42 protein-coding genes are annotated in these 57,671 nt (G+C 66.4%); 20 read left to right on the forward strand and 22 right to left on the reverse strand.

Going from position 1 to position 57,671, the window contains the following annotated elements:
- Positions 1 to 322: 322 nt before the first annotated feature.
- From ABNW52_RS02685 to ABNW52_RS02695, 3 genes are all read right to left on the reverse strand, one after another.
- Complete coding sequence (locus ABNW52_RS02685; RefSeq protein ID WP_349585015.1) at positions 323 to 1,942, reverse strand: electron transfer flavoprotein-ubiquinone oxidoreductase; 1,620 nt, start codon at positions 1,940 to 1,942, stop codon at positions 323 to 325.
- Positions 1,943 to 2,039: 97 nt separating this feature from the next.
- Positions 2,040 to 3,233, reverse strand: a complete 1,194-nt coding sequence (locus ABNW52_RS02690; protein WP_349583669.1) for a CaiB/BaiF CoA transferase family protein — start codon at positions 3,231 to 3,233, stop codon at positions 2,040 to 2,042.
- Positions 3,234 to 3,402: 169 nt separating this feature from the next.
- Positions 3,403 to 4,590 (reverse strand): acyl-CoA dehydrogenase, encoded by a 1,188-nt coding sequence (locus ABNW52_RS02695; protein WP_349583672.1) that lies wholly within the window; start codon positions 4,588 to 4,590, stop codon positions 3,403 to 3,405.
- A 153-nt stretch (positions 4,591 to 4,743) separates the two neighbouring features.
- Between ABNW52_RS02695 and ABNW52_RS02700 the strand changes: the two genes are divergently transcribed.
- Positions 4,744 to 5,529, forward strand: a complete 786-nt coding sequence (locus tag ABNW52_RS02700) for an IclR family transcriptional regulator (protein WP_349583675.1) — start codon at positions 4,744 to 4,746, stop codon at positions 5,527 to 5,529.
- Positions 5,530 to 5,599: 70 nt separating this feature from the next.
- On the opposite strand, the gene ABNW52_RS02705 is transcribed toward ABNW52_RS02700, so the two are convergent.
- Positions 5,600 to 6,028 carry a CBS domain-containing protein gene (locus ABNW52_RS02705; RefSeq protein WP_349583678.1) on the reverse strand — a complete coding sequence of 143 codons (429 nt, stop codon included), beginning with the start codon at positions 6,026 to 6,028 and terminating at the stop codon, positions 5,600 to 5,602.
- 180 nt (positions 6,029 to 6,208) lie between these two features.
- Positions 6,209 to 7,081: an acetylglutamate kinase gene (gene argB, locus ABNW52_RS02710; RefSeq protein ID WP_349583681.1), complete on the reverse strand. Its 873-nt coding sequence runs from the start codon at positions 7,079 to 7,081 to the stop codon at positions 6,209 to 6,211.
- Between the two features lie 164 nt (positions 7,082 to 7,245).
- Between argB and ABNW52_RS02715 the strand changes: the two genes are divergently transcribed.
- The 6 genes from ABNW52_RS02715 to gabD all read left to right on the forward strand — a co-directional run bounded on the left by ABNW52_RS02715 (position 7,246) and on the right by gabD (position 16,582).
- Entirely contained in the window at positions 7,246 to 7,899 is a 654-nt protein-coding gene (locus tag ABNW52_RS02715; protein ID WP_349583684.1) for a TetR/AcrR family transcriptional regulator, read from the forward strand.
- A gap of 42 nt (positions 7,900 to 7,941) precedes the next feature.
- Positions 7,942 to 9,015, forward strand: coding sequence for an efflux RND transporter periplasmic adaptor subunit (locus ABNW52_RS02720; protein ID WP_349583687.1), 1,074 nt, complete (start codon positions 7,942 to 7,944; stop codon positions 9,013 to 9,015).
- A 10-nt stretch (positions 9,016 to 9,025) separates the two neighbouring features.
- Positions 9,026 to 12,103 (forward strand): efflux RND transporter permease subunit, encoded by a 3,078-nt coding sequence (locus ABNW52_RS02725; protein ID WP_349583690.1) that lies wholly within the window; start codon positions 9,026 to 9,028, stop codon positions 12,101 to 12,103.
- Positions 12,104 to 12,181: 78 nt separating this feature from the next.
- Positions 12,182 to 13,486 carry a TolC family outer membrane protein gene (locus tag ABNW52_RS02730; protein WP_349583693.1) on the forward strand — a complete coding sequence of 435 codons (1,305 nt, stop codon included), beginning with the start codon at positions 12,182 to 12,184 and terminating at the stop codon, positions 13,484 to 13,486.
- 291 nt (positions 13,487 to 13,777) lie between these two features.
- Positions 13,778 to 15,043, forward strand: a complete 1,266-nt coding sequence (gene gabT / locus ABNW52_RS02735; protein ID WP_349583697.1) for a 4-aminobutyrate--2-oxoglutarate transaminase — start codon at positions 13,778 to 13,780, stop codon at positions 15,041 to 15,043.
- A 78-nt stretch (positions 15,044 to 15,121) separates the two neighbouring features.
- Entirely contained in the window at positions 15,122 to 16,582 is a 1,461-nt protein-coding gene (gene gabD, locus ABNW52_RS02740) for an NADP-dependent succinate-semialdehyde dehydrogenase (RefSeq protein WP_349583700.1), read from the forward strand.
- A 259-nt stretch (positions 16,583 to 16,841) separates the two neighbouring features.
- Here gabD and ABNW52_RS02745 read toward each other — a convergent pair whose 3' ends face one another.
- The 8 genes from ABNW52_RS02745 to ABNW52_RS02780 form a co-directional block, all read right to left on the reverse strand.
- Entirely contained in the window at positions 16,842 to 19,199 is a 2,358-nt protein-coding gene (locus ABNW52_RS02745; protein ID WP_349583703.1) for a diguanylate cyclase domain-containing protein, read from the reverse strand.
- A 51-nt stretch (positions 19,200 to 19,250) separates the two neighbouring features.
- Positions 19,251 to 20,039, reverse strand: coding sequence for a biofilm regulation diguanylate cyclase SiaD (gene siaD / locus ABNW52_RS02750; protein WP_349583706.1), 789 nt, complete (start codon positions 20,037 to 20,039; stop codon positions 19,251 to 19,253).
- 7 nt (positions 20,040 to 20,046) lie between these two features.
- Entirely contained in the window at positions 20,047 to 20,421 is a 375-nt protein-coding gene (siaC, locus tag ABNW52_RS02755; RefSeq protein WP_349583708.1) for a biofilm regulation phosphoprotein SiaC, read from the reverse strand.
- A 21-nt stretch (positions 20,422 to 20,442) separates the two neighbouring features.
- On the reverse strand, positions 20,443 to 20,985 hold the full coding sequence (siaB, locus tag ABNW52_RS02760; protein ID WP_349583711.1) for a biofilm regulation protein kinase SiaB: 543 nt from the start codon (positions 20,983 to 20,985) through the stop codon (positions 20,443 to 20,445).
- A gap of 22 nt (positions 20,986 to 21,007) precedes the next feature.
- Positions 21,008 to 22,996: a biofilm regulation protein phosphatase SiaA gene (siaA, locus tag ABNW52_RS02765; protein WP_349583714.1), complete on the reverse strand. Its 1,989-nt coding sequence runs from the start codon at positions 22,994 to 22,996 to the stop codon at positions 21,008 to 21,010.
- A 139-nt stretch (positions 22,997 to 23,135) separates the two neighbouring features.
- Complete coding sequence (locus ABNW52_RS02770; RefSeq protein WP_349583717.1) at positions 23,136 to 24,575, reverse strand: hypothetical protein; 1,440 nt, start codon at positions 24,573 to 24,575, stop codon at positions 23,136 to 23,138.
- Between the two features lie 67 nt (positions 24,576 to 24,642).
- Positions 24,643 to 25,827, reverse strand: a complete 1,185-nt coding sequence (locus ABNW52_RS02775; protein WP_349583720.1) for a GNAT family N-acetyltransferase — start codon at positions 25,825 to 25,827, stop codon at positions 24,643 to 24,645.
- Positions 25,828 to 25,829: 2 nt separating this feature from the next.
- Complete coding sequence (locus tag ABNW52_RS02780) at positions 25,830 to 26,231, reverse strand: rhodanese-like domain-containing protein (RefSeq protein ID WP_349583723.1); 402 nt, start codon at positions 26,229 to 26,231, stop codon at positions 25,830 to 25,832.
- Between the two features lie 97 nt (positions 26,232 to 26,328).
- On the opposite strand from ABNW52_RS02780, the gene pdxR reads away from it, so the two are divergent.
- From pdxR to ABNW52_RS02795, 3 genes are read left to right on the forward strand one after another with little or no spacing between them, the layout of a single operon-like run.
- Positions 26,329 to 27,804, forward strand: a complete 1,476-nt coding sequence (gene pdxR, locus ABNW52_RS02785; protein WP_349583725.1) for a MocR-like pyridoxine biosynthesis transcription factor PdxR — start codon at positions 26,329 to 26,331, stop codon at positions 27,802 to 27,804.
- Positions 27,805 to 27,814: 10 nt separating this feature from the next.
- Positions 27,815 to 28,318, forward strand: a complete 504-nt coding sequence (locus tag ABNW52_RS02790; protein ID WP_349583727.1) for a 2-thiouracil desulfurase family protein — start codon at positions 27,815 to 27,817, stop codon at positions 28,316 to 28,318.
- A gap of 34 nt (positions 28,319 to 28,352) precedes the next feature.
- Positions 28,353 to 28,895, forward strand: a complete 543-nt coding sequence (locus tag ABNW52_RS02795) for a DinB family protein (RefSeq protein WP_349583728.1) — start codon at positions 28,353 to 28,355, stop codon at positions 28,893 to 28,895.
- 147 nt (positions 28,896 to 29,042) lie between these two features.
- Here ABNW52_RS02795 and recD read toward each other — a convergent pair whose 3' ends face one another.
- Positions 29,043 to 30,755, reverse strand: coding sequence for an exodeoxyribonuclease V subunit alpha (gene recD, locus ABNW52_RS02800; RefSeq protein WP_349583730.1), 1,713 nt, complete (start codon positions 30,753 to 30,755; stop codon positions 29,043 to 29,045).
- Between the two features lie 49 nt (positions 30,756 to 30,804).
- Positions 30,805 to 32,322 carry a polyphosphate:AMP phosphotransferase gene (gene pap, locus ABNW52_RS02805; RefSeq protein ID WP_349583732.1) on the reverse strand — a complete coding sequence of 506 codons (1,518 nt, stop codon included), beginning with the start codon at positions 32,320 to 32,322 and terminating at the stop codon, positions 30,805 to 30,807.
- 335 nt (positions 32,323 to 32,657) lie between these two features.
- Between pap and ABNW52_RS02810 the strand changes: the two genes are divergently transcribed.
- On the forward strand, positions 32,658 to 33,212 hold the full coding sequence (locus ABNW52_RS02810) for a zinc ribbon-containing protein (RefSeq protein WP_349583734.1): 555 nt from the start codon (positions 32,658 to 32,660) through the stop codon (positions 33,210 to 33,212).
- 286 nt (positions 33,213 to 33,498) lie between these two features.
- On the opposite strand, the gene ABNW52_RS02815 is transcribed toward ABNW52_RS02810, so the two are convergent.
- From ABNW52_RS02815 to recC, 4 genes are all read right to left on the reverse strand, one after another.
- Positions 33,499 to 35,148, reverse strand: coding sequence for a methyl-accepting chemotaxis protein (locus ABNW52_RS02815; protein ID WP_349583736.1), 1,650 nt, complete (start codon positions 35,146 to 35,148; stop codon positions 33,499 to 33,501).
- 143 nt (positions 35,149 to 35,291) lie between these two features.
- Positions 35,292 to 38,861, reverse strand: coding sequence for an exodeoxyribonuclease V subunit beta (recB, locus tag ABNW52_RS02820; protein ID WP_349583739.1), 3,570 nt, complete (start codon positions 38,859 to 38,861; stop codon positions 35,292 to 35,294).
- 13 nt (positions 38,862 to 38,874) lie between these two features.
- Positions 38,875 to 39,687: a GIY-YIG nuclease family protein gene (locus ABNW52_RS02825; protein ID WP_349583741.1), complete on the reverse strand. Its 813-nt coding sequence runs from the start codon at positions 39,685 to 39,687 to the stop codon at positions 38,875 to 38,877.
- A 72-nt stretch (positions 39,688 to 39,759) separates the two neighbouring features.
- A complete protein-coding gene (gene recC, locus ABNW52_RS02830; RefSeq protein WP_349583744.1) occupies positions 39,760 to 42,945 on the reverse strand; it encodes an exodeoxyribonuclease V subunit gamma in 3,186 nt (1,061 codons plus the stop codon).
- Positions 42,946 to 43,050: 105 nt separating this feature from the next.
- On the opposite strand from recC, the gene ABNW52_RS02835 reads away from it, so the two are divergent.
- The gene (locus ABNW52_RS02835; RefSeq protein WP_349583747.1) at positions 43,051 to 43,428 is read left to right on the forward strand and encodes a SirB2 family protein; all 378 of its coding nucleotides are present in this window, start codon (positions 43,051 to 43,053) and stop codon (positions 43,426 to 43,428) included.
- 106 nt (positions 43,429 to 43,534) lie between these two features.
- Here the strand turns inward: ABNW52_RS02835 and ABNW52_RS02840 are convergent, their stop codons facing one another.
- The 3 genes from ABNW52_RS02840 to ABNW52_RS02850 form a co-directional block, all read right to left on the reverse strand.
- Positions 43,535 to 43,807 (reverse strand): hypothetical protein, encoded by a 273-nt coding sequence (locus ABNW52_RS02840; RefSeq protein WP_349583749.1) that lies wholly within the window; start codon positions 43,805 to 43,807, stop codon positions 43,535 to 43,537.
- A 248-nt stretch (positions 43,808 to 44,055) separates the two neighbouring features.
- The gene (locus ABNW52_RS02845; RefSeq protein WP_349583752.1) at positions 44,056 to 45,342 is read right to left on the reverse strand and encodes an NAD(P)/FAD-dependent oxidoreductase; all 1,287 of its coding nucleotides are present in this window, start codon (positions 45,340 to 45,342) and stop codon (positions 44,056 to 44,058) included.
- A gap of 152 nt (positions 45,343 to 45,494) precedes the next feature.
- Positions 45,495 to 46,463, reverse strand: coding sequence for a LysR family transcriptional regulator (locus ABNW52_RS02850; RefSeq protein ID WP_349583754.1), 969 nt, complete (start codon positions 46,461 to 46,463; stop codon positions 45,495 to 45,497).
- 393 nt (positions 46,464 to 46,856) lie between these two features.
- Between ABNW52_RS02850 and ABNW52_RS02855 the strand changes: the two genes are divergently transcribed.
- From ABNW52_RS02855 to ABNW52_RS02890, 8 genes are all read left to right on the forward strand, one after another.
- Positions 46,857 to 47,528 (forward strand): helix-turn-helix transcriptional regulator, encoded by a 672-nt coding sequence (locus ABNW52_RS02855; RefSeq protein ID WP_349583757.1) that lies wholly within the window; start codon positions 46,857 to 46,859, stop codon positions 47,526 to 47,528.
- Positions 47,529 to 47,625: 97 nt separating this feature from the next.
- Entirely contained in the window at positions 47,626 to 48,798 is a 1,173-nt protein-coding gene (locus ABNW52_RS02860; protein WP_349585018.1) for an NAD(P)H-dependent flavin oxidoreductase, read from the forward strand.
- Positions 48,799 to 48,897: 99 nt separating this feature from the next.
- Positions 48,898 to 50,253: an aldehyde dehydrogenase family protein gene (locus ABNW52_RS02865; protein ID WP_349583758.1), complete on the forward strand. Its 1,356-nt coding sequence runs from the start codon at positions 48,898 to 48,900 to the stop codon at positions 50,251 to 50,253.
- 87 nt (positions 50,254 to 50,340) lie between these two features.
- A complete protein-coding gene (locus tag ABNW52_RS02870) occupies positions 50,341 to 50,985 on the forward strand; it encodes an exopolysaccharide biosynthesis protein (RefSeq protein ID WP_349583761.1) in 645 nt (214 codons plus the stop codon).
- Positions 50,986 to 51,045: 60 nt separating this feature from the next.
- On the forward strand, positions 51,046 to 51,687 hold the full coding sequence (locus ABNW52_RS02875) for a glutathione S-transferase family protein (RefSeq protein ID WP_349583764.1): 642 nt from the start codon (positions 51,046 to 51,048) through the stop codon (positions 51,685 to 51,687).
- 22 nt (positions 51,688 to 51,709) lie between these two features.
- Positions 51,710 to 53,095 carry an FAD-binding oxidoreductase gene (locus tag ABNW52_RS02880; RefSeq protein WP_349583766.1) on the forward strand — a complete coding sequence of 462 codons (1,386 nt, stop codon included), beginning with the start codon at positions 51,710 to 51,712 and terminating at the stop codon, positions 53,093 to 53,095.
- A gap of 148 nt (positions 53,096 to 53,243) precedes the next feature.
- Positions 53,244 to 55,052 (forward strand): PAS domain S-box protein, encoded by a 1,809-nt coding sequence (locus ABNW52_RS02885; RefSeq protein WP_349583769.1) that lies wholly within the window; start codon positions 53,244 to 53,246, stop codon positions 55,050 to 55,052.
- Entirely contained in the window at positions 55,049 to 57,472 is a 2,424-nt protein-coding gene (locus tag ABNW52_RS02890) for a two-component system response regulator (protein WP_349583772.1), read from the forward strand. Before ABNW52_RS02885 ends, ABNW52_RS02890 begins: the two co-directional genes overlap by 4 nt.
- The last annotated feature ends 199 nt before the right edge of the window (positions 57,473 to 57,671 follow it).

The following is a 57,671-nucleotide window of genomic DNA, read 5'->3' on the forward strand; positions in this document are numbered from 1 at the left end:
GCACGCAAGTTCAAAGAAACCGAATCCCAGTGTTACCACTGACATCCGTGTCACTTTCTCTTGCAGTGCAAGTGTCTGGCTCGCCAGGCACTTACACCTATCGGTTATTCGTTTTGTTAAAGAGCGGGCTGACTTCGTTTCGTTGCGTCGTCAGCAGAGGAGGCGAACTATACCCAGCCAACCCACACCCGTCAACACCCGCCACCACAGAAAACCCAACAAAATCGACAAGTCGTTGATCTGAAAGGACCACAAAATGCAAAAAAGGTTGGCCGCGGCCAACCTTGTCGTAAAAAGCCCGGCTAATGCCGGGCCGTATACATTACATATTCGGGTAATTCGGACCGCCACCGCCTTCCGGGGTAACCCAATTGATGTTCTGGGTCGGGTCCTTGATGTCGCAGGTCTTGCAGTGCACGCAGTTCTGCGCATTGATCTGTAGCCGCGGTTCGCCCTCTTCACGGCCGACGATCTCGTACACCCCGGCCGGACAGTAACGCTGTTCCGGCGCATCGTACTTTTCCAGATTGATGCGGATCGGCACCGACGCGTCCTTCAGCTGCAGGTGCGGCGGCTGGTCTTCGCTGTGGTTGGTGTTGGAGATGAACACCGACGACAGGCGATCGAAGGTCAGTACCCCATCCGGCTTCGGATAGGCGATTGGCGTGCACTCGTCCTTCGGCTTCAGGCACTCGTGGTCGGCGTGCTTGTGGCGCAGCGTCCACGGCGCCTTGCCGCGGAACAGGTAAGTGTCGATCGCTGAGTAGATCATCGCCGGCCACAGCCCCCAGCGGAACGCCGGACGGATGTTGCGCACGCTGTGCAGCTCGTCGTGCAGCCAGCTCTGCTTGAAGGCGGCGGTGTAGCCGACCGCTTCCGCGCCCTGCGCCTCGGGGTTGGCCGCAAACAGCGCGAACACCGCTTCCGCGGCCAGCATGCCGGACTTCATCGCGGTGTGGGTGCCCTTGATCTTCGGCACGTTGAGGAAGCCGGCGGTATCGCCGACCAGCACGCCGCCGGCGAAGGTCAGTTTCGGGATGCTCTGCAGGCCACCTTCGGAGATCGCACGCGCGCCGTAGGACAGGCGGCGGCCACCTTCGAACACACCCTTGATCGCCGGGTGGGTCTTGAAGCGCTGGAATTCCTCGTACGGCGACAGGTACGGGTTCTCGTAATCGAGACCGACCACGAAGCCGACCACCACCTGGTTGTTTTCCAGGTGATAGAGGAAGGAGCCGCCGTAGGTTTTCTGGTCCATCGGCCAGCCGGCGGTGTGGGTGATCTTGCCCGGCTCGTGCAGCTCCGGCTTCACTTCCCACAACTCCTTGATGCCGATGCCGTAGGTTTGCAGATCGGCGCCATCGCGCAGCTGGAAGCGCTCGAACAGTGTCTTAGTCAGCGAGCCGCGACAGCCTTCGGCGAAGATGGTCTGCTTCGCCCACAGCTCGATGCCTGGTTCGCCCTCTTCGTCACCGTTCTTGCCGGTGCCAACATTGCCGGTAGCCACGCCCTTCACCGAACCATCGGCGTGGTACAGCACTTCAGCGGCGGCAAAACCCGGGTAGATTTCCACGCCGTGTTCCTCGGCCTGCTGGCCGAGCCAGCGACAGAAGTTGCCCAGACTGATGATGTAGTTGCCCTCGTTATGCATCTGCGGCGGGGTGGGCAGCTGGATCGACTCGGTCTCGGTGAGCAGCAGGAAGCGATCTTTCTTGGCCGGGGTGTTGAGCGGCGCACCCTTTTCTTTCCAATCCGGGATCAGCTCGTTCAGCGTGCGCGGCTCCAGCACGGCGCCGGACAGGATGTGGGCACCGATCTCGGAGCCCTTTTCCAGCAGACAGACACTGATCTCCTGGCCTTTTTCCGCAGCCAGCTGCTTGAGGCGAATCGCCGCGGACAGGCCGGAAGGGCCGCCGCCGACGATTACCACGTCGTATTCCATGTATTCGCGTTCCACCGCTACTCCTTATGCGCCGTATCGGGACAGATCGCCCCAATAATGCAATGGTTGCCGCAATGCGTCAAAATCAAACGAGCGTTTAAACGGTGCCATCCGCCTTCAGTTGTGCAATCGCCGCACTGTCGTAGCCCAGCGAGGCCAGCACGGTGTCGGTGTGCTCGCCCAGTTTCGGCGGCGCCACTTCATAGCGCGGCGGAGTCGCAGACATCTTGATCGGGCACGCCACCAGCGGCACATCCTGGCCGGCGCTGTCTTTCAGATGGATTTCCATCTGCCGGTGTTTGATTTGCGGATCGGCAAACGCCTCCTCCACGGTATTGATCGGGCCGCATGGCACACCGGCGGCATCCAGCAGCTTCAGCCACTCATCACGCCCCTTGGCCAAGAAGGCGGCGGCCAACTGTGGCACCAGTTCGCCGCGGTTGCGCACGCGCTGCGGGTTGCTGGCAAAGCGCTCGTCGGCGCCCAGCACCGGCAGCCCCACCACCTCGCACACCGCGCGGAACTGTTTGTCGTTGCCACAAGCCAGGATGAAGTGGCTGTCGCCGGCAGTCTTGAACACCTGATAGGGCACGATATTGGGATGGGCATTGCCCAGCCGCGGCGGCACCTCGTGGCCGATCAGCCAGTTCATGTTGACGTTGGCCAGCATCGCCAGCGAGCAGTCGAACAGCGCCATATCGATGTACTGGCCTTCGCCGGTACGGTTGCGGGCGATCAGCGCCGCCTGCACCGCGTTGGCCGCATACAGGCCGGTGAACAGGTCGGTGACCGCCACGCCCACCTTGTGCGGCTCGCCGTCGGCCGGGCCGGTGATGCTCATCAGCCCGGACATGCCCTGCACAATGTAGTCGTAGCCCGGCAGCTCGGCATAGGGGCCGTCCTGGCCAAAGCCGGTGATGGAGCAGTACACCAGCCGCGAGTTGACCTGACGCAGGCTGCCGTAGTCGAGGCCGTATTTCTTCAGCCCGCCCACTTTATAGTTTTCCAGCAGCACGTCGGCCTGTGCGGCCAACTTGCGCACGATGTCCTGACCAGCCGCGGTGGTGATGTCCACCGTCAGCGACTGCTTGCCGCGGTTGGCGGCTAGGTAGTAGGCAGCGGTGCCATCCGCCAGGCTGGGCGGTGCCCACTGCCGGGTGTCGTCGCCGCTGCCCGGGCGCTCCACCTTGATGACTTCGGCGCCAAGATCGGCCAGCAGCTGGCCGGTCCACGGCCCGGCCAGCACGCGGGTGAGATCCAGCACCTTGATTCCGGACAGAGCTCCAGACATAACGCCACTCCTTATGTGTTCAATGTTGGCCGCAGCGGCCGGATATCCATGCCGCTGGGTGGGCCCACCGGCATGGATACAGAAAAAAAGCGGCCCGGTCGCACCGGGCCTCAAGGACAGACAGGAACCAACATCCCGCCGGGGTGGAGGCCGCCGGCGGAACATTACATCAGGCGAATGCCTGAATACCGGTCTGGGCCCGGCCCAGAATCAGGGCATGCACATCGTGCGTGCCTTCATAAGTGTTGACGGCTTCCAGGTTCATCACGTGACGGATGATGTGGAACTCGTCGCTGATGCCGTTACCGCCGTGCATGTCGCGGGCGATGCGGGCGATGTCCAGCGCCTTGCCGCAGTTGTTGCGCTTGATCAGGCTGATCATTTCCGGCGCGGCGCGGCCTTCGTCCATCAGGCGGCCGACGCGCAGCGCAGCCTGCAGGCCCAGGCTGATTTCGGTCTGCATATTGGCCAGCTTCAGCTGCACCAGCTGGGTAGCGGCCAGCGGGCGGTTGAACTGCTTGCGATCCAGCGTGTACTGGCGGGCGCCGTGCCAGCAGAACTCGGCGGCCCCCATCGCGCCCCAGGCAATACCGTAGCGCGCCTTGTTCAGGCAGCCGAACGGGCCTTTCAGACCGCGAACTTCCGGGAAAGCGTTTTCTTCCGGCACGAACACGTCGTCCATCACGATTTCGCCGGTGATGGAGGCGCGCAGCGAGAACTTGCCTTCAATCTTCGGCGCCGACAGGCCTTTCATGCCTTTTTCCAGCACGAAGCCGCGGATCTCGCCTTCGTCATCCTTGGCCCACACCACGAACACGTCGGCGATCGGGCTGTTGGTGATCCACATCTTGCTGCCTTTGAGGATGTAGCCACCGTCGGTCTTGCGGGCACGGCTCTTCATGCCGGCCGGGTCGGAACCGGCATCCGGTTCGGTCAGGCCAAAACAGCCGACCCATTCGCCAGTGGCAAGCTTGGGCAGGAACTTGTCCTTCTGTGCCTCGGTGCCGTAGGCCCAGATCGGGTGCATCACCAGGCTGGACTGTACCGACATGGCGGAGCGGTAACCGGAGTCGACACGCTCCACTTCGCGGGCGATCAGGCCGTAGGCCACGTGCGACAGCCCGGCGCAGCCGTGGGTGTCGATGGTGCAGCCCAACAGACCCAGTTCGCCCATCTCGCTCATGATTTCGCGGTCGAAGCGTTCTTCGCGGTTGGCGGTCAGCACGCGCGGCAGCAGGCGCTCCTGACAGTAGGCGTAGGCGGTTTCGCGCACCATACGTTCTTCGTCGGTGAGCTGATCGTTAAGCAGAAGGGCGTCGTCCCAAGCGAAAGGGGCACGAGCGGAAGTGGCAGCCATTGCGTTTCTCCTTTGTACTGTTCCGCTTTGCGGAATTCAGTTCTACAATGCAAAATAGACTAACAAGCGGACTGCCCGCTGTAAAGTTTTTTTCTTGGACCCCGGCAAGGGCTGCTCTATTCTTGCCACTCTGTTGAGAGGAAACCGTTGACGATGTCGTTGCTACCGCAAGAAGACGAAGAAAAGGACCGCCTGTTCGTGGTGGCGCTGGCGCGCGGCCTGCGCGTGCTGGCAGCGTTCCAGCCGGGGGAAAGCGCCCTATCCAACCAGATACTGGCGCAGCGCACCGGACTGCCCAAATCCACCGTGTCGCGCCTGACCTACACCCTGACCAAGCTGGGTTATCTGTCGCAGGATGGCGAAACCGGCTACTACCGCCTGGGGCTGGCGGTGCTGGCGCTGGGTTCGGCGGTGCTGGGCAGTTACGACATCCGCCGCATCGCCGCCCCGCTGATGCGCGAGTTTGCGCTCAAGCACACCATCTCCGTCAGCCTGGGCATGCGCGACGGTAGCGACATCGTGTATCTGGAAAGCTGTCGCAGCCAGGCGCGGGTGTCGGTGCAGCTCACCGTCGGCTCGCGCGTGCCGCTGGCCAGCACCGCCATCGGTCGCGCCTGTTACGCCGCGCTCAGCAACAGCGAGCGCGCGCAGCTGGATGGCGAACTGGCGGCGCGTTACGGCAAGGACTGGCCGCCAATGCAGGAGCGGCTGGAACAGGCGCGTCAGCAATACCTGCAGCGCGGCTACAGCGAGTCGTTCGGCGAGTTCGAACGCGACGTGATGGCGGTGGGCGTAGCGCTGCCGTCGCCGGCGCCCGGCATGCCGGCGCTGTGCCTGAATGCCAGCGGCCCAGCCTTTGCCTTCAGCCCGGAGCTGATGCGCAGCCAGATCGCGCCGGCACTGATGCTGCTGGCACGGCAGCTGGTGCCCGGCCACTAGGCAGCCGGCCACAACAGCAAAAAGGTTGGCCGCGGCCAACCTTTTTTGTTTTCGCACCCCGCGCCCGGCATCAGGCGCGGATGTAATTCACCAGCTGGTCGATCACGAATTGCTGCTCGTCGATGGTGGCGCGCACCAGATCGCCGATCGACAACAGGCCCAGCACCTTGTCGGCCTCCAGCACCGGCAGATGGCGGAAGCGCTTGTCGGTCATCAGCGCCATGCACTCGGCCACCGACTGCTCCGGCGTCACGTACATCACTTTGCTGGTCATGATGTCGCGCACCCTGGTGCCGGCCGAGGTACGGCCCTGCAGCACGATGCGGCGCGCGTAATCGCGCTCGGAGAAAATCCCCAGCACATCGCCCATGTCCATCACCAGCACGGCACCGATATCGTGCTCGGCCATGATCTGCAACGCCTGGAACACCGTGGCGTCCGGCCCCACCGTGATCAAGCCACTACGCTTGTGCTGCAACAACTGTCGCACTGTCTGCATGCCACCCTCCCCTCTTCAGGACAAGACTAGTCAACGCCGGCAAGCGGCCCTACCACTATAGACAGCATCCACGCCCGGCTACAGAAAAAAGCCGCCGCCGGGCGCCGCACCGCGCCCAGCCGGCCAGCGCCATGCAAAAGGGCCGCACATGGCGGCCCCTGGCGACAACGGCGGCAAGTCTCAGCCGGCCTTGATCATGGTGCCGACGCCGGCATCGGTGAGGATTTCCAGCAGCAGCGCGTGCGACACGCGGCCATCGATGATGTGTACCGAATTCACGCCGCTCTTGGCCGCATCCAGCGCCGAGCTGATCTTGGGCAGCATGCCGCCGCTGATGGTGCCGTCGGCAAACAGCTCGTCCACCTTGGCCGCGGTCAGACCGGTCAGCAGCTTGCCCTGCTTGTCCAGCACGCCCGGGGTGTTGGTCATCAACACCAGCTTCTCGGCCTTCAGCGTTTCCGCCAGCTTGCCGGCCACCACGTCGGCGTTGATGTTGTAGGCCTCGCCATTGCTGCCCACGCCGATCGGCGCCACCACCGGGATGAAGTCGTTACCGTCCAGCAGTGCCACCAGGCTGGGATCGATGTGCTCGATGTCGCCTACCTGGCCGATGTCGATCTGCTCGTCGGATTCCGATTTCAGGAACAGCTTGCTGGCACGGATGAAATGGCCGTCCTTGCCGGTGATGCCCACTGCCTTGCCGCCATGCTTGTTGATCAGCGACACGATTTCCTTGTTCACCAGCCCGCCCAGCACCATTTCCACCACGTCCATGGTTTCGCTGTCGGTGACGCGCATGCCCTGGATGAAGTGGCCTTCCTTGCCCACCCGCTCCAGCAGCTCGTTGATCTGCGGGCCGCCGCCATGCACCACCACCGGGTTCAAGCCCACCAGCTTCAGCAGCACCACGTCCTTGGCGAAGTCTTCTTTCAGCTTGTCGTCGGTCATGGCGTTGCCGCCGTACTTCACCACGATGGTCTTGCCATTGAAGGAACGGATATAGGGCAGGGCTTCGGCCAGGATGGCGGCCTTGTCGAGGGGGGCTACGCTCACGTCGCATTCTCCAGTACGGAACAAAAGGGGCCGCGCGGACGCGGCCAACATCAAGTGTTGCATTCTACCCAAGCAGTTTAGTGAATATTGATTTATTAATTGCCAGCATTCGAGCAGTTACCCTAAAGTGCCGCGATTACTGAACCAATATTCAGAGACACGCCATGAGCCAGGAACCCCGCTGCCCGATCGCCCGCTGGCGCCGCCGCAAGGAAGTGCGCCCGGCCGAGATCCTCGATGCCGCGCTGCAGTTGTTTGTCGACAAGGGCTTCAAGGCCACCAAGATGGAAGACATCGCCAAGGCCGCCGGCGTCACCAAGGGCACGCCCTATCTGTACTTCGAAAACAAGGAAGACATCTTCAAGGCGGTGGTGCGCGACAACCTGGTCACCCGGCTGGCGGATCTGGCCGAGCTGGCGGCGCAGTTCGACGGCAGCAGCGCCGAGCTGTTGCGGCTGATGATGCGGCGCTGGTGGCAGCAGGTCGGCGAATCGCCGCTGGCCGGCATCTGCAAGCTGATGTTCGCCGAGGCCACCAACTTTCCCGAGCTGGCGCGCTTCTACCACCGCGAGGTGATCGAGCCCAGCCACCAGGTGCTGCTGCGGGTGCTGGAGCGCGGCGTGGCCAGCGGCGAGTTCCGCCCGATGCCCGCCCACGCAGTGGTGGACACCCTGGTGGCGCCGATGCTGCTGAGCATGACCTGGCAATGCTCGCTGGGCCGCGTCATCGAAGACAGTCTGCACCGCAGCCTGCCGCCGCTGGAATACCTGGAAATCGCGCTGGACCTGATGCTGAACGGGCTGAAAGCCCGCGACTAAGCCGCCCGCGCACACAACAACAAGACGCACGAGGAATCCGACATGACAACGCATTACCGCATGCTGGCGCTGGCCAGCTTGACGCTGCTGGCACTGGCCGGCTGCAAGCAAGAGGTGCAACCGGTGGAAGAAATCCGCCCGGTACGCTACGTGCTGGCCGGCAGCGACAGCGCCGCCGACAGCCGCCTGTTCAGCGGCGAGATCCGCGCCCGCCACGAAAGCCAGCTCGCCTTCCGCGTGGCCGGCAAGGTGATCGCCAAGCGTGCCAATGCCGGCGACAGCGTGAAGAAGGGCCAGGTGCTGGCGCTGCTGGATGGCAGCGACTACCAGCTGGACACCAGTGCCAAGCAAGCACAGTTGGCCGCCGCCCAGGCCGAGCTGGCGCAGCAGCAGGCCGACCTGAAACGCTACCGCGAGCTGTTGACGCAGAACTTCATCAGCGCCGCGCAGGTGGAACGGCAGCAAACCGCGGTCAACGCCAGCCGCGCCAGTGTGCAGCAAGCGCAGGCCACGCTGTCCGCCAGCCGCAACCAGGGGGGCTACACCGCGCTGCTGGCCGATAGCGACGGCGTGATCAGCAGCATCAGCGCCGAGCCGGGCATGGTGGTGGCTGCCGGCCAGGCGGTGGCACGGCTGGCCGCCAGTGGCGAGCGCGAAGTGGCGTTCCAGGTGCCGGAAAACGCCGTCGCCGCGGTGCGAGGCGCCAGCGGCTTCAAGGTGAAACTGTGGGCCGACGGCCGCGAACTGGATGCGCGCTTGCGCGAACTGGCGGTCGATGCCGACAGCGCCACCCGCACCTACGCCGCCCGCCTGACCCTGCCGGCCGCCGACGACAGTGTGCGCCTGGGCATGACCGCCAGCGTGCGCGCCCAGCTGGCCGGCCAGGCCGGCAGCACGCTGCGCCTGCCGCTGGCCGCCATTCTCGACACCCAGGGCAAGCATTACGTGTGGGTGATCAACGCCCAGTCCAAGGTTGGCCGCAAGCAGGTCGACGTCGGCGCCACCGATGGCAGCAGCATCGCCATCAGCCGCGGCCTGAGCGGCGGCGAGAAGGTGGTCACTGCCGGCGTGCACCTGCTGCGCGACGACCAGCGCGTCAGCCTGCTGCAGCAGTAAGGGGCCGGCGATGATGAAAAAACTCAACCTGTCGGAATGGGCGCTGCGCAACAGCTCACTGGTGCGCTACCTGATGATCGTGCTGATGGTGGCCGGGCTGTTCTCCTACACCCAGCTGGGGCAGAAGGAAGACCCGGAGTTCACCTTCAAGGCGATGATGGTGAAGGTGCTGTGGCCGGGCGCCAGCGCGCTGGACACCGAGCAGCAAGTCACCGACAAGATCGAAAAGAAGCTGCAGGAAATGGGCGAGCTCGAATACGTGAAGAGCTACACCAAGCCGGGCGAAACCGTCCTGATCCTGTCGATACGCGAGGAAGTGCCGCCGAAGAGCGTGCCACAGCTGTGGTACACGGTGCGCAAGAAGATCGCCGACATGCAGTACACCCTGCCCGCCGGTGTGCAGGGGCCGTATTTCAACGATGAATTCGGCGACACCTTCGGCAACCTGTACGCCTTCACTGGCGACGGCTTCAATTACGAGGACTTGCGCAAGTATGTAGAGCAGGCCAAGCAGGAAGTGCTGCGCGTGCCGGATGTGGGCAAGGTCGACATCATCGGCGAGCAGGACGAACGCATCTACGTGACGCTAGACAGCGCCAAGCTGGCCGCCATGCAGCTGGATGCCAGCACGCTGTGGGCAACGTTGGCCGCACAGAACGCCATGACGCCGGCCGGCAGCTACGATACCGCCAGCGAGCGCATCTGGGTGCGCGTGTCCGGCAGCTACAACTCGGTACAGGCCATTGCCGACACCCCGCTCAGTGCCGGCGGCAAAAGCTTCCGCCTGGGCGACGTGGCCAAAGTGGAACGCCAGTTCGTCACCCCGCCCAGCTTCGGCATGCGCTTTGACGGCAAGCCGGCCATTGGTCTGGCCATCAGCATGAAAACCGGCGGTGACGTACTGAAGCTGGGGCAGAACCTGGAAGCGGTGATGACCGAGCTGCACGCCAAGCTGCCAGTAGGGGTGGAAGTGCACGCGGTGTCCGACCAGCCCAAGGTGGTGAAGAGCGCGGTGGGCGAATTCATGCGCTCGCTGGTGGAAGCGGTGATCATCGTGCTGGCGGTGAGCTTCTTCAGCCTGGGCGTGCGCACCGGCGTGGTGGTGGCGCTGTCGATTCCACTGGTGCTGGCGATGACTTTCCTCGCCATGTACTTCTTCAACATCGACCTGCAGCGCATCTCGCTGGGCTCGCTGATCATCGCGCTGGGCCTGCTGGTGGACGATGCCATCATCGCGGTGGAAATGATGGCGCTGAAGCTGGAACAGGGCTGGAACAAGTTTCAGGCCGCCACCTTTGCCTACACCAGTACCGCCTTCCCGATGCTGACCGGCACGCTGATCACCGCTGCCACCTTCCTGCCGGTGGGGCTGGCCAAGTCCAATGCCGGCGAATACGTGTTCAGCCTGTTCGCGGTGGTGTCGCTGGCGCTGGTGCTGTCGTGGATCGTGGCGGTGGTGTTCACCCCCTACCTGGGCTACCACCTGCTGCCGGACAATATGGCCAGCCACGGCCATGACGACGTGTATCACAAGCCGTTCTACCGCCGCTTCCGCCGCGCGGTGGAGTGGTGCCTGGACCACCGCAAGACAGTAATCACGCTGACGCTGACCGCCTTCCTGCTGTCGATGGTGGCGTTCAAGCTGTTCGTGCAGCAGCAGTTCTTCCCCTCCTCCAACCGCCCGGAGCTGCTGGTGGACATGTGGCTGCCGCAGGGCGCCAACTACGCCGCCACCGAACGCGAGGTGGCCAAGCTGGAAGCCCGCCTCAAGGGCGACGACAAGGTGGTGAGCGTCACCAGCTATGTCGGCGGCGGCAGCCCGCGCTTCTACCTGCCGCTGGACCAGCAGCAGCAGCACCTGAACTATGCGCAGGTGATGGTGATGACCCGCGACGAACACGTGCGCGAAGACGTGAAGCAGAAGCTGGAGCAGCTGTTCAGCACGGACTTCCCGCTGGTGCGCGGCCGCATCACCCGGCTGGAAAACGGCCCGCCGGTCGGCTACGCGGTACAGTTCCGCGTGATGGGCCCGGATCACGAGCAGGTGCGCAGCATTGCGGCCAACGTGGAAGCGCTGGTACGCGCCCACCCGGCCGCCCGTCACGTCAACAACGACTGGGGCGAGCAGGTGAAGGCGCTGCGCGTCGACATCGATCAGGACAAGGCACGCGCGCTGGGTATTTCCAGCCAGGGGCTGGCGCGCCAGCTGCAGCTGCTGCTCACCGGCAGCACGGTGACCGAATGGCGCGAGGGCGACAAGGCCATCGCCGTGGTGGCGCGGCTGTCCAACGACGAGCGCCGCAACGTGGCAGCGCTGGGCAGCCTGATGATCCAGACCAGCAGCGGCAAGTATGTACCGGTGGCGCAGATCGGCCACATCCGCTACGCGCCGGAAGAAAGCATCATCTGGCGCCGCAGCCGGTTGCCCACCATCTCGGTGCGCGCCGATGCCGCCGACGGGGTACAGGCATCGGATATTTCCGCCGCGCTGTGGCCCAAGCTGCAGACGCTGGAGAAAACCCTGCCGCTGGGCTATCACATCGAACTGGGCGGCTCGCTGGAAGCCAGCCAGAAATCGCAGGGCGCCATCGCCAAGGTGCAGCCGCTGATGCTGATCATCGTGTTCACGCTGCTGATGCTGCAGCTGAAGAGCTTCCAGCGCAGCCTACTGGTGGTGCTCACCGCGCCGCTGGGCATGATCGGCGTCACCCTGACGCTGCTGCTGTTCGGTGCGCCGTTCGGTTTCGTCGCCATGCTGGGGGTAATCGCGCTGGCCGGTATGATCATGCGCAACTCGGTGATCCTGGTGGACCAGATCGAAAGCGACATTGCCGAAGGCATTGACCGCTTCGAGGCGGTGGTCGGCTCCACCGTGCGCCGCTTCCGCCCGATCATGCTCACCGCGCTGGCCGCCATCCTGGCGATGATCCCGCTAACGCGCAGCACCTTCTGGGGGCCGATGGCGGTGGCCATCATGGGCGGGCTGCTGATCGCCACCGTGCTGACGCTGCTGTTCCTGCCGGCGCTGTACGCCGCCTGGTTCAAGGTCAAACGCCCGGACGGCACGCCCGCCCTTAGCGACTCTTAATAAACTTGGGGCTGAAAGCCGGCCGACTATGCGTTATGGTCTGGCTTTCAGCCCGTTTCAGGATTGACAGGTATTCCGATGAAAGCGCAAACCCAGCTGATAGTTGCCGGCGTACTGGCCCTGTGCGGCAGCCTGCCGGCCGCCGCCTTCGACCTCGCCGCCGCGGTGCAGGCCGCCCGCGATTACGACGCCAGTTATGCCGGTGCGCGGCAGACCCTGCTGGCCGGGCAGGAAAAAGCGGTACAGGGCCGCGCCCTGCTGCTGCCCAGCGTCGGGCTGTCCGCCGGCGTCACCCGCACCGATGCCATGAAGCCGGCCGCCGATGCCTACAACACGCGCAGCGTCGGCGTGCAGCTGACACAGCCGCTGTTCGACGTTGCCAGCTACACCGGCTACAAGAAAGGCCAGATCAGCACCGAGCTGGCAGGCGTGCAGTTTGCCGCCAGCAGCCAGCAGCTGGTGGCCGACGTGGCGCGCGCCTATTTCGACACCCTGCTGGCCGAGGATGTGCTCAACGTCACCCGCGCCACCAAGAAAGCCTACGAGCGCCAGCTGGCACAGGCGAAGAAGGCGTTTGAAGTTGGCACCGCCACCATTACCGACACCCACGAGGCGCAGGCCGGCTACGACGCGGCGCAGGCCAGCGAAATCGCCGCCGTCAGCGATCTGGAGATCAAGCGCGACACGCTGGCCAAGCTCACCGGCCTGAACGCGGAACAGATCAACCGCCTGCGCGGCAGCGTGGAGCTGGGCAGCGATATCGGCAGCCTGCAGAGCTGGCTCGACCGCGCCGCGGGCGGCAGCCTCAGCATCAAGAGCGCGCAACAGCAGCTGCAGCTGACGGAAGAAAGCCTGACCGCCGCCCGCGGCAAGCATCTGCCCACCGTGGAGCTGACTGCCGGCTACAGCAACAGCCACACCAGCGAACCCAGCAGCCGCCTCGCCGGCCGCGCCAGCACCGCCGGCAACACCCTGGGGCTGAACCTGAGCCTGCCGCTGTACGCCGGCGGCGGCATCAATTCGCAGGTACGCGAGGCGGCGGCCAACCTGGAAAAGGCGCGCACCGACGTGGAAGCATCGCGCCGCGACGTGGCACTGGCGGTGCGCAGCGCCTGGCTGGGGGTCAGCAACGGCACCGCGCTGGTCAAGGCGCAGGAGCAGCTGCTGGTTTCCGCCAAGAGCAAGCTGGATGCCACCCGGCTGGGGCGCGAAGTGGGCGTGCGCACCAACCTCGACCTGCTGAACGCCGAAAGCAGCTACCAGGACGCAGTGCGCGCACTGGCCTCGGCGCGCTACAACCTGCTGTATGCACGCCTGGCGCTGGCGCTGGCCGCCGGCGAACTGGACGATCAGGCCGTCGCCACCGTCAACCGCTTCTTCTGATCAGCCAGCCGCGCGCCACGCAGCTCGGTCGCGCCGCCGGTTTTATTTTGCAAAAACGCTACCGCCACCTTGCCAAGGTTGGCCGTAGCGTTTTTACTTACGAACCAGGCCGATATGCGGGACAAAAAACCGCATGGCGGAACAAACAACACCCAACACAGCACAAGTGTTTAATTTATCCATCACATGTGGCTTTTTGCTAAACACGAGACTAGAATAAAGCCCATGCTCTAGCCACGCCGGCCCCCCGTCCGGCGACCGCCGGAACCGTCGTCTACAAGGAGAGATTCAATGAGCCCGCAAGAACTGATGCAACGTAAAGCCAACGCCACCCCGCGCGGTGTGGGCGTGATGTGTTCCTTCTTCGCCGAGCGCGCGAAGAATGCCGAGATCTGGGACACCGAAGGCAAGCGTTACATCGATTTTGCCGGTGGTATCGGCGTGCTGAACACCGGCCACCTGCATGACAAGGTACAAGCCGCCGTGGCCGAGCAGCTGAACAAGTTCAGCCACACCTGCTACCAGGTGGTGCCGTACGAACTGTATATCGAAGTGGCCGAACAGCTGAACCAGCTGACCCCGGGCAACTACGCCAAGAAAACCGCGTTCTACACCACCGGCGCCGAAGCCGTGGAGAACGCCGTGAAAATCGCCCGCGCCGCGACCGGCCGTCCGGGCATCATCGCCTTCGGCGGCGGCTTCCACGGCCGTACCCTGATGGGCATGGCGCTGACCGGCAAGGTTGCCCCGTACAAGATCGGTTTCGGCCCGTTCCCGTCCGACGTGTACCACGGCCTGTTCCCGAACCCGCTGCACGGCGTATCGGTGGAAGAATCCATCGCCAGCGTTGAGCGCCTGTTCAAGTACGACATCGAAGCTACCCGCGTGGCCGCCATCATCTTCGAACCGGTACAGGGCGAAGGTGGCTTCTACGCCGCGCCGGCCGAATGGGTACGCGCCATCCGCGCGCTGTGCGACAAGCACGGCATCCTGCTGATCGCCGACGAAGTGCAGGCCGGCTTTGCCCGTACCGGCAAGTTCTTCGCCATGGAACACTACGACGTGGCCCCGGATCTGATGACCATGGCCAAATCCATGGCTGGTGGTTTCCCGATCTCCGCCGTGGTGGGTAAGGCCGAATACATGGACGCACCGGCACCGGGCGGTCTGGGCGGCACCTACGCCGGCAGCCCGCTGGCACTGGCCGCGTCCAAAGCCGTGATCCAGGCGATCAAGGAAGAAAAGCTGCTGGAGCGCGCCAACCAGCTGGGCACCCAGCTGAAGGAAACCCTGAACGGCCTGAAAGCCGAGATTCCGCAGATCGCCGACGTGCGCGGTCTGGGCGCCATGATCGCCGTGGAATTCAACCAGGCCGGCAGCCACGAGCCGGATGCCGACTTCACCAAGAAGGTACAGACCAAGGCGCTGGAAGCCGGCCTGATCCTGCTGACCTGCGGTGTGTACGGTAACGTAGTACGCTTCCTGTTCCCGCTGACCATCGAAGACGCCATCTTCGAGGAAGCGCTGCAGAAGCTGGTTGCCGCCATCAAGGCCTGATCGCCTGAACTGAACTGACCTGCGGCCAACCTTGCGACACGCAACGTTGGCCGCATTGCATAACAAGGACACCACACCATGCTGAACCTGAAAGATCCTTCCCTGCTGCGTCAGCAGTGCTACATCAACGGCCAGTGGCTGGATGCCGATAGCGGCGAGACCATCGCGGTGACCAACCCGGCCACCGGCGAAACCATCGCCCACGTACCGAAAATGGGCCGTGCCGAAGCCCAGCGCGCCGTGGACGGTGCCGCTGAAGCCTTCAAGACCTGGAAGAAGAAATCCGCCAAGGAACGCGCCGGCATCCTGCGCAAGTGGTTCGACCTGATGATGGCCAACCAGGACGACCTGGCAGTGATCCTGACCTGCGAACAGGGCAAGCCGCTGGCCGAGGCCAAGGGCGAAATCGCCTACGGCGCCAGCTACATCGAGTGGTATGCCGAAGAAGCCAAACGCATCTACGGCGACACCATTCCGTCCACCGGCGCCGACAAGCGCATCCTGGTGACCAAGGAGCCGATCGGCGTTACTGCCGCCATCACGCCGTGGAACTTCCCCAATGCCATGATCACCCGCAAGGCTGCTCCGGCGCTGGCCGCCGGCTGCCCGATGGTGGTGCGCCCGGCCAGCCAGACCCCGCTGTCGGCACTGGCCATCGCCGTGCTGGCCGAGCGTGCCGGCATCCCGGCTGGCGTGTTCTCGGTACTCACCGGCGGCTCCACCGAAATCGGCGGCGTGCTCACCGGTAGCGACACCGTGAAGAAATTCTCCTTCACCGGCTCCACCGAGGTTGGCCGCAAGCTGATCAGCCAGTGTGCCGAGACAGTGAAGAAGGTATCGATGGAACTGGGCGGCAACGCACCGTTCATCGTATTCGACGACGCCGATCTGGATGCCGCCGTGGAAGGCGCAATGATCTCCAAGTACCGCAACGCTGGCCAGACTTGCGTCTGCGCCAACCGTCTGCTGGTGCAGGATGGCGTGTACGATGCCTTCGCCGAAAAATTCGCCGCCGCGGTGGCCAAGCTGAACGTGGGTAACGGCCTGGAAGCCGGCATCACCCAAGGCCCGATGATCGACGAGAACGCGGTGGCCAAGGTGGAAGAGCACATCGCCGACGCGCTGGCCAAGGGCGGCAACCTGGTAACCGGCGGCAAGCGCCACGAACTGGGCTACAGCTTCTTCGAGCCGACCGTGATCACCGGCGTGACCCCGGAAATGAAAGTGGCCAAGGAAGAAACCTTCGGCCCGCTGGCGCCACTGTTCCGCTTCAAGACCGAAGCCGACGCCATCCAGATGGCCAACGACACCGAATTCGGCCTGGCGTCCTACTTCTACGCCCGCGACATCGGCCGCATCTTCCGCGTGTCCGAAGGCCTGGAATACGGCATGGTGGCGGTGAACAGCGGCATCCTGTCCAACGAAGCCGCACCGTTCGGTGGCGTGAAGCAATCCGGCCTCGGCCGCGAAGGCTCCAAGTACGGTATCGAGGACTACCTGGAAATCAAATATGTGCTGCTGGGCGGCATCGATAAGTAAAAACTGCTTCACGAGCTAGCGAGCTAGGGTAAGACAAGGCGAAAGCGGCTGAGGAAGCGGAGTTGACATAAAGTCAATGAGCATTTCGAAGACGCTTTCAACGCCGTATCGCCGACGCGCAGCGGATCGTGTGCAGGCTCAAAGCCGCAACAGACAGGAAAGCAGCCGGCGTACAACAGGGGTAAGCCGGCTGCCCGACAACGGCAAAACCGCCGCTATCGCAAGATGGCGGCGGTTTTATTTTGGCGGCGGCTGCCGGCTAGCGGTCGCTGGCCACCAGCTGGTCGCGGCCCTGCTGCTTGGCATACTGGCAGCGGCGCCCGGCGCGCTGCAGCACCTCCTGCGCCAGCCGGTCGCCGCCCTGCACGATCGTCAGGCCGATGCTGACAGTCAGCGGCTGCAGGCCATCGTCACTGGCGGCACGCAGCTGGCCGACCTCGTGGCGGATATCGTTGAGGATGCGCTCGGCGGTGTCGCTGCTGCAGCGGTACAGCAGCAGTGCAAAGCTATCGGCATCCAGCCGCGCCACGCAATCGCTGGTGCGCAGCCGGCGCTGCAGAATGCGCGCCACCTCCTGCAGCAACCGGTCGCCGGCCTGCGGGCCGCCCTTGTCGTTGAACTGGCGGAAGTGGTCGAGGTCGAGCAGCGCCACGCAGTGCGGCTGCTGGCGGGTATTGTCGTCCGCCAGCAAGGCGCCCAGCGTGGCCAGCATGCCGCGGCGGTTGAGCACCCCGGTCAGCGCATCGTGCTCGGATTCGGCACGCAGGCCGCTTTCGCGCCGGCGGCGGGCGCTGTCGTCGCGCAGCACGCAGACCTTGTAGCCGTGCATGCTGCCGGCCGCCTCCACCATCGACAGGCTGAACAGCACCGGCAGCTGGCGCATGTCGCGCCCCAGCAGGTTCAGTGCCACGGTCTGGCCATGGTATTGCCCGGCCAGCAGCGCCAGTGTCACCGGCTGGTCGTGCTCCGGCAGGCTCAGCGACACGAACAGCCCCATGCTGCGGCCATGCGCCTGTTCCAGCTTCACCCCCAGCAGTTCGCACGCCGGCGCATTCATCTGCAGCACTTCATCGTGCTGGTTGGTCAGGATCACCGCATCGCCCACCGCCAGCAGCAGCGCTTGCAGCCGCTGACGCTCGGCAGCCAGGCAGCTCTGGTTCAGCTCGCTCACGCTGATGTCTTCCAGCACCGCCAGGAAGCGGGGCGCCGCGCCGCCGGGCATGCGGTTGCAACGCATCGTCACCAGCAGCGGCTCATGCCGCACATGGTTCAGGCGGAAGCGCTGCACAAACTCGCCGGCCGGCTCGCGGCTCCAGCGCTTCCACTCTGCGGCCAACTGTTGGTAGTGGCTGCTGTGCACTGCCTCCAGCCAGCTGCGGCCGAACCAGTATGCCGAACCGCGCTCCATGCCGGCCAGCGCCAGCGCCGCCTTGTTGCCGTAGCTGAGCACGCCGTCGGCGTCGCAGACGAACACCCCCAGCGGCGAGGTGTCGTTCAAGGCGCTGAACATCGCCTCGCGTGTGGCCAGGGTGTCGGCGACCTGGCGCCGCTCGTGAAATACCTGCGCGATGGTGGCCGCCAGCACCTGCAGCTCGTGGCAGCCTTCCACCAGGATGGCCTCGCCGCCGCCATCCGGCAGCGCCCGCACCTTGCGCTGCAGTGCCGTCAGCGGCCGCAGCAGCCGCTGGGTACCCCACCATGCCAGCGGCACGGCAGTCAGCAGCGCCAGCAACAGCAGCACTAGGTATTCGCTGGCCACCGCCGCCAGCGGGGCAAATGCCTCCTGCTGCGGGTAGACGCCGGTAAGCAGCCAGTTCACGTTATGCAGGTTGCGATACACGCGCACGGCGGCATCGCCCTGGTTGCCGGCCGGCAGCACGCTGCCGTCCCAGCCGGCCAGCGCACGCGCCAGCGTGGCATCGCTGCCGCTGGGCGCCGGCTGCAGAATGCGCGCGCGCTCCGGGTGCAGCAGGACGAGTTGCGACTGGCGGCTGGTCAGCGTGATGTAGCCGCTGTTGCCGATGCGCATGCCGCGCAATTCGCCAAACAGCTCCGGCGAGAACAGCTCCAGGCTACCGCCCAGCATGCCGGCGAACTGGCCGTGGCTGTCCAGGATCGGCGCGGTGAACACCACCACGCTGCGGTTGAGGTTGCCGCGGGTGCGCAGCGGCTCCGACACCCCGGCGCGCAGCGTCTGCCGCGTCTGCTGGAAATAGGCGCGGTCGCCCAGCTGCAGGCCGACGCGCCCGGGCAGCGCCGGGTAGTCGGCCACGATGCGGCCGTCGGCGTCGTACAGCACCACGCTGCCGAAGCTGCCTTTCAGGTAGTGGAACTGCTGGATGATTGCGCCGCCATGCAGGCGGATGTCGTCGGCGGACGGCTGCAGGTTGGCCGCAGCCTGTTCCAGCAGCACCTGGCGACTGCGCACACGCTCGTCGATATCGTCCGCCAGGCGGGCGACCACCGCCTCGACGTAGTGCAGTTGCTGCCCGCGCAGGCGCGCGCTGTCCTGCTGGTAACCCACGCCGCACAACAGCAGCGACACCAGCAGAATGGCCAGCGAACAGAACAAAGCCAGGCGCGCCTGTAGCGAGCCTGGCCAGATACCTTGCAACACGGAGAATCCTTATGATGACCGGCGGGCCGCAGCCGCGCCGGCGGCTGGCGTCTAGCCGGCGCTCTGCTGGCGGTCGCGCCCGGCGCGCTTGGCCTGCAACAGTGCGGCATCGGCGCGGTTGAGCAACTCGGAGTAGCGCTCGCCAGTACGATACTGGGCCAGACCGGCACTGATGGTAACCGATAATGCATCGGCGCCGACCCGGATGCGCAAGGCGGCAATACCGGCGCGCACGCGGTGGATAATGGCCTCCGCTTCGGCCAGCGAGGTTTCCGGCAGGATGATCAGGAACTCCTCGCCCCCCCAGCGGCCGCACAGATCGTACTCGCGCACCTCTGACTCCATCACCCGCGAGGTCTCGACCAATACGCTATCGCCAACATCATGACCATAGCTGTCATTGATAGGCTTGAAGCTGTCGATGTCCAGCATCGCCACGCAGAAGGCATGGCCGCGGCTGTCGCTGCGCTCCATTTCGGCGCGCAGCCGGTCCAGCAGCGGGCGGCGGTTGACCAGTGCCGTCAGCGGGTCGTGGGTCGCCGCCTCTTTCAGCGCCAGGTTCAGCTCGCGCATCATCTTCTGGTAGCGGTCGGAAATGCGCGCCACTTTTTCCAGCTGCCGCAGCTGCTTGTCGAAGCGCTCCGCCAGGCTCAGTTCGCGCTGGCGCGCCATGCTCTGATAGGCATCGGACACCCGGGTGATGCGCTCCATGCGCTCCAGCAGATCCTGGTACTGCTGCCACAGCTCGGACAGCGCCTGCGCCAACGGCGGCGCCTGTGGCGCCGGCTCGGCCAGCAGGGCCTGGATATGCGCTTCCAGCTCGCGGGTGTCGCGATTCATGGCTGCCTCACTGGCTGACGATGGCAAACGGGAAGGAGCAGTCCTCCTTGAACTCCTCCGCCAATTCGGCCACGCGTTCATTGCGCTGATCGTAGCGCCAGTTCACCGCCACCGGCTTGCCGTCGCCATGCGCCTCTTCCAGTAGGTCGAAGATATCCATCATCGCCTTGATGCTGCTGGTATTGAGGTACAGCAGCCCCAGCTCCAGTGTCAGCGGGCGGGCTTCCTCGGCGAGGAAACGCGATACCCAGTCGAACACTTGCTGGAACAGCTCGTAGGAGTTTTCGGGATAAGAGTCGCCCTGCATGGACAGCACGCCGCTGTCCCAGTTACCGTCGATCGCGGGGGTGGCCTGGCTACCTGGAATGGAAAGATTGCTCATCGTGGAATACTCGCTAAAGACTCAAATCACGGCGCGAACGCTGACATAGGCGCGCCCGTCCGCCAGCTGGCGCAGATTGGCCTGCAAGGGCGCACTGGACTTACGGGCGATGTCGATCAGGCCCAGCCCGGCACCCGAAGCCACGCCGGCTTCCCGCGGCAGCCGCAGCTGCTCCTTGTAACGCGCCTTCAGCTCCGCCTTGTCCAGTGCCGCCAGGCTGTCCACCCGTGCCAGCAACGACTCGCCATCCGCGCGCTGGATGATGTTGCCGGCGCTCACCACGTAGTGGCCTTCGGCGTCGCGCGCCACCACCACGGTGGCGGTGGCGTCCTGCTCGGTCCAGCCTTGCTGCTGGGTGTAATGGCGGATGTTCTGCGTCAACTCGATGTAGACGCCGAACACATCCATCGCCGAGGACGGATGGGCATGGTCGGCCACCAGGTAGTTGCGCAGCGCGGTGCCGATCTCCTCGATCAGGCTGCGCGAGATCGGGCCGTTGAAGCACAGCATGATGTGCTGACGGCTGAAGGTCTCGCGCAGGCTGAACAGGTCTAACGATTCCATAGAGTCTCCCCGGGGTTGGACATCAGTCAAAGCGGAAACATAGCATGGTAATGTCATCGCGCTGCGCATGCTTGCCCTGATAATCGGCCAGTGTGGCGCGATAGGCCTCGCTCTGCGCGGCCAGCGGCAGGCCGGCGTGGCGGCGAATCATGTCGGTAAAGCGGCTGCTGCCGAAGCCAAAGCCCAGCTCGCCACCGGCCTGGTCGAGGAAGCCGTCGGTGGTCATGTAGAAGCTGCGGCCAACCTGCAGCGGTACGCTGGCGTTGTGGTACTCGCCCACCCGCTTGTCGCCAATGGCACGCCGTGCGCCCGGCAGCTCGGCCACATTGTCGCCATCGCTGTAATACAACGCGATTTTGGCACCGGCAAAAGTCACCTGTCTTTCACGCAGGTCAACAAAGGCCAGGCCGACATCCATATTGGTGGCCAGCATCTGGCCACCGTCCTCGTCGCGGCGCATGCCGCGCAGGATGCGGTCGCAGCGCGCCAGGATGGCGGCCGGGTCGGTCATGCCGATATCGCTGATGGCCTGGTCGATGGCGGCATGCGCCAGCATGGTCATCAGCGCGCCGGGCACGCCGTGGCCGGCGCAATCCACCACCCCGAACAGGCAGCTTTGCTCGCCGGCACGGTAGACGTAGAAATCGCCGCCCACCACATCACGCGGGTGCCACAGCACGGCGTGCTTTTCGCCCAGCGCCTGCACCAGCTGACGGTCCGGCAGCATCGCGCGCTGGATCAGGCTGGCATAGTCGATGGAATCGTCGATCTTCTTGTGCGCGGCCGCCATCTCGCGGTTGGCTTCTTCCAGCGCGCGGGTACGTTCGCGCACGCGCTGCTCCAGTTCGGTGGTGTGGCTGCGCACCTTGTGCGCCATCACGCCGAAGGCGGCGCTCAGCTCGCCGATCTCGTCGTCGCGCTCGGCCGGCAGCGCCACCTCGTACTGCCCTGCCGCCATCGCCTGTGCCGAATGGCGCAACTGGCTGATCGGCCGCAGCACCAGCTTTTCCACCGCCCAGGCAAAGCCCAGCAGCAAGGCGGCCAACAATACCGCCAGCGCGATCAGCGCCGGCGTCAGCCACGGGCCTTCAAACACGCGCGCGGCATTCAGGTCCACCGCGGTGACCACGTGCCAGCCCAGCGCCGGGATGAAGCTCAGCGCCAACAGCTGGCGCTTGCCGTCCAGCTGGCCCCAGAACACGCTGACCTGCCCCGGCTTGGCCTCGGCACTGCGCATCGCCTGCTGCAGACTGCGGGCACCGGCCTCGTCCAGCAAGCGTTGCAGGCCAGCCTGCTGCTGCGGCTGATGGCGGCCGGCGGAATTGAGGGAAATCAGGCGGGAATCCGGATGCGCCTGGATGGCGCCGTGGCGGTCCAGAATCATCGGCGTGACGCCGGCCTCGCGCTGGCGGATGAAATCGTCGAGAAACGAGCTCAGATCCAGCCCGGTACCGGCCAGGCCGATCTTGTTGACGCCGTCGTGCACGATAACGTTGATCCACACCTTGGTGGTTTTCAGCGCGTGGTCGTAATCGACGTTGATGTTGAAGTCGCTGGTATTGCGCATGGTGGCGAAATACCAGCCATCCTCCGGTTTGCCCTGTTTCAGGAAGTAGCGCGGCTGCTCGGACAGCGCATTCTTGCTGTCGTTGAAGTAGTAACTGAAGCTCTGGTTGCTGACCAGAAAGTAGGAGTGATCGCGAAAGTCGCGGCGGTAGCCCTCGGCCTCGGCAAAAAACTGCTGACGACGCGCGGCACTGCCTTCGTCCAGCAGCCACTGCCGGGTGAGCACCGAATCGGCCAGCCGCAGCGACAGCGCCAGCTCGCGGGTGACCGGGGCGAAGATACGCTCGCGCTGCAGCAGGGTAACGTTACGGACAAAGGCTTCGCCAAGGTGGGTGCGGATGCTGTCTACCACCTGCCAGCCGATCAGCGCCGCCGGCACCAGGGCGATAAGGCAGGCCAGCAGCAATGCCAGCAGGGATTTGCCGCGCAGTCCCAGTAATGCCATGGGCTTGCCTCATTTGCGTGTATTGGGTTGCCGGATTATGCCGTGCACGCAAATGACCGACAAATAAGCCGGCGCTGGCTTGTAAAAATAGCGACTATCTGTAACGAAAATTTGTAGATAGTCGCCGTTGCCGCCGCAATCAATGAAACCGCGGCGCCTGTTCCCGCAAGCTGATGTCGGCTGCCTTCAGGCATTCCGCCAGATCATGCCAGGCCTGGATGCGGCTGGGCGCCAGATCCGGCACCAGCAGCCACGGCGTGCGCCCCAGCAGCTTGCCGCCATCCTGCGCCAGCAATTGCACATCGTAGGCCTGATGCTCCGGCAGGTACTCCGCCACCGCCTCCATGCCGTCCGGCTTGCCGTTGACACCCACCGCCACCGCCACGGTCAGCCCCAGACGCTTGCGGTTGTAGGCATGCACCCCGGCGGCCAACGCCTCCCACCACGGCAGCGGCGAGAACAGCTCGGCCTCGCCAAACATCATTTCGCTGGCCAGCGCCTGTTGCACCAGCGGCATGGCGGCATCCAGCGCCTTGCGCGCATGGCTGCGCACCCGCGCCATGTCCAGCTTGCCGCGCTCGACGATGAACGGCAGCCAGCACAGGATCAGTTGCGGTTCATGCGTCTTGCTGGCTGCCTGATAGGTGGCGCGTGCCGCCTCCACATCCTGCGGCGCCATGTCGCAACCGGCATCCATCACCGAGGCCAGGTGCACCAGCGACTGGCAGGAGCGCTCGATCAGCATGTCGGAGCTGAAAATGGTGGGCGACAGCCACAGCACGGTGTTGTCCGGCAGCGCCAGCGCGTCGGCCAGCGCCGGCTCCACCCGCTCCAGCAGCGGGAAGTGCCACCAGAAGCCGCCGTGGGCGCGCGAGAAGATCAGCGGCAGCGCCCACAGCTCGTAGGACACCACGGTGCCGTCCGGACGCATCACCTCCGGGAAGGCAATGCTGTCGCGCGCAGAGCCCAGCAGCAGCTCGCGGGCATCCGGCTGGTTCTGCAGCGCCAGCTGCGCCTCGGTGAACACTGCCTGGTCGCCGCCCAGCAGCGCCTGCTGGATCAGCGCCGGCAGCTGCATTTTCTTCAGCGGATTGGCTGGAGCCTCGGCGGCGGCGTCGGCCAGCTCGCGGATGCGGCGCTGACGTTCGGCCGGCGGCAACGGCTCGGTCGGCACCACGCGGAAATCACGCTCCTTCGGCGCCACTTCGCGCTCGGCATAGGCTTTCTGCAGCCGCAGATACACCTGCATCGCCTCGTCGCAGACCTTGTGCAGTTCGGCGGCGGTGGGAATGTCGCCCCAGAAATTGAAATCGAACAGGCGGAAGCCGGTATTGGTGACGTAGTGGGTCAGGTTGTCGCGCTCGTCGTACAGCACCGCGCTGGAAAAACCTTCCTTGTCGCGGCCGTCGAACGGCGTCTGATCCATACCCACCAGGCGGCAGACGAAAGTCGGGGCTTCGGTATGGATCACATACTCGTACGGCTCCAGCCCCTGCTCCTCCACGGCATCACCGAAGACAAAACGGCTGGGAACAAACGGGTCGCCCTTGATACGGGCATTGCGGGGATGTGATTTCATACGGCGGACGTCGATACTGCCTTGTAAAACCGAGCATTTTACTCCGACGCCGCCGTATGGTGTGCGCTTATCGCGCCGAAAGCGGTGATGGCAGCGGCAGCCGGTAGCGATAGAACTGGGTTTCGCGCTGCCAGCCCATGCTCTCGTACAGCGCCTGCGCCGTCAGATTGTCATGCGCGGTGGCCAGCTCCAGCCGCGCCAGACCCCGTGCCAGCGCCAGTTCACCGGCCGCCGCCAGCAGTTGGCGGCCAACCCCGCCACGGCGCGCCGTCGGCGCCACGAACAGGTCGTTGAGCAGGCAGGCTGGCGCCGCCGCTACCGAGGTGTACAGCGGGTACAGCTGGGTGAAGCCCTGCAGCTGGCCGTCCTGCTGGTACACCAGAATGGTGGAATCACCCTGTACCAAGCGCTGGCGGATGAAGTCGTGCGAGGTGGCGGCATCGTCGTGGCGGCCGTAGAACTGGCGGTAGCCGTCGAACAGTGCCGCCAGCTGCGGCAGATCGGCCAGTGTCGCCAGCCGCACACCGTCCTGCTGCGTCTGTGCCGCTAGGCTGCGGCGGCACTCGTCCAGGCTGCGGCGCTGCTTGCCTTCGGCATCGAAGTTGGCCGCATCCAGCCACGCTTCCAGCGCGGCACGGTTGGCCGGCCACTCGCTGTCCAGCAGGCTGAACCAGGCGGTGTCGCGGTTCAGCCCCCAGTTCACCCGCGCCTGGCGGAAGATGCCCTCGAAGGTAAAGCCCAGCCGCGGCGCGGCGCGCATCGATGGCGCGTTCAGCGCATTGCACTTCCACTCGTAGCGACGGTAGCCCCAGGCGAACGCCTGCCGCATCAGCAGGTACATCGCCTCGGTGGCAGCCACACTACGCTGCAGCAGCGGCGAGAAGCGCAACCAGCCGATTTCGATCACCCCGCCCGCCGCGTCGATGCGCAGATAGCTGCAGCTGCCGATCGCCTGGCCGCTGGCCTGATCGACGATGGCGAAAAACAGCGGGTCGCGACTGTCTTCCATCATGCCGAACCAGTTGTCCCAGTCGGCATCGCTTTGCGGGCGCGGCATCAGGTAGGTCCAGTCGCGGCCGTCCACGTCCAGCTCCAGCGCCGCACGCAGCCCGGCGCCATGCTGCTGGCGGCTGAACGGCTCCACGCGGCAATGCTGCCCCTGCAGGGTGACGCGCTGCGGCGGGGTGGCACCCTGCCAGTTTTCGACCGGAAACCCCAATGGTTGGCCGTAGGTGTCGTATTGCATGTCCATGTTCAGCCTCCGCAGCCGCAATCGGCGGCCGTATTGATGTCACAGCTGGCGCCGCCAGCCACCGTGGGGTAGCCATCGCGCTTCCACCAGTCCAGCCCGCCCTGCAGCTCCCTCACCGTAAAGCCCAGCTCGGCCAGCTTCAGCGCGGTCTTGGTGGAGGCATTGCAGCCGATGCCGTCGCAAAAGGTCACCAGCAGTACGTCGCGCGGCAGCTGCGCGGTGCTTTCTGCCGTGATGCCGCGATGCGGCAGGTTGATGGCGCCGGGCAGGGTTTCGGCGGCATAGGCCGCCGGCGAGCGGCCATCCACCAGCAGCAGCGCCTTGCCCTGCTTCTGCTGTTCTGCCACATCCCAGCTATCGATCTCGTACGCCAGTTTGGCGCGGTAAAAGGCCAGCTGCTCCATGCTGCGTTCTCCTGTACAGACATCACGATGGCATTGATGGTAAAAATACAGGCGGCCCTGTAACAGAGCCAGATCACCAACACGAAAGGGAACCACTTTGCCGGACAGCCGCCAGCAGGAATTGTGGATCATCGATGCGCTGCACGCCGCCTTGCAGCGCGACGGCAAGGAAGGGCTGTCGCGGCAGCTGGCACGGCTGCTGCGACAGTGGATAGGCAGCGGCCGCCTGGCCGGCGACACCCGCCTGCCGGCCAGCCGCGACCTGGCGCGCAGCCTGGCGCTGGGGCGCAACACGGTGCTGGACGCCTACGAACAGCTGCAGGCGGAAGGCTATATCGCCACCCGCGCCGGCAGCGGCACCTACGTCACCCACCTGTTCACCCCGCCGGCACCCAGCGCCGAACCGCCGCTGCGCGGCCAACCTTTGGGGCTGTCGCAACGTGGCCACGAGCTGTTCGCCAGCAGCGGTCTGCCGGTCGGGCTGTTCGGCGCCTTCGCCCCCGGCGTGCCGGAGATCCGCCTGTTTCCGCATCATGCCTGGCAGCAACTACTGTCACGGCAGCAACGCCGCGCCACGGCGGAAGAGCTGGGTTACCGCGCCGACGGCGGCCTGCCGGCACTGCGCGAAGCGCTGGCCGACTACCTGCAGCTGGCGCGCGGCGTGCGCTGCCGGCCGGAGCAGATCATCGTCACCCAGGGCGCGCAGCAGGCGCTGGAGTTGGCTGCCCGGTTGCTGGCCAACCCCGGCGACGTAGCCTGGGTGGAAGAGCCGGGCTATGTCGGTGCCCACGCCGCCATGCGTGGCGCCGGCCTGGCGCTGGTGGCGGCGCCGGTGGATGACGAAGGGTTGAACCCGGCGCTGGTGAGCGACCCGCGCCCGCCAAAACTGATCTACACCACGCCGTCACACCAGTACCCCAGCGGCGTGGTGATGAGCCTGCCGCGCCGCCTGGCGCTGCTGGACAGCGCGCAGCGCCACGGCGCCTGGATTATCGAGGACGACTACGACAGCGAGTTCCGCTACGTCAGCCAACCGCAGCCGGCGCTGCAGGGGTTGGCGCAGGACGAGCGGGTAATCTACGTCGGCACCCTGGCCAAGGTGATGTACCCCGGCCTGCGCGTCGGTTACCTGGTGGTGCCGGAGGCGCTGATCGACCCGTTCCGCGGCTGCAACGCGCGGCTGTACCGCGAAGGCCCGCTGCCGGTGCAGGCGGCGCTGGCCGAATTCTTCAGCAGCGGCCAGTTTGCCCGTCACGTGCGGCGCATGCGCGAGCTGTACCGCGAGCGCCAGCACTGCCTGCGCGCCGCGCTGGCCGCCAGCGGTGCCGAAGGCCTGGCGCTGTCGCCGGGCGAAGCCGGCCTGCACCTGGTGGCCACGCTGCCGGCCGGCTACGACGAGGACGCGCTGTCCGCCGCCGCCGCAGAGCAGCAGGTATGGCTGCGGCCGCTGGGGCGCCACTACCTGGCCACGCCGCAGCAGCGCGGCTTCGTGCTCGGCTACGCCGGCGTGGACGAGGCGGCCATCCGTCGCGGCGTGGCGATACTGGCGCAGCTATTGCAAACCCCACCATGAGCACACCTCCATGACACACGATCCAGACACCCGACCCACGCTACTGGTCAGCGCCTGCCTGCTGGGCCAGCCGGTGCGCTACGACGGTCACAGCAAGGGCCTGCCGGCCACATTGCGCGACACTTTGGCCGCACGCTATCGCCTGGTCGTCATCTGCCCGGAAGTGGCCGGCGGCCTGCCCACCCCGCGCCCGGCGGCCGAAATCCACGGCGGCGACGGCCATGCCGTGCTGCGCCGCGACGCCACGGTGCGTACTGGCGCCGGCGGCGATGTCAGCGCCGAATTCATCGCCGGCGCCGCGCAGGCGCTGCAACTGGCGCAACAGCATGGCTGCCGCATCGCACTGCTGAAAGCCAACAGCCCGTCCTGCGGCAATCGCCAGGTCTACAGCGGCCGCTTCGACGGCCAGCTGCAAGACGGCCAGGGCGTCACCGCCGCGCTGCTAGGCGCGCACGGCATCCGCGTGTACAACGAAACGCAGCTGGAACTATTGCTAGCCAAGCTAGCGGATTAACCGCCGCCTTGCGGCCAACCTTGGAGGGAGAAACATGTCCCTGCTCTACCACCTGCGCCTGCTGGCCGATTACAACCAGTGGATGAACGACAAGCTGTACCGCGCCGCCGCCGGCTTGCCGGCGGCCGAGCTGACGGCGGAGCGCGGCGCCTTTTTCGGTTCACTGCAAGGCACGCTCAACCACCTGCTGGTGGCCGACACCATCTGGCTGCAGCGCTTTCGCGCCCACCCGCGCGACTTTGCCACCCTGGCGCCACTGGCCGAAACGGCAATGCCACAGCGACTGGACCAGCCGCTGTGCGCCGACTTCGCCGCCATGCGCACCCGCCGCGCCGCGCTGGACGCCACCATGGTGGCGCTGCTGGACGAGGTAAGCGAAGACGACCTGAACCAGCCGCTGGCCTACCGCAATATGCAGGGTGTGGCCGCGCAGCGCGTGTTCGGCAGCGTGCTGCTGCACGTCTTCAACCACCAGACCCACCACCGCGGCCAGGCCACCGCCCTGCTGAGCCAGGCCGGCGTCGACGTCGGCGTGACCGACCTGCTGCTGCGGATACCGGATCAGCTGGCGCAGTAAGTCGCTCGAATACGCCACAGCCACATCCGGGAACGTTGTTGACACTTCCCCGGCGGCGCTTATCCGGGCGGCTCGTGATGAAAGAATGCGGCCAACCCCGCAAGGTTGGCCGCAAGCTGTCGCAACGCGGAACCGGCAAGGCTTGCGCTAGCCCCGCCCCCACAGCCGCTCCGCCAGGCCGGTCTGCCGCGGCGGCGCAAACTCTACTCCGGCCAGCAGCACCGCGGTGCTGCCGGCCAGCACAAACTGCCGCCGCGCGCGGGTGATGGCGGTGTACACCAGCGCCCGCGTCAGCGTGGCGCTGGGGGCGGCGGGCAGCGCCAGCCACACGCTGCCGAATTCCGAGCCCTGCGATTTGTGCACCGTCATCGCGTACACGGTGTCGTGCTCCGGCAGCCGTGCCGGCGCCACTTCGCGCCAGTCACCATCCGGGGTGGGAAACAGCACCCGCAGCCGCTCGCCCTGCTGCACCGTCAGGCCGATGTCGCCATTGAACAGGCCGATGCTGTAATCGTTGCGCGTCACCATCACCGGCCGCCCCGGGTACCAGTCGCTGCCCGCCGGCTTGCGCCCCTGCCGTTCCAGCTCGGTTTCAATGGCGCTGTTGATGCTGGCGACGGTATGGCGTTCGGCCGCCAGCAACATGAACTCGCCAAATGCGGCAAACAGCGCGGCCGGGGCGGCGCCGGCATCCAGCGCCTGCCAGTACGCCGCGCGCTGCGCCAGCAGACCGCAGCCGTCCGGCAGCGCGCCAAGCTGCTGCACGTCCGGCAAGCTGTCGCCCGCCAGCAGCGCGCGTACCGCCGGCACATCAGCGGCATTCACCGCCCGCGCCAGCTGGCCGATGCCGGAATGCTCGCCAAAGCGGTGGCTCTTGCTCAGCACCACCACGCTGTCGGCCAGCAGCGCCGCATCGTCCACCACACCGGGCACGGCAAAACCCTGCGCCGCCAGCGCGGCGGCGGTATCGCTGCGCCAGGCCTGCCGGCTGCAGATGTCGCCCAGCACCGCGCCGGCATCCACCGACGCCAGCTGGTCCTTGTCGCCCAGCAGGATCAGCCGCGCATGCGCCGGCAGCGCCGCCACCGTCTGCGCCATCAGGCTCAGGTCCACCATCGATGCCTCGTCCACCACCAGCACGTCCAGCGGCAAGGGGTTGGCCGCATGCTGCCGCGGCCGCGCCGTGCCCGGCACCAGGCCGATCAGCCGGTGCAGCGTCTGCGCCTTGTCCGGCAGCTGCGCGCGCACTGCATCCGCCACCGGCAGCGCATCGCGCGCGGCGCGTACCGATTCGGTCAGCCGCGCCGCTGCCTTGCCGGTGGGCGCCGCCATTGCCATCACCAGCGGCCGTGGCGACAGCGCCGCCAGCGCCGCCAGCAGCCGCACCACGGTGGTGGTCTTGCCGGTGCCGGGGCCGCCGGAGATGGTGAGAAAACGCCGCTGCAGCGCCAGCCTTGCGGCCAACCGTTGCCAGTCCGGTGCGCCGGGCGGGCCGAACAGGCTGGTCAGCAGCGCGTCGATCTGCGCGGCGCTGGCCGGCAGCGGCTGCGGGTCGCGCGCCAGCGTGGCCAGCGCCGCGGCCAGCTGTTCCTCGTCGCGCCACTGGCGGGCAAAGTACAGCCGCCCGCCGGCATCGACGATCAACGGGGTGTACTCGCCCGGCTTGCCGGCCAGCGGCGTCTGCCGCAACAGGGCGAAATCGTCGCCGGACAGCCCGGCCAGGCACACGTGGCCGGCGGCCTGCGCATTGACCAGCCGTTGCAGCAGCGGCTGCAACGCCGGGCCATGCTGCGGGTCGAGACGAGCGAACAGCCCGGCCAGCTGGGCGGGGAGAAAACTTTCCGTGGTGATGGCGTTCATGCAGGCCGATCGATTTGTGCTGATGGGGTAGGAAATGGCGCTGGGGACATTACTTTTGCGGCGCCGCTGGCGGTGCAGTTTTGCCCTTCTCCCCCAGCCGCGCTTCCAGCGCCTCGCACACAGTGGTCAGTACCTTGATGCGGGCGTAGTACTTGTTGTTGGCCGGCACCAGCGTCCACGGCACTGCGCTGGTGCTGGTGCGGTCGACCATGTCGCACACCGCCACCTTGTAGGCGTCCCATTTGTCGCGGTTGCGCCAGTCTTCCTCGGTGATCTTGAAGCGTTTGAAGCCGGTTTCCTCGCGCGACTTGAAGCGCGCCAGCTGCTCGTCGGCACTGATGGCCAGCCAGAACTTGAGCACGATGGCGCCGTTGTCGTGCAGCTGGTGCTCGAAGTCGTTGATCTCGTAGTAGGCGCGCATCCAGTCGGCGGGGCCGGCAAAGCCTTCCACCCGCTCCACCAGCACGCGGCCGTACCAGGAGCGGTCGTAGAGGGTGACCTTGCCCTTGCCCGGCACCTGGCGCCAGAAGCGCCACAGCCACGGCTGGGCGCGCTCTTCGTCACTGGGCGCCGCCACCGGCACCACGCGGTAACGGCGGGCATCCAGCGACTGGGTGATGCGGCGGATCGCCCCGCCCTTGCCGGCGGCGTCGTTGCCCTCGAACACCAGCACCATGGCGTGGTCGGCAAACTTCGGGTGCCGCGTCAGCTTGTTCAGGCGGCCCTGCAGTGCCTCCAGCTTGACGCGGTAGTCGTCCTTGCTCATGTCCTGGTCCAGTTGCAGCGATTCCAGCAGCAGCTTGTTGTCCAGCGGCGGGGTAATCGGCGCCACGTCGGAGCGCGGGTGCCAGGCATGGTCCATCTGCAACCGCTGCTGCAGCGCCGACAGCAACGCGCGGCCAACGGTGAGGCTGCGGTAGCTGGCGTCCTCGCCATCCACCACCAGCCACGGCGAGTAGGCGGTGTTGGTCAGCCGCATCATGTGCTCGGCCGATTTCTTGATGCGCTCGTATTGCTCGTAGTGCTCCCAGTCCACGTCGCGCACGCGCCAGGCGGTGGCCGGGTCTTTTTCCAGTGCCTTGAAGCGCTTCTTCTGCGAGTCGCGGGTCAGGTGCAGCCAGAACTTGAGCACCAGCACGCCATCGTTGGCCAGCATGCGCTCCAGGCGCAGGATGTCGAACAGCTTCTTGTCGTAGGCGTCGCGGCTGCCACCGCCGACGCGATCGAACATGGCGTCGGAGTAGTAGCTGCCGAAGAACATGCCGATGCGGCCCTTGGCCGGCAGCTCGCGCCAGTAACGCCACATCCACGGCCGTTCGCGGGCGTCGTCGTTGGGCTTGTCGAAGGCGGCGGTGTGGATCAGCCGCGGGTCCAGCCATTCGTTGATCTGGTTCAGCGTCTCGCCGCGACCGGCGCCGTCCATGCCGTGAATCAGGATCAGCACCGGAAACTCGGCGCGCTGCTTCAACTCGTACTGCACGTCCAGCAGCGCCTCGCGCAGCGCGGCTTCCTCGGCCTTGTAGCTGCTCTTGTCGATGACGTGGCCGATCTCGGCGGATTCGAACATGGTGGGATTCCCGGAAAAGGTTGGCCGCAGCCTGGCGGCACAGGATGACGTTATTGTAGAACGGGATGGATTGTGGCGGCAGAGGCGCGGACGGGGCTTGATGCCGGACAAGCGGGCCTGCCGCGGCGCGTGCCATGGAAAACCGTCGGGAATCAGCGGGCTAGCGTGCTGACGCGTGGCCGCCGCCACCGAAACGCGCCCGCATGGCGGGCTATACTGCATCAGCAGCTGGACGCGCCGGCACGGCAACCGCCATGTGGCGCTGGCAGCGACGCCAACCGGGCTTGTCCCTTCGCTAGCAGCTGCCCCCGTGCGGGCAAGCCAAGGAGAGAGCCATGAACCCATCCGACAACCACGAGCCACGGCAACCGCCCCCCGAGCCGCCACCGCAGGCGGACAAGCAGCCGGACAAGCAGCCGGCCAGCTATGACCGCTTCGTCGCCATGTCGCGCGAACTCTTCGAAAAAGGCCAGGAAAGAAGTAGCGAAGCCTGGGAGAAATCAATGGAGCTGGCCCGCCAGCAGCTGGCCAAAGCCGGCGAATTCAGCGCCGAGCAGGGCGAGCTGTTCAAAAACTACCTGCGGCGCGATACGGCGCAGACGCTGCGCGACCTGCAGCAGCTGGGCGAAAGCACCCGGGACCACCTCAATCCGAACCGTCTGGGCGCCGGCATGCTGGCGTCGCTGGCCACGCTGTTGCATGCCGCCGGCAGTGCCATGACGACGCTGTCGGAAAAAACGGAAGAAATGCTGGAATACCGCACCGGCGAGATCACCACTGCCGGCACGCTGACCTGCAAGGCCTGCGGCCAGAAAGTGCACCTGACCACCACCAGCATGATCCCGCCCTGCCCGTCCTGCCACGCCACCCTGTATCGCAAGAGCTATTGACCATCGCCGCGCCCGGCCGCAAGCCATCACCGCTTTGCGCCCGGGCGGCCGCGCGCGTGGCGGCCGCGGCCCGCCGGCTTGCCTGCTCCGACTATTCCGTCAGCAATGCCCCCTTTGCCCCGCCGGCACACCTCGACACCCTAACTTACCCACTGCCGAGTGGAAGCCGCGCGTGACAGGATGCTGCCGGAGCCGGCACCGCGCCGGGCACGGCATGCCGTGCACGAAATAATCCGCCGCCTAAGCCACGACCACCACCCTGCGGCCAACCTTGCCGTGCCGCCGCTCAGGCGGCGGTGGAGAAGCGCGCCACCTCGCGCCCCAGTGCCTGCGCCAGCTGCTGCAACTGCACCGCGCTGTGCTGCGCGGCACCGATTTCGTGGTGGTTCTGTTCCGCCATCTGCACGATCTGCTCCACGCTCTGGGCGATGGCTTCTGCCGCCATGCCCTGCTCGCGGCTGGAATCCGCCACGCTGCGCACACCCTGTGCCGCGCGGCCGGATTCGCTGCTGATCTCCTGCATCAGTGCGCTGGCCTGCTGCACTAGCTGGCGCCCGTCCTGCACCTGGCTCACGCTACCCTGCACCTGGCCCGCCACCTGGTGGATCTGGCCCTGGATACCGGACAGCAGCTGCCCCACCTCGGCGGTGGCCTGGGTGGTGCGCTCCGCCAGCTTGCGCACCTCGTCCGCCACTACCGCGAAGCCGCGCCCCAGCTCGCCGGCGCGCGCCGCCTCGATGGCGGCGTTCAGTGCCAGCAGGTTGGTCTGGTCGGCGATATCGCGGATGGAATCGACGATGCCGCGGATATTCTCCGAGTTGTCCGCCAGCGCGCGCGTCTGCGCCGCCGCCGACTGCAAGCCGTCGCTGACGCGCTGAATGCTGGCGCTGGTTTCCTCCAGCGTGCCCTTGCCCAGCTCGGCGCGCTGCTGCAGCGATTCCGACAGCTGCGCCGTCAGCGCGGTGGCGTCCGCCACGTGCTGCACGCTTACCGCCACCTGCTGCACCGACGCCGCCACCGATTGCGCGGCGGAGGACTGGCTGGCCGAGGCTGCCGTCACCCGCTCGGCGGAGCCGGCCACATGCGCCGCGGTCTGCTGCACCTCGCCGGTGAAGCGCTGCACACCACCGATGGCCTGCTCCAGGCTGCTCATCAGCTGGTTGTAGGAGCTGGCGATGCGCGCCAGCTCGTCCACCCCGCCCAGGTCGCTGCGCGTCTGCAGCGCCAGCTCGCTGGCGGCATGGGTCATCTGCTGCTGCAGGCGGCGCACGCGGCGCTCCATGTAGCGCATGATGGCCACCCCCAGCAACACCGCCAGCAACAGCGCCGCGCCGCTGATCAGCAGCATGCGCGTGCGCGCGGCGTCATAGGCCTCGGCGCTGGCATCGCTCAGCACGGCGGCGCCCGCCACCAGGCTGTCCAGCATCTTGTTGGTGTCGCCACGCATGGCGTTGTAGTGCTTGACGTAGGCGCCCTTGTACAGCGCGCGCGCCCCGTCCAGGTTGCCGGCCTCCAGTGCCGCCAGCAGCGGCAGCAGCGCCTCGCGCTCCATGCTCTGGAAGGTCTGCAGCAAGGCCTGCGCCCGTTCGCGCGCCGCCGGGTCCACCTGCGCCGCCACCGCATCCTCCAGCGCCTTGCGCATGGCCGGAATATCCTCCTCGCGCGCATCGCGGATGCGCCCGGCGACCCCCTTGTCGTCACGCAGCGGGGTTTCCTGCAGCAGCATCACGTCGATGCCCACCCGCATGCGCGGTACCCGCGACGCCACCTCGGCCATCGCCCGCAGCGGCTTGGCAGTGTTTTCGTACATGGCGCCGGTATGGCTGTGCAGCCGGCTGGCGGAAAAAAGCGCCACCGCAATCACCAGCAGCAAGGCTAGGCAGGGCACCCCCAGCAGCAGCCACATCTGGCTCTTCAGGCTCAGTCTGTTAAGCATGTTCTGTCTCCGTATGATGCTTGTGGGCAGCAATGCCCAGGCTAGAGATAACAGAACAGGCTTTCAATTTGCTTTCAAGTGGTGATGAAATTAACAACCATTGACGCAAGATGGGGTTGTGCCCAGCCACGCCGGGCACGCCGTCACACCTGCACGGTAAACAGCCCATCCAGCGCCGCCAGCAACGCCTCCGACGGCGCATCGCACCACACGCCGTTGCCCGTACCGTCCACCCCGCGCAGATACAGGTAGCGCACACCGCCCAGGCGCAGCTGCGGCGCGCGCTGTGCCAGGTAGCGGCGCAGCGCCACGCTGTAGATCAGGTACTGCAGGTAGTAGTGTTCGCGGGCGATGGAGGCGGCAAGCGCATCATGCCCATACGCCGCGTAGCCGTCGCCCAGGTGGTTGGACTTGTAATCCACCAGCCACAGCGCGTCGCCGCTGATGAAGGCCAGGTCGATGAAGCCTTTCAGATAGCCCTGCACCCGGTCGAAGCTCAGCGTGGCGGCGGCGGCGCGCAGCGGTTCGGCCAGGCCATTACCCGGGTCGGTGAGGATGCGCTGCAGCCGCGGCAGGCTGAGGCCGTCGGCCGGCAGGGTGAATTCCATTTCCACCCGCCGCTGCGCCGGAACGATGTCGGCCAGGCGGATACCGGGAGCGATGTCGCTGTTGATGCTGCTGGCCAGCATCGCCAGCGCCGCGTCCTGCCACAGCGGGTCGAAGCCGTGCTTCTGCAGCGCCTCGGCCACCGCCTGCGGCCAACCTTCTGGCCGGGTAAAGTCCACCCGCTCGAACATGTCGTGCAGACAGGTACCGGCGCGGGCGCCGCGCGGAAAGCTGAAACGGTCGCGGGCGAAATCGGCGTCCGGCTCCTGCAGCGGGCCGTGGTCGTGGTCCGGTGCCTCTGCCTGCGGCGCGCCGCTGCCGTGCAGGTGGCGCGTCAGGTGGGTAAAGCTGCTGACCCGCCACGGCGTGTGCAGCGAGCGGCTGATGCGCGCCAGCTGTGGCTGCAAGCCGTCATCCTGCTCCGCCGGCAGCGTGTTCAGCGCCAGATTGACCGGGCGGCAGTGCACCGCCCCGGCCTGCGCGCCGGCAAAACGTGCCAGATCGCTGCCGATGGCGGCATCGGACAGCTCGCCGCTTTCCAGCGCGGCCAGATCCGCCGCCTGGCGGCCATGCAGCAGCCACGACAACGCCGCGGTCTGCATCTTCTGCACATGGCCCCACACCACGTACTGGCGGTGCTCGGCGCGGGTCAGCGCCACGTACAGCAGGCGCAGCTTCTCGGCCAGGATTTCGGCGCGCGCCGTCGCCCGCGCCTCGTCGCTGACCAGCGCCTGCGGCGCCAGCCAGGAGGCATCGCCGTCGCGGTAGCGCCAGAAGGTGGTGTCGCGCCGCTCCAGCTGGCCATCCCACAGGAAGGGGCAGAACACCAGCGGGTACTGCAGGCCCTTTGAGGTGTGGATGGTGACGATCTTCACCAGCTCGGCATCGCTTTCCAGCCGCAGCAGCGCTTCCTCGCCGCCCGGCGGGCTGGCGACTTCGCCTTCGAACCACGCCAGCAGCGGCGCAATGCCGGCCACGCGTTCGCTTTCCTGCTGCAACAGCTCGGCCAGATGGCCGAGGTTGGTCAGCCGCCGTTCGCCATCCGGCAGCGGCAGCAGCCGCGCCGCCACCCGCTCGCGCGCCATGAAGCCGCGCCAGGCGGCCATGAAGCCGCGCTGCTGCCACTGTTTGTGATCCTGCAGGTTGGCCGCCAGCCGCGCTTCCCATGCCGCTTCGTCTTCGGTCTGCGCCAGCAGCTGCGCGGCATCCAGCCCCACCAGCTCGGTGGCGCACAGCACCTTGAGCCGGCTCTCCGCCGCCGGCTCGGCCCAGGCGCGCAGCAGCGCCAGCAGCTCACCGGCCTCGGCACTAGCGAACACGCTTTCCTGCGTCAACGCCACCGCCTGCACGCCACGGGCGGACAGTGCCGCGCGCACCGCATCGCCCTGGCGATGGGTGGCCACCAGCACCGCGATGTCGCCGCCGGCCAGCGGCCGGCTGTGGCCGCCTTTTTCCAGCCGCGCCTTGCCAGCGCGTGCCAGCGCCAGCAGCCGCGCGATCTCGTGCGCGGTGGCCTCGGCGGCGTAAGGCGTGGCCTCGCCCTTGGCCACGCCCTTGGGATTGTCGCTGCCGGGAAAGGTCAGCAGGTTGAACGCCGCGTCGTCGTCGTCCACCTGCAGCGTGCTGCCGCCGGCCGGCGCCGCCGCCACCGGGTGGTAGTCGATGCCGGCCAGCAGGAACGGCTGCGGCCGCGCGAACAGCTGGTTCACCGCCGCCACCAGCGGCAGCTGCGAACGGCGGTTGGTGCCCAGCGTGTACTGTTTGTCGGCCGGCGCGTCGTCGCGGGCGTTGAGGTAGGCAAAGATGTCGGCGCCGCGGAAGCTGTAGATCGCCTGCTTGGGGTCGCCCACCATGAACACCGGCCGCCCCTGCTGCACGAAGGCGCGGCGGAAGATGCGGTACTGCAGCGGGTCGGTGTCCTGAAATTCGTCGATCAGCGCGATGGCGAAATCGCCGGCAATGCGTGCGGCCAACCTGGCGCCATGTTCGGCATCATCCAGCGCCGCCGCCAGATCGGTGAGCAGGTCGTCGAAGCCGCGGCTGCGGCTGGCGCGGCGCTGCGCCACCGCATGCTGGTCGATCCAGTGGATCATCTGCAGCTTGAGGCCGGCGAGATGGCGTGCCAGTGCGCCGGCATAGCGCTCCCACGCCGCCAGCCAGGCGTCCACCCACTCGAACAGTGGGTGCTGCGGCGCGGCCAACCCGGCCTTGGCCGCGTCCTTGGTCAGCGCCTTGCTGATGGCTGCCTGCCCCAGCTTGGCCAGATCCTTGGCCTGCGCCGACGACAGCTGCGGCAGGCTGGCATCCGCCGCCAGCAGCTGCAGCAGGCGCACATAGCGTTCGCGCTGCGCCGGCTTGTAACTGCTCTGGCTCAGCCCCGGCGCCGCCAGCAGCAAGGCGCAGCCGGCGGCAAGCGCCTGCCCGTCCGCCGGCACTGGCGACCAGGCCGCCGCGGCAGCATCGCGCAGCGCCAGCAGCTCGCCGCTGTCCAGTTGCGGCATGCGCAGGTAGGGCTTGGACAGATACGGCCGCACCTCCGCCAGCCAGCCTTCCGGGGTATCGCCATTCTCGGCCAGCACTTGAGCCAGCGGCGGCTGCGCCACGATGTGCTGGCGCCAGAAATCGTCGGCCAGCTGCTGCAGATCGGCCTGGTTGTCGGCTTCCAGCGTGGCGGCAAAGGTCTGGCCGCTGTCAAAGGCCGCATCGGTCAGCACCCGCTGGCAGAAGCCGTGAATGGTATAGATGGCGGCGGCGTCGAAGCCGTTGATGGCACTGCGCAGCCGTTCGCGCGTCAGCGCGGCGTCGCCGGCGGCCAAGCGGTCAGCCAGCGCGCGCAGGAAGCCGTCGTCGCTCGGCGCGCCGTCCAGCACCTGTGCCAGCTCCACCAGCCGCCGCCGCAAGCGCTCGCGCAGCTCGGCGGTGGCGGCCTTGGTGTAGGTGACCACCAACAGCTTGTCCAGCGTCGGCGGCGGGCTGCCATCCGGCGCGTCTTCCAACAGCAGCCGGGTGTACAGCGCGGCGATGGTCCAGGTCTTGCCGGTACCGGCCGAGGCTTCGATCAGGTTCACGCCCGACAGCGGGCAGTTGAGGGCGTCTAGGGGGTGCATGGCGTCCTGTCTGCTAGTTGGCATTCAGCCCGAAAGCGCGGCTGCCGAGCTTGGTCTTGTAGAGGTTTTCCACCTGGATGACCTCCTTGTCGGTCATGCCGCGCGGCAGGGTGCGCAAAATGGAAAACTGGAAGTGCGCTGCGTGGCGCTGATCGGCGGCCAGCAATGCCTGCAACTGCACATTGTCGCCATGACCGTTGGCCGCATAGTTTTTCCAGCGCCCCAAAATGCCCTCCTTGCCGTAGGCCGACCCGACGTACTGTTTACCGCTCTCGCTATCCACAATCAGGTACACACCAGCCACCGCCGCCAGCATTTGGTGCCAGCGGGCATTGGCGACCGGGTTGGCAATGATCTTGCGCAGTTCCGCATAGGTGATGACGAAATCGAGATAGCCCGGGAACTCGGTGACATAACCGGGCGGCAGGATCGCCACCACCTCTTTATCCTTGTCGTGTGCCCACTGATGCCAAGCCAATGCCGCCCCACCCCAGTCGATCACCAACCGCCCCTCCAGCTCGGCAAAGCGGGAGTCTTTTTGCAAGCTGTAGTGATAGGGCCAGCATTCCTGCTGTGCGGCATACAGATAACCGTCCGGCCAACGGCCATCCGGTCGGTATGCAACACCCTGCACCTGATACACACCGACAAACTTGGCATGACGGCCTTCCGTGCCGATGAACGACACAATCTGCTCGCAGTCGGCAAACACCGGTTCGCTTTGCGCGGCCTGGTAGATATCCAGTTGATCATTGAGATACAAGCGCTCCAGATCGCACTGCTTGTCCTTGTGCCGGACAAATTTTGTACGCCTCGTGAAGTCCATACCCAATCCGGACAAAAGCGTTTTGCATGTCAACATCTGATTTCTCTCATTCCCGGTATCAACAAACAGTGCTCAGCCCTTGTCCGTAGCCGCATGCCATGCACGGACCATCGGCTTGAGCAGGGTTTCCGCCAGCTGTTCGAACAGCGGGTCGGACAGCGGCTCCAGGTGGCGGAAGGCCAGCAGGTTGGCCGCATCGTCGCGCTGCGGGCTGCGGCCGTGGCCGGTGAAATCGGGCGCCCATTCGTTTTGCGCGGCGCTCATTTCGCTGCCGGGCTCGGCGCGGGCGTAGGCCAGCGAGGTGCGGGCGAAGAATGGCAGCGGCTGCTGCCGCCCCTGCAGGTAGCGCGCCACCCAGGCGGCCAGCAGCGCGTGGGCGTCCAGCGGCACGCCCTCGCCGTCGACCGCGCCGAAGCGGTGCACGCCGTCGTCGGCAAACAGCTGGCTGTCCGCCGCGATGCCGGGCAGCTTGGCTGCCAGCCGCAGCAGGTGTTCCAGCCACAGGCGGATGAATTCGGTGGCGTAGGCCTTGCGCGGCACCACCCGCAGCAGCCCTTCCTGGCGCAGGCCGGCCAGTTCGCCCACCAGCGTTACGCCGCCGATGTCCAGCCGCAGCGGCTGTGGCGGCAGGGTGGCGGCCAGCAGGCTTTGCGGCAGGCGGCTGGCAAAGCGGGCGCTGGCGGCGCGTTCCTGCGTCAGGCAGGCCTCGCCCAGCGCCGCATCCGGCAGCAGGCCCAGCCCGTGCAGGCGCGCTTCGGCCATGCGTAGCGGCTTGCCGCCCAGCATCGCCTGCACCAGGGTGTCGCGGATGTCGCTGCGGCTGTCGCGGTCGATAGCGAACGGTTCACGGCCCGGTAGTTCATCCGCCAGCCGCTCCAGTTTCAGCCCCAGGCCATCGGCCAGCCAGGCACGCACCGGGTTCTGCCAGAAGCGCAGGAAATCGGCCACTTGCACCACGACCGGCGCCGGCCGGGCCAGCGCTTGGGCAAACGGCTGCGGGCTGGCCGCCGGCTGCGCCAAGGCATCGGCCCACAGCGGCTCGTGGCTGCGCAGGCTGGCGTCGTAATAGCGGCGCGAGAACGGCTGCAGCGGGTGGCGGGTGGTGATGGCGGCGCTGATGTCGCCGCCGCTCATCGCGCCCAGGGTGTCCAGCAGCTCGGCCACCAGCGGCGACGGCGGCAGCGGCTCATCGCTGCGCACGCTGCGGCCAACCCAGCTCAGGTACAGCACGTCGCGGGCGGAGAGGATGGCTTCCAGGAACAGGTAGCGGTCGTCGAAGCGGCGCGAGCGGTCGCCCTTTTTCGGGTGGCGCGCCACCAGGTCGAAGCTCACCGGGCGCTCGTCGCGCGGGTAGGCGCCGTCGTTCATGCCGACCAGGCACAGCACGCGGAACGGGATGGAGCGCATCGGCACCATGGCGCAGAAAGTCAGCCCGCCGGTGAGAAAGCCGCCGCTGGACGATATTTCCAGCTGGCGCAGTACCGCGTCGCGCAGCACGCTCAGCGGCACCGCGCCATCGAACTGCGCCAGCGCGGCATCGGCGGCCAGCGCATCGGCGATCTGGTGCAGCAGCTGCAGCGCCGCTTCGCCGTCTTCGTCCACCAGGAACAGCTGCGCCGCCGCGCTGCGCAGGCGCTCGGCCCAGTCAGCGATGCTGGCCGGCTGCGCCCACTGCGTGGCGAGGCCATCCAGGGTGTCGAACAGCGCGGCGAGGCTGGCCAGCTTGGCCGCCACCTGCCCTTGCGCGGCACTGTCCGGCAGCAAGCCGGCGAACAGCGGCAGGCCGTCGCCGGCCAGGCCGGCCGGCAGCACGCTGCCCAGCAGCAGGCGATCCAGCCCCCAGCGCCAGGTATGGGTGGCTTCGGCCGGCAGCCCCAGTTCCGCCTTGTGCGCGGCATCGCGGCCCCAGCGGATGCCGGCACCGCGCACCCAGTCGGTGAGCAGGGTGATGTCTTCGTCCTGCAGGCCGAAGCGGGCCAGCAGCGCCGGGCAATCCAGCAGCGCCAGCACCTCGGCGGCGGCAAAGCGCGAATCGGCCAGCTGCAGCACCGCGCCGAAGGTGGCCAGCAGCGGCACTTCGCGCGCCAGGCGGCGGTCGGCAATGCTGTACGGGATGGACGGCGCGTCGGCGCGGTAGCCGAACACCGCGTCGATATACGGTGCGTAGGCGTTGATGTCCGGCGTCAGCACCGCGATGTCGGCCGGGGTCAGCGCCGGGTCGGCGGCCAGCAGCGCCAGCAGCTGGTCCTTCAGCACTTCCAGCTCGCGCATCGGGCTGTGGGTGATGTGGCAGACGATGCTGCGATCGGCCGCCGCTGGCTGCTGCACGTTGGCCGCCGGCGGGCTGAGCGTCAGGATGTCGCGCTGCAGCCGCGCCAGCAGCGTATCGCCTTCCGGCGCCACGAACGCCGACACCGGCTCGTGGATGCCGCCGGCTATTTCGTCGAAAAAGTCGCGCCCCTGCTGCCCCAGCGACGCCAACAGCGGGTGGCCACTGTCGGCCTGCTCGCCGTGGGCAAACAGCTTGAGCTGGCCGCGGGCATCGACGATGTCGCCCCAGTAGGCTTCGCTGGGGTTGAGCAGGAACACGTTGACCTCGGTGAGCTCGGCCATGCGCTTGAGCAGCGCCAGGTACATCGGTGCCAGCGTGGCGATGCCGAACACCGACACCCGCTGCGGCAGGTGTTCGCGCCGCAGGCTGGCAAAGAAGTCGTCCAGCATGGTGACGCGGTGGCGTCCGGGCACATCGGCGGCCAGCAGCTGCCACAGCGCCGCCTGCCAGGCTTCGTCCTCGCCCAGCGCCAGCCGCTGCCCGGCCTCCCAGGCGCGAATCCACTCCGGGCGGAACACCAGGTATTGGTCGTAGATGTCGGCAATCTTGCCGGCCAGCTCGTAGCAGGCCAGCGGCCCGCCCTGCAGGTAGCGCGTCAGCGGGGTGAACGGCTCGCCCTGCAGCGTCGGCAGCAACGCCATCAGCCGCCAGGTGAGCACCTCCGGCGCAAACGCCGACTTGGGCGGCAGCTCCGGCAACACCGCCTGCATCAGCCGCCAGCCAAAGCCGGCCGGCAGCACGAACTCCAGGTTGGCCGCAATGCCACGCGCGCGCGCCAGGTTGAGTGTCAACCAGCGCCCCATGCCGCGGCTTTGCACCATGATCACCTCCGGCGCGAACGGATCGGCCAGTGGCGTGTCGCTAAGATGGCGGTAGAGAATGCCCAGCGCTTCCAGGCGATTGGATTGATACAGGTTCAGCGGCATGGCGCGGTGATGGCGTAGTCATCAGGACGGGGCAGTTTAGCATTCCGCCGTGCCGCTCCAAGCCGTTATCATCGGCCACTGCCATAGCCAACAACGGGGAACCCCATGGATTACCAGACACTGAAGCACATCCACGCCGGGCTGGCGTATTTATCGGTCACGCTGTTCGCGCTGCGCGCGGTGCTGTCGTATCTGCAACCGGCGCTGCTGCAGAGCAAGGCGCTGCGCATCGGCCCGCATGTGGTGGACAGCGGCCTGCTGGCCGCCGCCATCACCCTGGCGGTGTGGGCCGGATTGTCGCCGCTGGAACAGCCGTGGCTGATGGCGAAGATCGTGGCGCTGATCGCCTACATCGTGCTGGGCACGCTGGGGCTGAAGCGGCTGCAGGGGTCGCCGCTGCGCGGCCCGGTGCTGCTGCTGGCGCTGGCGATGCCGCTGTACATCATCGCGGTGGCCAAGACCAAGCTGGTATGGCCGTTCTAGCGGCAGCGTAGCGCGGGAGCCTGGCGCCCCCGCCAGCAAGTTGGCCGCATCCCCGGCGGGGAGGCGGCCAACTGTCATTCAGCACGGCCCTGCCGGGCCGGGGCGATCAACGCTGTTCTGACACGGTGATTTCGATGCCGCCGGTCCACTTGGCCGCCAGATTGTACAGCCAGGCGGCAATCAGGGTGCCGATGAAGCCCAGCACCGCATACAGCAGCGGCAGGGCGATCAGCATCATGCCCGACGGTGCGTGCTCGTCCGGCACCAGCAGCATCAGCGGCACCATGATCAGCAGCAGGGGTAGGGAAATCAGGAAATACAGCACCGCCAGGGTCTTGGCCGATTGCAGCGGCGAAATCTTGCTCAGTCGTTTCTTCACACTAGTCTCTCCATGATGCCGCGCAGGCATCCGTCGCATTGAAAGCGGCCCAGCCTCGGACCGAGCAGGACGTTAGCATTTTCCGTTGTCATTTTGAAGCGCGCCCGCCACCCCAAAAAAAGCGGCCGGTTCGCAATGAACCGGCCCCAATGGACAATAGCAGGTCAAACTCACAAATCGGCAGCGCCCCCCGGTGCTGCCGTTTTGCTTGGGGGAGCGCACCGGCCGCCAGCCGGTGCAGCAATGCTTTACACGCCCAGACGGTCGCGCATTTCGTACCACCACGCGCCCATGGTCAGCATCGGCACGCGGAACAGGCGACCACCCGGGAACGGGTAGTGCGGCAGGCTGGCGAAGGCGTCGAAGCGCTCGCGCTGGCCGCAGATGGCCTCGGCGATGATGCGCCCGGCCAGATGGGTATAGGTAACGCCGTGGCCGCTGCAGCCCTGCGAGTAGTAGATGTTGCTGTCGACGCGGCCAACCTGCGGCAAGCGTGACAGGGTCAGCGAGAAGTTACCGGTCCAGCCGAACTCGATCTTGACGTTTTCCAGCTGCGGGAAGGTTTTCAGCATCTTCGGCCGCACCAGACGCTCGATCTCGCCCGGGTCACGCGCGCCGTACACGGTGCCGCCGCCGTACAGCAGGCGGTTGTCGCCGGTGAGGCGGTAGTAATCCAGCAGGAAGTTGCAGTCTTCCACGCAGTTGTCGCCCGGCAGCAGGCTCTTGGCCAGCGCCGGGTCCAGCCGCTCGGTGGTGATGACCTGGGTGCCGCACGGCAGGGTTTTTTCCGCCAGCTGCGGAATCAGGTCGCCCAGGTAGGCATTGCCGGCCACCACCACGGTATCGGCCACCACTTCGCCCTGTGCAGTCTTCACCGTGGCCGGTGTGCCCTTGGCCACGCTCACCACCGCGGACTGTTCAAAAATCTGCCCGCCCAGCGCCTCAAACGCGGCAGCTTCGCCCAGCGCCAGGTTCAGCGGGTGGATGTGGCCACCCCAGTTGTCCAGCAGCGCGCCGACATACTGGTCGCTGGAGACGATGTCCTTCATACCGGCCTTGTCCACCAGTTTCAGACCGGTGTGGCCGTAGCGTTCCCACAGCGCCTTCTTGGCCGCCAGCTCGTCCAGCTGCTTCTGGGTGAAGGCGGCAAACACGTTGCCGTTCTTCAGATCGCACTGGATGCCGTATTTTTCGATGCGTTCGCGGATGATCTTGCCGCCTTCGAACGCCATGGCGCCCAGCTTGCGCGCGGTGTCGGCGCCGTGACGGGCTTCGATCACGTCGATGTCGCGGCTGTAGCTGTTGACGATCTGGCCGCCGTTGCGGCCGGAGGCGCCCCAACCGACGCGGGCGGCTTCCAGCACCACTACCTTGAAGCCGGCTTCGGCCAGGTGCAGCGCGGTGGAAATACCGGTGTAGCCGGCGCCGATGATGCAGACATCGGCACGCAGGCTGCCACGCAGCGCCGGACGTTCCGGCGACGGATTGGCCGAATAGGCGTAGTAGGACCCGGTGTGTTCGACAGTCTGACTCATGACAGCTCCTCGTATTATTTCTTAAACATTGCGGCGCAGCATCGCGCATTTGTTACTGCATTATGCGTCAAACAATAACACACGTCTAATATGTTAAACATAGCAGGCGTAAAAAAAGCCCGGCGAACCGGGCGTGGGCTGTTGGATTCGGCTTACACACTGTGGTGTTCGCTGAGCGCCGCGCGCTTGGCCGACAGGTCGATACCCGGCAGGTCGGCGACGATGTCCGCGTGGTCCACCAGCTTCTCCACCACGAAATCGACAAACACGCGCGTGCGCGGCGCGATGTGGTCGCGGTGCGGGAAGCAGATGTAGATGGAGCGCTCCATGGACACGAAATCGGTCAGCACCGCTTCCAGCCGGCCGGCGCGCACGTCGTTCAGTACCTCGTGCCCCGGCAGCTGCGCCACGCCCAGCCCCAGCCGCGCAAGTTCCAGCACCGCATCCACGTCGTTGACGGTATAGGTGCCGGATACTTCCAGCGGAATGCGCTCGCCGCTGCGTTCGAACTCCCACTTGTACAGCCGGCCGGAGGTGGGGAACTGGAAGTTGATGCAATCGTGCGCCGACAGCTCTTCCGGGTTGCGCGGCTTGCCGTGCTCTTCCCAGTAGCGCGGCGCCGCCACCACGTATTGCGGGATGTGCGCCAGGTGGCGCGCCACCATGCGGCTGTCCGGCATCATCCCCACCCGCACGCCGACGTCGTAGCCGTCTTCGATCAGATCGCTAAAGTGGTCATCCATACCGAAAAACACGCGGATCTTCGGATAAAGCTCACAAAACTCTTCCATCAGCGGCAGGATGAAACGGCGGCCAAAGGCATTGGGCAGGCTGATGCGCAGGTGCCCGGCCGGCTCGTCGCGGCTGGCCTTCAACTGCTGGATGGCGGAATCGAGATTGTTCACCGGGCCGCGGCACTGCGCGTAGAAGCGGCGGCCGTCCTCGGTCAGCGTCAGCTGGCGGGTGGTGCGGTTGAACAGCCGCACTTCCAGTTCCTGCTCCAGGCGGGCAATGCTCTGGCTGACGGCAGCGGGCGAGACCCCCAGTTTGCGGGCAGCATCGGAAAAGCTGCCGTTCTCGGCAGTGGTCATGAAGACCATCAGTGCTTTTAAAGTATCCATGGGTTGATCTCGCGAAAGACCCGACTGCGGCACGGGCTGTTCAGGTCATTTGAAAACACATCAGATGCAAAACCGCAGGCGGCTTACAGATTCTTTGTCAAATATAAGTGAAAAAAGTTTTTGCTTAAAGATATTTATGGACTGCCTGATAAATGCGAACGGCCTAAATAGCACAAAGGGTTAGCACGCCCGGCACCCGGCCTTCCGGCCAGTTTGCAAAGTGATGCCGATTTGCAACAACCGTGCGCCGCTGCCAGCCTCATTTTGTGTTGAGCCCGCAGCGCAGGCGATGGCAGCCATGAGTAGAAATCATGGCAAGACGAAATCCGGTTGGGCCACCCGGCACGCTTCGCTAAGATAGCCGCTCACAACAACCATACAGAGGAGAACACGGTGACAAAAGGGATCCCCTTTGCCTGTGGCACAGTCTCCAGCGGCCTGACACACACCCAGTTATCCACCCTGCTGCAATGGATCCAGCAACTGCCGCAACTGGGCTGCGAGCAGGAACTGCAGCGCTACCTGGACGCGCTGGCCGAGGAAAGCGGCGCCAGCACCCTGCAAATTCATCATGGCCCGGTTGCCAGCCAGGGCTGGCTGGGCAGTCCGCGCCGCTTCTGCGCCGGCGTGGTGGCGTTGCCGCTGGGCGGCACCCCGGCCTGCCGCGGTCTGGGGCTGGGGCATGAGGTGCAGTTTTTTGCCGCCGAGCCGGGCGCGCCGGTAGCCTGCCTGGCACTGCACTGCGACGGCCATCTGAGCCTGCTGCAAGTAGACCAGACCTTGCCGGCGGCGGAGCTGCGCATGCTGGGCAGCCTGCTGCCGCACCTGCATCGCACCCTGCAGCGCATCACCCCGGCCGGCAACGGCAACAACCCGCTGTCGCACCGCGAACGCGACATCTTCTACTGGATGATGCACGGCAAGACCAACTGGGAAATCGCCACCATCCTCGACATCAGCGAGCGCACGGTGAAGTTCCATGCGGCCAACATCATCCGCAAACTGGACGCCAACAACCGCATCCATGCCATCGTGCTGGGCCTGCAAAAAGGCCTCGCCGCGTAGCGTCCCGGCTGCCCCCGGCTTGACTCTGGTCAACGCCGGGCGCGCCATCCCTGCCGACAATCCAGCCTTTGCTTTTTACGCTGGAACCGGCATGTCGATTTCCCACTCGTTTTCCCCGCTGGTCATCCGTGGCCGCCAGTTGTTGCCCATCGTGCAGGGCGGCATGGGCGTCGGCATTTCCGCCAAGCGCCTGGCCGGCGCCGTGGCGCAGCAGGGCGGCGTCGGCACCATTGCCAGCGTCGACCTGCGCCACCTGCACGCTGACCTGCTGGCCGATGCGGCCAACCTGCAGGGTCAGGACGGCATCAACCGCCTGAACCGCATCGCACTGGACCGCGAGGTACGCGCCGCGCTGGCTACCGCCGACGGTCACGGCCTGGTGGCGGTGAACGTGATGAAGGCGGTGGACGACCACGCCGCGCTGGTGCGCCAGGCCTGCGAATCCGGCGCGCATGCGGTGGTGATGGGCGCCGGCCTGCCGCTGGACCTGCCGGAGATGACCGCTAATCACCCCGATGTGGCGCTGATTCCCATCCTGTCCGAAGCACGCGGCATCGGCATCGTGCTCAAGCGCTGGATGAAGAAGGGCCGCCTGCCGGACGCCATCGTGATCGAGCACCCCAACCATGCCGGCGGCCACCTGGGCGCCGCCAGCATCGCCGGGGTGGCGGATGGCAAGTTCGATTTCCAGCGCGTGCTGCAGGAGACCTTCGAGCTGTTCCACAGCCTGGGGCTGACGCGCGAGCGCATCCCGCTGATCGTGGCCGGCGGCGTCAACAGCCACCAGAAAGTGCACACCTATCTGGCCGAGTACGGCGCCAGCGGCGTGCAGATCGGCACCGCCTTCGCGGTCACCGAAGAAGGCGATGCCCACATCGACTTCAAGCGCACCCTGGCCGGCGCCAAGCAGGAGGACATCGTGGAATTCATGTCGGTGGCCGGCCTGCCGGCGCGCGGCATCCTGACCCCGTTCCTGAAAAGCTACCTCAAGCGCGAAGACAAGCTGCAGGCCAATGCCAAGGCCGACCCGGCGCGCTGCACCCAGGCGCTGAACTGCCTGTCGGTATGCGGCTTGCGCGACGGTCTGGCCAAGGTCGGCCAGTTCTGCATCGACCTCAAGCTGGCCGCCGCCTTCCGCGGCGAAGTCAGCAAGGGCCTGTTCTTCCGCGGCAGCGAGCCGCTGCCGTTCGGCGACGCCATCAAGAGCGTGCAGGAAACCATCCACTACTTCCTCAGCGGCGAAAAACCGCTGGATCTGCACGGCGCCTGAGCCGTCTGTCCGCCGATGCGGCCAACCTTGCAGCATGGTCAGGGTTGGCCGCATTTGTTACAGTCTCCCGACTGTAATCGCCCCGCTACTCCTGCTGCCATGAACGCCTTCACCAGCTGTAACCCTGCCTCCGGCGAGGTGGTTTTCACCCGCCCCGCCCTCGATGCCGATTGTCTGCCGCCCATCCTCGCCAGCCTGCGCCAGGCGCAGCACCGCTGGTCGCGGCTGGATACCGCCGCGCGCGCCGAGCGCCTGCTGCTGGTGGCCGACGCCCTGGCGGCGCAACGCCACGCGCTGGCGGAACTGGTATCGCTGGAAGTGGGCAAACTGCTGCGCGAATGCCTGGCCGAGATCGACAAATCGGTGCAGCTGATCCGCTACTACGCCGAGCTGGCGCCGCGGCTGCTGGCGCCGCAGGCCATTGCCACCGGCGCCAGCAAGAGCGGCGTGGCGTTCGAGCCGCTGGGACTGGTGCTGGCCATCATGCCGTGGAACTACCCGGTGTGGCAGGTGCTGCGCTTCGCGGTGCCGGCGCTGATGGCCGGCAATGCCTGCCTGGTGAAACCGGCGCCGTCGGTGCCGCAGTGCACCGCACTGCTGCTGGACATCGTGCGCGATGCCGGGCTGGAGGTGCTGGAGGTGGCGTGGCTCAACCACGATGCGGTGGACGACGCCATTCGCGGCGTGGACGCGGTGGCGTTTACCGGCTCCACCGGCACCGGCCGCCAGATCGCCGCCATGGCCGGGCGGCATCTGAAGAAATCGGTGCTGGAACTGGGTGGCAGCAACCCCTTCATCGTGCTGGCCGACGCCGATGTGGAAGCCGCCGCCGTCGAGGCCGCGCACTCGCGCTTTCGCGATGCCGGCCAGAGCTGCAACGCCGCCAAGCGCATGATCGTGGTACCGCAGGTGGCCGATGCCTTTATCGACGCCTTCATGGCGCAGGTACAGGCGCTGGTGCCCGGCCACCCGGCCGATGCCGTCACCACGCTGGCGCCACTGACCCGCGCCGACCTGCGCGAGGCGCTGCACGCCCAGGTGCTGGACGCGGTACACAACGGCGCAAGGCTGCTTTCCGGCGGCGTGATGCCGCATGGCGTGGGCTTCTACTACCCGGCCACGGTGCTGGATCAGGTCACCCCGGCCTGCCGCGTCTACCACGAGGAAGTGTTCGGCCCGGTGGCCAGCATCCTGCACGCCCGCGACGAAGCCGACGCCATCCGTCTGGCCAACGACACCCCGTTCGGCCTCGGTGCCACCATCTTCAGCGCCGACACCGAGCGCGCCTGGCAGCTGGGGCGCGACATCGAGGCCGGCGCGGTGTTCATCAACCGCTACACCAGCTCCGACCTGCGGCTGCCGTTCGGCGGGGTGAAAGCCTCCGGTTACGGCCGCGAGCTGTCCGAGTTCGGCCTGTACGAGTTCGTCAACGTCAAGACCTACTGGCAGAAGTAAGGCGTTGCGGCCAGCCAAGGTTGGCCGCATGCAACCAAATGCCGGCGCTCCGGTCGCAGCCAATCTGCCTTTTGCTGCCGGACTGCCATGCTGCCACCGCATTCCCCCACCCCGCGCACCGCCTGGGTGCGCGTCGCCCTTGCCGCCAACCATCTGCACCACCACACCCTGGGTGAGGCCATCGGCCGCCACCCGCGCCAACAGCTGACCTGGCTGGGGCTGCTGGCACTGCCGCTGCTACTGCCGCTGAGCATCCCCGGCATGGCCACCACGGTGGCGGCGTTCTGCGTGCTGGTGGCGGCCAGCATTTTTCTCGGCCGCTGCCTGCCGCTGCCGCACTGGCTGCAGCAGCGCCGGCTGCCCGGCAGACTCAGCGAGCCGCTGGCCAGACAGGTGGCGCGGCTGACCAGCCGGCTGGCACGCATCAGCCAGCCACGGCTGCTGCGGCTGTCCGATGTGCGCAGTCGCCGCCTCAACGGCGTAATGCTGGCGCTGGCCGGGCTGGCGATGATGACGCCGGTGCCGATGGTGTCGTTCGACAATGTGGTGCCGGCGCTGGCCACCGTGCTGCTGGCGTGGGGGCTACGGGTGCGCGATGGCCGCATGCTGCTGGCCGGCTACGTCACCACCGTGCTGGCGTGGGGCTATGTCGCACTGCTGTGGTGGCTGGGGGCGGAGTTGCTGCTGTGGCTGCTGTGGCTGCTGGCGCTGCCGGCGCGACTGGGCTGGTAGCCATTCCGGCGCGGGCGGCAGCCGCGTATGATCGCGCTTTTAGCCCACCAAGCCTTCCCCATGAGCAAGCTGACCCTGTACGGCAACCGTGACTCCGGCCACAGCTACAAAGTACGCCTGGCACTGGTGCTGGGCGACCTGTCGCATGAATACCGCCATGTCGATCTGGCCACGCCGCGCGCAGCGCGCCCGGACGACTTCCGCGCCGCCAGCCGCTGGGACGAAGTACCGACGCTGGTAGTGGACGGCGTGGCCATGGTGCAGTCCAACGCCATCCTGCAATGGCTGGCGGAAAGCGAAGGCGTGCTGGCCGGCCGCCCCGGCGACAAGCAAACCATCCGCGAGTGGCTGAGCTGGGAAGCCAACCGCATCGGCCTGTCGCTGCCCAACCTGCGCTTTGCCCGCAAGTTCGAGGCGCAGCCCGCCGAGGTGCTGGCCTGGCTGGAAGCGCGCTGCCACCGCGACCTGGACGTGCTCGACGCCCAGCTGGCACAGCAGGACTACCTGCTGGCCAGCGGCCTCACCATCGCCGACCTGTCCGCCAGCGCCTACCTGTGGTGGGCGGCGGAGGCCGGCATCGATATACAAGGTTGGCCGCATGTCGCCGCCTGGCTGGCGCGCATCGCCGCCCAACCCGGCTGGCAACATCCGGACCACCTAATGGCGCCGGATTTCGCCGAGCCGGAAGACACCGACGCCTAGCCTGCCGTACAGAAAGCCCGCGATGACCGATCTTCTCTCCCGCCTGGCCGCCATCGTTGGTGCGGCCAACCTGCTCACCGCCGAGCACGCTGTCGCCCCCTTCGTTACCGACTACCGCGGCCGCTATCACGGCCGGCCGCTGGCGGTGGCCTTGCCGGCCAGCAGCGCCGAAGTAGCAGCGCTGGTGCGACTGTGTGCGGCGGAGCGTATCGCCATCGTGCCGCAAGGCGGCAACACCTCCACCTGCGGCGCCGCCACCCCGGACGGCAGCGGCCGCCAGCTGGTGATCGCCATGCGGCGGCTGAACCGCGTGCGCGACGTGGACGTGGCCGGCCGCGCCATTACCGTGGAAGCCGGCGTCACCCTGGCCGCGGTGCAACAGGCGGCGGCGGATGCCGGCTGCCTGTTCCCGCTGTCGCTGGCGTCGGAAGGCAGCTGCCAGATCGGCGGCAACCTGGCCACCAATGCCGGCGGGCTGGCGGTGCTGCGCTACGGCACCATGCGCGAGCTGGCGCTGGGGCTGGAAGTGGTGCTGCCGGACGGCACGCTGCTGGATGCGCTATCCAGCCTGCGCAAGGACACCAGCGGCCTGGACGTGAAGCAGCTGTTCATCGGCGCCGAAGGCCAGCTGGGCTTGATCACCGCCGCCACGCTCAAGCTCTACCCGCTGCCGACCGCCCGCGCCACCGCCATGCTGGCGGTAGACAGCGCCGCGGCGGCGATTGCCACCCTCACCGCGCTGCAGGACGCCTTTGGCGACCGGCTCACCACCTTTGAAATGATGTCCGAGCCCTGCCAGCGGCTGCTGGACAAATACCAGCCGGGCAAGGTGCCGTTCTTCGCGCCGTGGGCGCTGCTGGTGGAGCTGTCGGACAGCGGCGCGCCGGACGCACTCCAGGCCCGACTGACCGACTGGTTGGCCACGGCGGCCAACGTTGGCGACGGCGTGCTGGCGCACAGCGAAGCCGAGCGCGCGCGGCTGTGGCAGCTGCGCGAGGACATGTCGGAAACGCAAAAAAAGGACGGCGCCAGCATCAAGCACGACATCGGCGTGCCCAGCTCGGCGATTCCTGCCTTCCTGGCCGCTTGCGACGCGGCGCTGCAGGCGGCGTTTCCCGGCGTGCGCATCATCGCCTTCGGCCATGCCGGCGACGGCAACCTGCACTACAACATCAGCTACACCCGGCCGGGCAATGCCGAGCTGTTCGCCGACGAGGACGCGGTCAATGCCATTGTCTACGACCACGTCTACCGCCACCGCGGCACCCTGGCTGCCGAGCACGGCGTGGGGCAGCTCAAGGGCCACTGGCTGGCGCAGTACAAGGACCCGGCGGCGCTGGCGCTGATGCGCACACTGAAACAAGCCATCGACCCGCAGGGCATCATGAACCCGGGCAAGTGGCTGTAGCCGCTGAGCCAGGGCGCGCCGGCTCCGCCGCACAAGGCCGGGCGCCGGCATGGTGGCCCGGAGGCGACATCTACACTGTAATGACATTGTTTTGTCAGACTTTGCGGCTACGCTAAAACAATAGCCAACCGCCCGGGTCCGAGCTGCCATGACAACGTCCCCCGCCAGCGACCCGCTGCTGCTGGCCCTGCTGGAAACAGCCCCCATCGGCATTGCGGTACTGGATGACGCGCTGCGTTACCTGCATATCAACCAGCTGCTGGCCGATTCCAACGGCCACAGTATCGCCAGCCATATCGGCCGCACCCCGCACGACGTGCTGCCGGACGTGGGCGAGCAGCTGGAGGCCATCATGCGCGACGTGATGGCCAGCGGCCAGGCACGCCGCAACTTCGAGGCACGCGCCGAGGTGCCGCCGGGTTCCGGCCACTACCGGCTATGGAATGCCAGCTACCACCCCTATCTGCAGGATGGCGCCGTGACCGGCATCATCGCCATGGTGGAAGACGTGACCCACGCCCGCGACACCGCGCGCCGGCTGCGCGACAGCGAGCAACATATCCGCCGCGTACTGGACAGCCTGTTTACCTTTGTTGGCGTGATTGCGCCGGACGGCACACTGTTGGAAGTCAACCGCGCGCCGCTGGAGGCCGCCGGCATCACCCTGGACAGCGTACGCGGGCTGAAGCTGTGGGATACCTTCTGGTGGAGCTTCAACGCCGAGATGCAGCAACTGGCGCACGAGGTGGTGCAACAGGCGGCCGGCGGCGACACCGTGCGCCGCGACATCGAGGTGCGCATGCAGGACGACAGCCGCGTGACGCTGGATTTCATGCTGGCACCGCTGCGCGACGACAGCGGCGAGATCACCCACCTGGTGGGCTCGGCCAACGACATCAGCGGCCGCACCCGCAGCGAACAGGCGCTGCGGCAGAGCGAAACCCACTTCCGCCAGGTGGTGGAAGCCACCCCGGACGCGCTGATGATGGTGGACAGCCAGGGCGTGATCCGGCTGGTGAACGGCCGCATGGAAGAGCTGTTCGGCTACACCCGCGACGAGCTGATCGGTCAGGGCTTCGACCGCCTGCTGCCGGATAGCGTGCGCAACCAGCACCAGGGGCTGGTCAAGCACTTCTTCGCCAATCCCTCGACCCGCGACATGGCCAACCGCAAGCCACTGTTTGCCGTGCGCCGCGACGGCTCCACCTTCCCGTGCGAAATCGGCCTCAACCCGCTGGAGATCGCCGGCCAGCTGCTGACGCTGGCGTCGATCACCAATGTCACCGCGCGCTACCAGGCGCAGCAGGCGATGGAAAAGGCGCTGGCAGAAAAAACCGTGCTGCTGGGCGAGGTGCACCACCGGGTGAAAAACAATCTGCAGGTGATCTCCAGCATGCTCAACCTACAGGCGCGCAATGCCGCCGCGCCGGTGCGGGTGGCACTGGTGGAAAGCCAGAACCACGTCAAGTCGATGGCGCTGATCCACCAGCTGCTATACGAGCGCAGCGACTTCTCGCGCGTGCCGCTGACCACTTATCTGGAGCGACTGCTGATGCTGCTGCAGCACTCGCTGGCCGACAGCCAGCGCAAGGTGACGGTGCAGTTCGCCACGCCGCCGCAGGAGGTGTTTCTGGAGCTGCAGCAGAGCATCCCGCTGGGGCTGCTGGTCAACGAGATCATCACCAACGCCTTCAAGCACGCCTTCACCGAGCGCGGCTACGGCACGCTGCATCTGCTGCTGCAGTCGGGCGAACCGGACAACCGCCTCACCATCCGCGATGACGGCATCGGGCTGCCGGCGGATGTGGTGCTGGGCGAAAGCCGCACCCTGGGCTTCCAGCTGCTGCCGATGCTGGCCGACCAGCTGCAAGGCCGGCTGGAAGTGCACAGCCAGCCGCAGCAGGGCACCCACTTTGAGCTGTACTTTCCATCCCTGATGGCGGGAGAAACGCCATGAGCCATCGCATCCAGATCGTCGAAGACGAGCGCATCGTGGCGCTGGACCTGAAGGAATGCATCCGCAGCCTGGGCTTCGAGGTGATAGACATCAGCTCGTCCGGCGAAAAGGCCATCAGCCGCGCCCGCGAGCTGCGGCCGGACCTGACCCTGATGGACATCCACCTGGACGGCCCGATGAGCGGCACCGAGGCCGCCGCCGTACTGCGGCAGGAGCTGGACATCCCGGTGGTGTTCCTCACCGCCTATGCCGAGGAAAACACCCTGAAGGCGGCCGAGCAAAGCGCCCCGTATGGCTATCTGCTCAAGCCGTTTGAGCTGCGCGAACTCAACGCCACGCTGCGCATGGCGTTCTCCTGCCGCGCCGCCGAATCGGAAACGCGCGACCAGCACCGGCGGCTGGAAATGGCGATCGAAACCGCCAAGCTGGGCATCTGGGAGTGGGATACCCAGCAATCCACCTTTTTCAGCCAGGGCCACATCCAGCAGCTCACCGGCATCCGCCCCGGCACGCTGCGCGACAATGCGCCATCGTTCATGCGCCTGCTGGCCAAGACCGACCGCGACAAGCTGCTGACCATGCTGCAGCAACGCGGCCAGGCGGAGATGATCGCCAGCCTGCAGCGCCCGGATGGCGAGGCGGCGTGGGTGGAGCTGAACGCGCGCGAATTCCACGGCCAGCCTGCCGGCCACACCAAGCTGGTGGGCGTGCTGCGCGATGTCACCGAGCGGGTGCAGATGGAAGAAAAACTGCGCCAGGCCAGCGCGGTGTTCCACACCACCGCCGAGGGCATCGCCATCGTGTCGCCGCAGCGCCAGATCCAGATCGCCAACCCGGCGTTCCTGCGCATGACCGGCTACAGTCTGAGCGAACTGCTGCTGCAGGATATCGACCAGCTGCTGCACGAGCGGCAGCACAGCCTGGAGTTCTACCAGCAGCTGGGGCAGCAGCAACACGGGCTGTGGAACGGCGAGATCCTGTGCCGGCGCAATGGCGGCGAGCTGTTCCCGGTGTGGGAGCACATCTGCGCGGTACACGACGACAGCGGCCAACTATCGCACTTCATCATTGCCTGCTCGGACATCTCCGGCATCCACAATGCGCAACGCGAACTGAACCACATGGCGTTCCACGATGCGCTGACCGGGCTGGGCAACCGCCACCTGCTGCAGGACCAGCTGGAAATCGAGCTGGACCGGGCGCTGTGCCACCAGCAATCGCTGGGCCTGGTGTTCATCGACCTGGATGGCTTCAAGCTGGTAAACGACAGCCTGGGCCACGCCGCCGGCGACCGCCTGCTGCAGATCGTGGCCGCCCGCATCAAGGAAACCATCCGTCGCGGCGACATCGCCACCCGGTTTGGCGGCGATGAATTCTTCATCGTCTGCCCCGGCAGCGGCGAGGAGGAATGCACCACGCTGGCCAGCCGCCTGATTGCCAAGCTGGAAACGCCGATCCTGCTCAGCGACGAGCCGGTGGTGATCAGCTGCAGCATCGGCATCGCGCTGTTCCCGCAGCACGGGCAGGAAATCGACAAGCTGCTGCGCGCCGCAGACAGCGCCATGTACGAGGCCAAGATCCAGGGAAAACGCCGCTTCTGCCTGTTCAACGACGGCATGGCCGACAAGGTGCGGCTGCGCATGCAGACCGAGCAGCGGCTGCGGCAGGCCATGAGCCGGCAGGCGTTCGAACTGCACTACCAGCCGCTGATCGCGCTGGGCGAGCCGCAGCTGATGGGGTTCGAGGCGCTGATCCGCTGGCGCGAGCCGGACCGGCTGATCATGCCAGACAGCTTCATCACCATTGCCGAGGAATGCGGGCTGATCCACGACATTGGCGAGTGGGTGCTGCACAGCGCCTGCGAGCAGGCACGGCAATGGCAGGACAACTACCCGCTGCCGCTGCGGGTGGCGGTCAACGTGTCGGCCCGGCAGTTTGCCGCGCCGGACTTCGTGCGCAAGGTGGGGCTGATCCTGCTGGAAACCGGGCTGTACCCGCACCTGCTGGAGCTGGAGGTGACCGAGAGCACGCTGCAGATCATGGAAGACAGCCAGCGCGTGCTGGGCGAACTGAAAGCGCTCGGCGTCAGCATCTCGATCGACGACTTCGGCACCGGCTATTCGTCGATGGCGCTGCTCAAGCACCTGACCATCGACCGGCTGAAGATCGACCGCTCTTTCGTGAAGGACACTCCGGAGGCGGTGCGCGACTGCGCCATCTGCCGCGCCATCGTCACCCTGGCGCACAGCCTGATGCTGAGCATTACCGCAGAAGGCGTGGAAACGGCGGAACAGGCGGAGTTCCTGGCCAAGATCGGCTGCGATACGGCACAGGGTTATCTGTTTGCCAAACCGCTGCCGCTGGATGCGCTGGCCGGCTACCTGGCGCAGTGGCAGGCGCGGCTGAGGGAAGGCGGCTGATGCCCGGCGCGCGGGCAAAAAAAAATCCCCTGTGGGTTTCCGCAGGGGCCAACACGAGGAAGAAACATCTCGCCGGCGAGGGGCCGGATCGATGCTTCGAGGGGCTAACACCACAAAAACCTTTCGGCTTGAGTGCGCTGCACAATTTAGCGTAATTGCTCTAGCCTGTCCATTTTTTTATCAGGGACTTAGCCGTCAT

Origin of the sequence: Vogesella oryzagri, from assembly GCF_040148885.1 — a bacterium.
Classification (GTDB): domain Bacteria; phylum Pseudomonadota; class Gammaproteobacteria; order Burkholderiales; family Chromobacteriaceae; genus Vogesella; species Vogesella oryzagri.

Bases quoted from the DNA above. Each gene is read 5' to 3' on its own strand.
- ABNW52_RS02685 (WP_349585015.1), bottom strand. From the start codon at position 1,942: ATGGAATACGACGTGGTAATCGTCGGCGGCGGCCCTTCCGGCCTGTCC.
- ABNW52_RS02690 (WP_349583669.1), bottom strand. From the start codon at position 3,233: ATGTCTGGAGCTCTGTCCGGAATCAAGGTGCTGGATCTCACCCGCGTG.
- ABNW52_RS02695 (WP_349583672.1), bottom strand. From the start codon at position 4,590: ATGGCTGCCACTTCCGCTCGTGCCCCTTTCGCTTGGGACGACGCCCTT.
- ABNW52_RS02700 (WP_349583675.1), top strand. From the start codon at position 4,744: ATGTCGTTGCTACCGCAAGAAGACGAAGAAAAGGACCGCCTGTTCGTG.
- ABNW52_RS02705 (WP_349583678.1), bottom strand. From the start codon at position 6,028: ATGCAGACAGTGCGACAGTTGTTGCAGCACAAGCGTAGTGGCTTGATC.
- ABNW52_RS02715 (WP_349583684.1), top strand. From the start codon at position 7,246: ATGAGCCAGGAACCCCGCTGCCCGATCGCCCGCTGGCGCCGCCGCAAG.
- ABNW52_RS02720 (WP_349583687.1), top strand. From the start codon at position 7,942: ATGACAACGCATTACCGCATGCTGGCGCTGGCCAGCTTGACGCTGCTG.
- ABNW52_RS02725 (WP_349583690.1), top strand. From the start codon at position 9,026: ATGATGAAAAAACTCAACCTGTCGGAATGGGCGCTGCGCAACAGCTCA.
- ABNW52_RS02730 (WP_349583693.1), top strand. From the start codon at position 12,182: ATGAAAGCGCAAACCCAGCTGATAGTTGCCGGCGTACTGGCCCTGTGC.
- gabT (WP_349583697.1), top strand. From the start codon at position 13,778: ATGAGCCCGCAAGAACTGATGCAACGTAAAGCCAACGCCACCCCGCGC.
- gabD (WP_349583700.1), top strand. From the start codon at position 15,122: ATGCTGAACCTGAAAGATCCTTCCCTGCTGCGTCAGCAGTGCTACATC.
- siaD (WP_349583706.1), bottom strand. From the start codon at position 20,039: ATGAATCGCGACACCCGCGAGCTGGAAGCGCATATCCAGGCCCTGCTG.
- siaC (WP_349583708.1), bottom strand. From the start codon at position 20,421: ATGAGCAATCTTTCCATTCCAGGTAGCCAGGCCACCCCCGCGATCGAC.
- siaB (WP_349583711.1), bottom strand. From the start codon at position 20,985: ATGGAATCGTTAGACCTGTTCAGCCTGCGCGAGACCTTCAGCCGTCAG.
- siaA (WP_349583714.1), bottom strand. From the start codon at position 22,996: ATGGCATTACTGGGACTGCGCGGCAAATCCCTGCTGGCATTGCTGCTG.
- ABNW52_RS02770 (WP_349583717.1), bottom strand. From the start codon at position 24,575: ATGAAATCACATCCCCGCAATGCCCGTATCAAGGGCGACCCGTTTGTT.
- ABNW52_RS02775 (WP_349583720.1), bottom strand. From the start codon at position 25,827: ATGGACATGCAATACGACACCTACGGCCAACCATTGGGGTTTCCGGTC.
- ABNW52_RS02780 (WP_349583723.1), bottom strand. From the start codon at position 26,231: ATGGAGCAGCTGGCCTTTTACCGCGCCAAACTGGCGTACGAGATCGAT.
- ABNW52_RS02790 (WP_349583727.1), top strand. From the start codon at position 27,815: ATGACACACGATCCAGACACCCGACCCACGCTACTGGTCAGCGCCTGC.
- ABNW52_RS02795 (WP_349583728.1), top strand. From the start codon at position 28,353: ATGTCCCTGCTCTACCACCTGCGCCTGCTGGCCGATTACAACCAGTGG.
- recD (WP_349583730.1), bottom strand. From the start codon at position 30,755: ATGAACGCCATCACCACGGAAAGTTTTCTCCCCGCCCAGCTGGCCGGG.
- pap (WP_349583732.1), bottom strand. From the start codon at position 32,322: ATGTTCGAATCCGCCGAGATCGGCCACGTCATCGACAAGAGCAGCTAC.
- ABNW52_RS02810 (WP_349583734.1), top strand. From the start codon at position 32,658: ATGAACCCATCCGACAACCACGAGCCACGGCAACCGCCCCCCGAGCCG.
- ABNW52_RS02815 (WP_349583736.1), bottom strand. From the start codon at position 35,148: ATGCTTAACAGACTGAGCCTGAAGAGCCAGATGTGGCTGCTGCTGGGG.
- recB (WP_349583739.1), bottom strand. From the start codon at position 38,861: ATGCACCCCCTAGACGCCCTCAACTGCCCGCTGTCGGGCGTGAACCTG.
- ABNW52_RS02825 (WP_349583741.1), bottom strand. From the start codon at position 39,687: ATGGACTTCACGAGGCGTACAAAATTTGTCCGGCACAAGGACAAGCAG.
- recC (WP_349583744.1), bottom strand. From the start codon at position 42,945: ATGCCGCTGAACCTGTATCAATCCAATCGCCTGGAAGCGCTGGGCATT.
- ABNW52_RS02835 (WP_349583747.1), top strand. From the start codon at position 43,051: ATGGATTACCAGACACTGAAGCACATCCACGCCGGGCTGGCGTATTTA.
- ABNW52_RS02845 (WP_349583752.1), bottom strand. From the start codon at position 45,342: ATGAGTCAGACTGTCGAACACACCGGGTCCTACTACGCCTATTCGGCC.
- ABNW52_RS02850 (WP_349583754.1), bottom strand. From the start codon at position 46,463: ATGGATACTTTAAAAGCACTGATGGTCTTCATGACCACTGCCGAGAAC.
- ABNW52_RS02865 (WP_349583758.1), top strand. From the start codon at position 48,898: ATGAACGCCTTCACCAGCTGTAACCCTGCCTCCGGCGAGGTGGTTTTC.
- ABNW52_RS02870 (WP_349583761.1), top strand. From the start codon at position 50,341: ATGCTGCCACCGCATTCCCCCACCCCGCGCACCGCCTGGGTGCGCGTC.
- ABNW52_RS02875 (WP_349583764.1), top strand. From the start codon at position 51,046: ATGAGCAAGCTGACCCTGTACGGCAACCGTGACTCCGGCCACAGCTAC.
- ABNW52_RS02880 (WP_349583766.1), top strand. From the start codon at position 51,710: ATGACCGATCTTCTCTCCCGCCTGGCCGCCATCGTTGGTGCGGCCAAC.
- ABNW52_RS02885 (WP_349583769.1), top strand. From the start codon at position 53,244: ATGACAACGTCCCCCGCCAGCGACCCGCTGCTGCTGGCCCTGCTGGAA.
- ABNW52_RS02890 (WP_349583772.1), top strand. From the start codon at position 55,049: ATGAGCCATCGCATCCAGATCGTCGAAGACGAGCGCATCGTGGCGCTG.